The 52,122-nt window shown below is 60.7% G+C and carries 58 protein-coding genes; 22 read left to right on the top strand and 36 right to left on the bottom strand.

Features of this window, described 5'->3' with window-relative positions:
• The 6 genes from P8X48_02605 to P8X48_02580 all read right to left on the bottom strand — a co-directional run.
• The coding region (locus P8X48_02605; protein ID MEJ2106206.1) for a hypothetical protein at positions 1-394 on the bottom strand (394 nt) is incomplete at its 3' end.
• 94 nt (positions 395-488) lie between these two features.
• Positions 489-836 carry a 50S ribosomal protein L19 gene (rplS, locus tag P8X48_02600; GenBank protein MEJ2106205.1) on the bottom strand — a complete coding sequence of 116 codons (348 nt, stop codon included), beginning with the start codon at positions 834-836 and terminating at the stop codon, positions 489-491.
• Between the two features lie 52 nt (positions 837-888).
• On the bottom strand, positions 889-1,404 hold the full coding sequence (rimM, locus tag P8X48_02595) for a ribosome maturation factor RimM (GenBank protein MEJ2106204.1): 516 nt from the start codon (positions 1,402-1,404) through the stop codon (positions 889-891).
• A 5-nt stretch (positions 1,405-1,409) separates the two neighbouring features.
• A complete protein-coding gene (gene rpsP / locus P8X48_02590; protein ID MEJ2106203.1) occupies positions 1,410-1,646 on the bottom strand; it encodes a 30S ribosomal protein S16 in 237 nt (78 codons plus the stop codon).
• 102 nt (positions 1,647-1,748) lie between these two features.
• On the bottom strand, positions 1,749-2,321 hold the full coding sequence (locus tag P8X48_02585) for a hypothetical protein (GenBank protein ID MEJ2106202.1): 573 nt from the start codon (positions 2,319-2,321) through the stop codon (positions 1,749-1,751).
• Entirely contained in the window at positions 2,318-2,998 is a 681-nt protein-coding gene (locus tag P8X48_02580; GenBank protein ID MEJ2106201.1) for a VacJ family lipoprotein, read from the bottom strand. The genes P8X48_02585 and P8X48_02580 overlap by 4 nt, the downstream gene beginning before the upstream one ends.
• Positions 2,999-3,255: 257 nt before the next feature.
• On the opposite strand from P8X48_02580, the gene P8X48_02575 reads away from it, so the two are divergent.
• A complete protein-coding gene (locus P8X48_02575) occupies positions 3,256-4,068 on the top strand; it encodes a hypothetical protein (protein ID MEJ2106200.1) in 813 nt (270 codons plus the stop codon).
• Positions 3,980-4,873, top strand: coding sequence for a protein kinase (locus P8X48_02570; GenBank protein ID MEJ2106199.1), 894 nt, complete (start codon positions 3,980-3,982; stop codon positions 4,871-4,873). Before P8X48_02575 ends, P8X48_02570 begins: the two co-directional genes overlap by 89 nt.
• Here the strand turns inward: P8X48_02570 and P8X48_02565 are convergent.
• The 4 genes from P8X48_02565 to P8X48_02550 form a co-directional block, all read right to left on the bottom strand.
• Positions 4,870-5,214: a hypothetical protein gene (locus P8X48_02565; GenBank protein MEJ2106198.1), complete on the bottom strand. Its 345-nt coding sequence runs from the start codon at positions 5,212-5,214 to the stop codon at positions 4,870-4,872. The genes P8X48_02570 and P8X48_02565 overlap by 4 nt on opposite strands.
• A 64-nt stretch (positions 5,215-5,278) precedes the next feature.
• Positions 5,279-5,839, bottom strand: coding sequence for a hypothetical protein (locus P8X48_02560; GenBank protein ID MEJ2106197.1), 561 nt, complete (start codon positions 5,837-5,839; stop codon positions 5,279-5,281).
• A gap of 25 nt (positions 5,840-5,864) precedes the next feature.
• On the bottom strand, positions 5,865-6,932 hold the full coding sequence (locus tag P8X48_02555; protein ID MEJ2106196.1) for a M14 family metallopeptidase: 1,068 nt from the start codon (positions 6,930-6,932) through the stop codon (positions 5,865-5,867).
• Positions 6,933-6,936: 4 nt separating this feature from the next.
• Positions 6,937-8,361 (bottom strand): glutamate-cysteine ligase family protein, encoded by a 1,425-nt coding sequence (locus P8X48_02550; GenBank protein ID MEJ2106195.1) that lies wholly within the window; start codon positions 8,359-8,361, stop codon positions 6,937-6,939.
• Positions 8,362-8,483: 122 nt separating this feature from the next.
• Here P8X48_02550 and P8X48_02545 point away from each other — a divergent pair, with 122 nt between their 5' ends.
• From P8X48_02545 to htpG, 5 genes are all read left to right on the top strand, one after another.
• Positions 8,484-9,533, top strand: a complete 1,050-nt coding sequence (locus tag P8X48_02545) for a MoxR family ATPase (GenBank protein MEJ2106194.1) — start codon at positions 8,484-8,486, stop codon at positions 9,531-9,533.
• A gap of 4 nt (positions 9,534-9,537) precedes the next feature.
• Positions 9,538-10,800: a VWA-like domain-containing protein gene (locus P8X48_02540; GenBank protein ID MEJ2106193.1), complete on the top strand. Its 1,263-nt coding sequence runs from the start codon at positions 9,538-9,540 to the stop codon at positions 10,798-10,800.
• A 54-nt stretch (positions 10,801-10,854) separates the two neighbouring features.
• Positions 10,855-11,979, top strand: coding sequence for a hypothetical protein (locus P8X48_02535; GenBank protein MEJ2106192.1), 1,125 nt, complete (start codon positions 10,855-10,857; stop codon positions 11,977-11,979).
• Positions 11,980-11,984: 5 nt separating this feature from the next.
• Entirely contained in the window at positions 11,985-12,524 is a 540-nt protein-coding gene (locus P8X48_02530) for a hypothetical protein (GenBank protein MEJ2106191.1), read from the top strand.
• A 91-nt stretch (positions 12,525-12,615) separates the two neighbouring features.
• Entirely contained in the window at positions 12,616-14,487 is a 1,872-nt protein-coding gene (gene htpG / locus P8X48_02525; GenBank protein ID MEJ2106190.1) for a molecular chaperone HtpG, read from the top strand.
• A 9-nt stretch (positions 14,488-14,496) separates the two neighbouring features.
• On the opposite strand, the gene P8X48_02520 is transcribed toward htpG, so the two are convergent.
• The 7 genes from P8X48_02520 to P8X48_02490 form a co-directional block, all read right to left on the bottom strand.
• Positions 14,497-14,802 carry a hypothetical protein gene (locus P8X48_02520; GenBank protein MEJ2106189.1) on the bottom strand — a complete coding sequence of 102 codons (306 nt, stop codon included), beginning with the start codon at positions 14,800-14,802 and terminating at the stop codon, positions 14,497-14,499.
• Between the two features lie 34 nt (positions 14,803-14,836).
• Positions 14,837-16,225: a chloride channel protein gene (locus P8X48_02515; GenBank protein ID MEJ2106188.1), complete on the bottom strand. Its 1,389-nt coding sequence runs from the start codon at positions 16,223-16,225 to the stop codon at positions 14,837-14,839.
• A gap of 154 nt (positions 16,226-16,379) precedes the next feature.
• Positions 16,380-17,045 (bottom strand): lytic transglycosylase domain-containing protein, encoded by a 666-nt coding sequence (locus P8X48_02510; GenBank protein ID MEJ2106187.1) that lies wholly within the window; start codon positions 17,043-17,045, stop codon positions 16,380-16,382.
• A gap of 148 nt (positions 17,046-17,193) precedes the next feature.
• Complete coding sequence (locus P8X48_02505) at positions 17,194-17,556, bottom strand: cupin domain-containing protein (GenBank protein MEJ2106186.1); 363 nt, start codon at positions 17,554-17,556, stop codon at positions 17,194-17,196.
• 6 nt (positions 17,557-17,562) lie between these two features.
• Positions 17,563-18,249 (bottom strand): NnrU family protein, encoded by a 687-nt coding sequence (locus P8X48_02500; protein ID MEJ2106185.1) that lies wholly within the window; start codon positions 18,247-18,249, stop codon positions 17,563-17,565.
• 60 nt (positions 18,250-18,309) lie between these two features.
• On the bottom strand, positions 18,310-19,005 hold the full coding sequence (locus tag P8X48_02495) for a methyltransferase (protein MEJ2106184.1): 696 nt from the start codon (positions 19,003-19,005) through the stop codon (positions 18,310-18,312).
• The gene (locus tag P8X48_02490; GenBank protein MEJ2106183.1) at positions 18,978-19,322 is read right to left on the bottom strand and encodes a DUF962 domain-containing protein; all 345 of its coding nucleotides are present in this window, start codon (positions 19,320-19,322) and stop codon (positions 18,978-18,980) included. The genes P8X48_02495 and P8X48_02490 overlap by 28 nt, the downstream gene beginning before the upstream one ends.
• Positions 19,323-19,499: 177 nt before the next feature.
• Between P8X48_02490 and P8X48_02485 the strand changes: the two genes are divergently transcribed.
• Both P8X48_02485 and P8X48_02480 read left to right on the top strand, forming a co-directional pair.
• Positions 19,500-20,084 (top strand): LemA family protein, encoded by a 585-nt coding sequence (locus P8X48_02485; GenBank protein ID MEJ2106182.1) that lies wholly within the window; start codon positions 19,500-19,502, stop codon positions 20,082-20,084.
• 27 nt (positions 20,085-20,111) lie between these two features.
• On the top strand, positions 20,112-22,052 hold the full coding sequence (locus P8X48_02480; GenBank protein MEJ2106181.1) for a M48 family metallopeptidase: 1,941 nt from the start codon (positions 20,112-20,114) through the stop codon (positions 22,050-22,052).
• Here P8X48_02480 and P8X48_02475 read toward each other — a convergent pair.
• From P8X48_02475 to dapA, 5 genes are read right to left on the bottom strand one after another with little or no spacing between them, the layout of a single operon-like run.
• A complete protein-coding gene (locus tag P8X48_02475; GenBank protein ID MEJ2106180.1) occupies positions 22,049-22,825 on the bottom strand; it encodes a thioredoxin domain-containing protein in 777 nt (258 codons plus the stop codon). The two genes, P8X48_02480 and P8X48_02475, sit on opposite strands and share 4 nt — an antisense overlap.
• Positions 22,826-22,882: 57 nt before the next feature.
• Positions 22,883-26,863 carry a phosphoribosylformylglycinamidine synthase gene (purL, locus tag P8X48_02470; GenBank protein MEJ2106179.1) on the bottom strand — a complete coding sequence of 1,327 codons (3,981 nt, stop codon included), beginning with the start codon at positions 26,861-26,863 and terminating at the stop codon, positions 22,883-22,885.
• A 16-nt stretch (positions 26,864-26,879) separates the two neighbouring features.
• Positions 26,880-27,647: an MBL fold metallo-hydrolase gene (locus tag P8X48_02465; protein MEJ2106178.1), complete on the bottom strand. Its 768-nt coding sequence runs from the start codon at positions 27,645-27,647 to the stop codon at positions 26,880-26,882.
• Between the two features lie 47 nt (positions 27,648-27,694).
• Complete coding sequence (bamC, locus tag P8X48_02460; protein MEJ2106177.1) at positions 27,695-28,780, bottom strand: outer membrane protein assembly factor BamC; 1,086 nt, start codon at positions 28,778-28,780, stop codon at positions 27,695-27,697.
• A 30-nt stretch (positions 28,781-28,810) separates the two neighbouring features.
• The gene (gene dapA / locus P8X48_02455; GenBank protein ID MEJ2106176.1) at positions 28,811-29,689 is read right to left on the bottom strand and encodes a 4-hydroxy-tetrahydrodipicolinate synthase; all 879 of its coding nucleotides are present in this window, start codon (positions 29,687-29,689) and stop codon (positions 28,811-28,813) included.
• A 161-nt stretch (positions 29,690-29,850) separates the two neighbouring features.
• Between dapA and P8X48_02450 the strand changes: the two genes are divergently transcribed.
• Genes P8X48_02450 through P8X48_02440 form a run of 3 tightly spaced genes read left to right on the top strand, consistent with a single transcriptional unit; the run spans position 29,851 to position 32,970 of the window.
• Positions 29,851-30,948 carry a hypothetical protein gene (locus tag P8X48_02450; GenBank protein ID MEJ2106175.1) on the top strand — a complete coding sequence of 366 codons (1,098 nt, stop codon included), beginning with the start codon at positions 29,851-29,853 and terminating at the stop codon, positions 30,946-30,948.
• Positions 30,945-32,126: a PQQ-dependent sugar dehydrogenase gene (locus tag P8X48_02445; protein MEJ2106174.1), complete on the top strand. Its 1,182-nt coding sequence runs from the start codon at positions 30,945-30,947 to the stop codon at positions 32,124-32,126. Before P8X48_02450 ends, P8X48_02445 begins: the two co-directional genes overlap by 4 nt.
• 43 nt (positions 32,127-32,169) lie before the next feature.
• A complete protein-coding gene (locus P8X48_02440) occupies positions 32,170-32,970 on the top strand; it encodes an FkbM family methyltransferase (protein ID MEJ2106173.1) in 801 nt (266 codons plus the stop codon).
• Here the strand turns inward: P8X48_02440 and P8X48_02435 are convergent.
• The gene (locus P8X48_02435; GenBank protein MEJ2106172.1) at positions 32,967-33,590 is read right to left on the bottom strand and encodes a DedA family protein; all 624 of its coding nucleotides are present in this window, start codon (positions 33,588-33,590) and stop codon (positions 32,967-32,969) included. The two genes, P8X48_02440 and P8X48_02435, sit on opposite strands and share 4 nt — an antisense overlap.
• Positions 33,591-33,843: 253 nt before the next feature.
• Between P8X48_02435 and P8X48_02430 the strand changes: the two genes are divergently transcribed.
• Genes P8X48_02430 through P8X48_02415 form a run of 4 tightly spaced genes read left to right on the top strand, consistent with a single transcriptional unit; the run spans position 33,844 to position 37,327 of the window.
• Positions 33,844-34,809, top strand: coding sequence for a dialkylresorcinol condensing enzyme (locus tag P8X48_02430; GenBank protein MEJ2106171.1), 966 nt, complete (start codon positions 33,844-33,846; stop codon positions 34,807-34,809).
• Positions 34,806-35,879: a StlD/DarB family beta-ketosynthase gene (locus P8X48_02425; protein MEJ2106170.1), complete on the top strand. Its 1,074-nt coding sequence runs from the start codon at positions 34,806-34,808 to the stop codon at positions 35,877-35,879. The genes P8X48_02430 and P8X48_02425 overlap by 4 nt, the downstream gene beginning before the upstream one ends.
• 42 nt (positions 35,880-35,921) lie before the next feature.
• Entirely contained in the window at positions 35,922-36,320 is a 399-nt protein-coding gene (locus tag P8X48_02420; GenBank protein MEJ2106169.1) for a hypothetical protein, read from the top strand.
• Positions 36,317-37,327 (top strand): BtrH N-terminal domain-containing protein, encoded by a 1,011-nt coding sequence (locus P8X48_02415; protein ID MEJ2106168.1) that lies wholly within the window; start codon positions 36,317-36,319, stop codon positions 37,325-37,327. The genes P8X48_02420 and P8X48_02415 overlap by 4 nt, the downstream gene beginning before the upstream one ends.
• Before the next feature lie 11 nt (positions 37,328-37,338).
• Here the strand turns inward: P8X48_02415 and P8X48_02410 are convergent, their stop codons facing one another.
• Positions 37,339-38,523 (bottom strand): ABC transporter permease, encoded by a 1,185-nt coding sequence (locus P8X48_02410; GenBank protein ID MEJ2106167.1) that lies wholly within the window; start codon positions 38,521-38,523, stop codon positions 37,339-37,341.
• A gap of 5 nt (positions 38,524-38,528) precedes the next feature.
• Positions 38,529-39,452, bottom strand: a complete 924-nt coding sequence (locus P8X48_02405) for an ABC transporter ATP-binding protein (protein ID MEJ2106166.1) — start codon at positions 39,450-39,452, stop codon at positions 38,529-38,531.
• A gap of 192 nt (positions 39,453-39,644) precedes the next feature.
• Between P8X48_02405 and P8X48_02400 the strand changes: the two genes are divergently transcribed.
• Positions 39,645-40,151: a hypothetical protein gene (locus P8X48_02400; GenBank protein ID MEJ2106165.1), complete on the top strand. Its 507-nt coding sequence runs from the start codon at positions 39,645-39,647 to the stop codon at positions 40,149-40,151.
• Positions 40,152-40,394: 243 nt separating this feature from the next.
• Here P8X48_02400 and P8X48_02395 read toward each other — a convergent pair whose 3' ends face one another.
• Positions 40,395-41,654, bottom strand: a complete 1,260-nt coding sequence (locus P8X48_02395) for a GGDEF domain-containing protein (protein ID MEJ2106164.1) — start codon at positions 41,652-41,654, stop codon at positions 40,395-40,397.
• A gap of 253 nt (positions 41,655-41,907) precedes the next feature.
• Positions 41,908-42,903, bottom strand: a complete 996-nt coding sequence (locus P8X48_02390) for a zinc-binding dehydrogenase (protein ID MEJ2106163.1) — start codon at positions 42,901-42,903, stop codon at positions 41,908-41,910.
• 266 nt (positions 42,904-43,169) lie between these two features.
• Here P8X48_02390 and P8X48_02385 point away from each other — a divergent pair, with 266 nt between their 5' ends.
• Both P8X48_02385 and P8X48_02380 read left to right on the top strand, forming a co-directional pair.
• Complete coding sequence (locus tag P8X48_02385; protein MEJ2106162.1) at positions 43,170-44,171, top strand: NAD(P)-dependent alcohol dehydrogenase; 1,002 nt, start codon at positions 43,170-43,172, stop codon at positions 44,169-44,171.
• A 179-nt stretch (positions 44,172-44,350) separates the two neighbouring features.
• Positions 44,351-44,971 carry a glutathione S-transferase family protein gene (locus P8X48_02380; protein MEJ2106161.1) on the top strand — a complete coding sequence of 207 codons (621 nt, stop codon included), beginning with the start codon at positions 44,351-44,353 and terminating at the stop codon, positions 44,969-44,971.
• 35 nt (positions 44,972-45,006) lie between these two features.
• Here the strand turns inward: P8X48_02380 and P8X48_02375 are convergent, their stop codons facing one another.
• From P8X48_02375 to P8X48_02345, 7 genes are read right to left on the bottom strand one after another with little or no spacing between them, the layout of a single operon-like run.
• Positions 45,007-45,585, bottom strand: coding sequence for a GNAT family N-acetyltransferase (locus P8X48_02375; GenBank protein MEJ2106160.1), 579 nt, complete (start codon positions 45,583-45,585; stop codon positions 45,007-45,009).
• Positions 45,586-45,605: 20 nt separating this feature from the next.
• The gene (locus P8X48_02370) at positions 45,606-46,577 is read right to left on the bottom strand and encodes an NAD(P)-dependent alcohol dehydrogenase (GenBank protein ID MEJ2106159.1); all 972 of its coding nucleotides are present in this window, start codon (positions 46,575-46,577) and stop codon (positions 45,606-45,608) included.
• A 36-nt stretch (positions 46,578-46,613) separates the two neighbouring features.
• A complete protein-coding gene (locus P8X48_02365) occupies positions 46,614-47,030 on the bottom strand; it encodes a GFA family protein (protein MEJ2106158.1) in 417 nt (138 codons plus the stop codon).
• Positions 47,031-47,046: 16 nt separating this feature from the next.
• Positions 47,047-47,412 carry an STAS/SEC14 domain-containing protein gene (locus P8X48_02360; GenBank protein MEJ2106157.1) on the bottom strand — a complete coding sequence of 122 codons (366 nt, stop codon included), beginning with the start codon at positions 47,410-47,412 and terminating at the stop codon, positions 47,047-47,049.
• A gap of 19 nt (positions 47,413-47,431) precedes the next feature.
• The gene (gene merB, locus P8X48_02355) at positions 47,432-48,118 is read right to left on the bottom strand and encodes an organomercurial lyase (protein ID MEJ2106156.1); all 687 of its coding nucleotides are present in this window, start codon (positions 48,116-48,118) and stop codon (positions 47,432-47,434) included.
• Positions 48,119-48,172: 54 nt separating this feature from the next.
• Positions 48,173-48,541 carry a cupin domain-containing protein gene (locus tag P8X48_02350; protein MEJ2106155.1) on the bottom strand — a complete coding sequence of 123 codons (369 nt, stop codon included), beginning with the start codon at positions 48,539-48,541 and terminating at the stop codon, positions 48,173-48,175.
• A gap of 55 nt (positions 48,542-48,596) precedes the next feature.
• The gene (locus P8X48_02345) at positions 48,597-48,839 is read right to left on the bottom strand and encodes a DUF6356 family protein (GenBank protein ID MEJ2106154.1); all 243 of its coding nucleotides are present in this window, start codon (positions 48,837-48,839) and stop codon (positions 48,597-48,599) included.
• Between the two features lie 150 nt (positions 48,840-48,989).
• On the opposite strand from P8X48_02345, the gene P8X48_02340 reads away from it, so the two are divergent.
• Positions 48,990-49,958 carry a LysR family transcriptional regulator gene (locus P8X48_02340; protein ID MEJ2106153.1) on the top strand — a complete coding sequence of 323 codons (969 nt, stop codon included), beginning with the start codon at positions 48,990-48,992 and terminating at the stop codon, positions 49,956-49,958.
• Between the two features lie 10 nt (positions 49,959-49,968).
• Here P8X48_02340 and P8X48_02335 read toward each other — a convergent pair whose 3' ends face one another.
• Entirely contained in the window at positions 49,969-50,586 is a 618-nt protein-coding gene (locus P8X48_02335; GenBank protein ID MEJ2106152.1) for a TetR/AcrR family transcriptional regulator, read from the bottom strand.
• An 83-nt stretch (positions 50,587-50,669) separates the two neighbouring features.
• Here P8X48_02335 and P8X48_02330 point away from each other — a divergent pair, with 83 nt between their 5' ends.
• Positions 50,670-51,362: a DUF2306 domain-containing protein gene (locus tag P8X48_02330; protein MEJ2106151.1), complete on the top strand. Its 693-nt coding sequence runs from the start codon at positions 50,670-50,672 to the stop codon at positions 51,360-51,362.
• 13 nt (positions 51,363-51,375) lie between these two features.
• Positions 51,376-51,807, top strand: a complete 432-nt coding sequence (locus tag P8X48_02325) for an ABA4-like family protein (protein MEJ2106150.1) — start codon at positions 51,376-51,378, stop codon at positions 51,805-51,807.
• A 29-nt stretch (positions 51,808-51,836) separates the two neighbouring features.
• Here the strand turns inward: P8X48_02325 and P8X48_02320 are convergent.
• A partial coding sequence (locus tag P8X48_02320; protein MEJ2106149.1) for a hypothetical protein occupies positions 51,837-52,122 on the bottom strand: 286 nt, incomplete at its 5' end.

Here is a 52,122-nt window from a genome sequence, read left to right as displayed (position 1 = left end):
TGGAAAGCTCCGCCCGGGCGGCCTCGGTGGTAATCCAGTTCACGAACTCCGGCGGCAGATCCGGGATCAGGCGATCGGCCCGTTGCACCAGCGCCTTCCAGTCGCCCGATGCCTGGTAGGCCTTGACCCGCAGGCGTTCCCACTGCATCCACTTCTCGACCGGAGTGTTCGGGGACTGGTGTTCATCGATGATGTGCACCGCCAGCCCACGCGCTCCGGCCGTGATCAACCCGTGAACGCGGGCAAGCAGTTCGTCATTGGCGGGGGCGGGGGCCGGGGCGGTCCCGGCGTCCGGTGCCTTCGCCGGTGCTGGCTCCACCGCCCGCGCGGGCGCTCCGGCGAAGACCGATAACAGCAGTAACAGGACGGAAGCAGCAGACAAGGGAGTCGACATGGAACGAAAAGATAACCGAAGGTCGCGGACTTGACTACGGGCCACAAAAAACGGGCGCCTGCGCGCCCGTTTCTTGTGGCATCGACTGCCGCTGCTAGATCTTCTCGCGAATACGTGCCGCCTTGCCGGAACGCTCGCGCAGATAGTACAGCTTGGAACGGCGTACCCGTCCGCGACGCTTGAGCTCAATGCTGTCGATGTTCGGGCTGTACAACGGAAAGACACGTTCCACACCCTCGCCGTAAGAGACCTTGCGAACCGTAAAGGAAGAGTTCGCGCCCCGGTTCTTGCGTGCGATCACCAGGCCCTCGAAAGCCTGCAAACGTTCGCGATCACCTTCGCGCACCTTTACCTGCACAACCACGGTGTCGCCCGGTGCGAAATCCGGTACCTGGCGATCACCCATCTGTTCCGCTTCGATGCCACGAATGATTTCGTTCATCATGACTTGCTCCTCGATATTCACTTGTTCCGCGCCGGCTGTCGCCGCGCCGCTAGAAATCCTCGTCCCAATCCACGTGGATCACAGGTCTTGCCAAATCCACTTCGAGCACGACCGATTCGATGTACGGAATCAGGCGTTCGTGACCATTTTTCACCACCAGCACATCATTCGCCCCGGTTTCGATGAGGTGACTCACGGTCCCAAGATCGATGTCCTGGCGGTTTACCACCTTGCAGCCCTGGAGATCGGCCCAGTAGTAGCTGCCCGGTTCCGGCGGCGGCAGTCGATCCCGTGGAATCGCGATGCTTGCGCCGATCAATTCCCGCGCACGGTCGCGGTCTTCAATTCCTTCCAATTGTGCCGTCAGTCCCGACCCGCTGGGTCTGCCGCCCAGGACCTTCAAGCTGTGCCACCCCCGGGCGGTTCCCAGTTCCCAGGGGCTGTATTCAAAGATGGCCTCGCGGGGACGGGTTTCGGACTCCAGCTTGACCCAGCCCTTGACGCCATGGACGCCGACAATGCGCCCCAGTATTACCCGGTCCGCCGGCAGCGCCGGATCGGACACGGAAATCAGCCCTGTTTCAGCAGGCTGGCGACGCGCGGCGAGGGCTGGGCACCCTTGGATAGCCAGAAATCTACCCGCTCGCGGTCCACACGCAAGCGCTCCTCCCCTTCCGCAGCGCGGGGGTTGTAGAAACCTACGTGTTCCAGCGCACGGCCCAGCGGCTGGCGACGGGAATCCGCGACGATAATCCGGTAGAACGGCCGCTTTTTCGCGCCGCCGCGGGCAAGACGTATCACCACCATGAAATTCAGCTCCTGAAAATTCGGTCTCTCCGGCCGGTTTGGCCGAAACGGCGCCGGATTTTAACCCCGATTCACCGTAGAAGGAAGGGAAAAACGCAAAATCTAGCGCCCGCTGGTCCCGGAGCGGCCCGGACAGTCCAGTCCGTCAATTTCGATGGAGATTTCACCCTGATCGCGCCGGGCCCCGAGCTTGAACCGGGCCCGAAGGCGGAAAGGTCCCGCCGTCGGCGCGATCGTGATATTCCCGCCTACCCCTTCCCCCGGCCTCAGATCGCGGGATTCGGGCAGCTGGGTCCAGCCGAAGGTGGACTGACTCGCCTTGGGCAGACCTATCTTCGCCCAGACCCGATCCCAGTACGGTCGGTCCAGGCGCCGGATCCTCTTGCCGTCGCGTTCCAGGCGCCAGCGAGACGGCTCCAGCCACACGATCTCCTTGCGTCCATTGCGAATACCGACCCCCAGGAAACAGGCGTCCCGGGCCAGCCGTTGCACGGCCCCGGACGGGAAACCCCGGGCCGCGTAGAAGGCGCTGATCTGTTCGGGGGTTCGTTGTATGACCCGTAGCGAGATGCCGTCCTGCTCTACCCGACGGGTGCCGGGCCGATCGGCTGCCCATGCCACAGAGGCGGCAAACCCCGCGACCAGGATCAACCATGCCAGGGGCCGGACGGTCACTGCTTCGGTTTTCCGCCGGTATCCGGCGTGTCGTTGTCCAGCTTGTAAGGCAGATCCAGGGGTGCATTGCCGTCATAGATCTCATTCTCACGCTGCTGGGTATAGGCCTCGCGTACGAAATCGTAGCGTTCGTCCTCGCTCGCGGCCTGGTTCAATACGGCTTCGGCGTCGAGCAAATTGGCTCGATGGTCGACCAGCTGCAGGACATACAACGCGTTGCGCGTACCGATATCATGGTAATACAGGAGAGGATAGGTGAAGAAATCCACGGCAATACCGACAACGTCGCGCGTGCTGCTCGACCCCAGACCGGGCAGCATGACGTAGGCGCTGTCCTTCCAGCCCCATATAGCGAGCGTCTGACCAAAGTCTTCATCGTGTTTGGGCAGGCCGAAGGGTGTCGCGATATCAAACAGGCCTCCCACTCCGGCCAGGGAGTTGACCCCAAACCGCGTCGCATCACCAATCGCCTGCCGCAATTTACCCTGGAACAAATCGTTCATGATGACCCGAGGCTCACCCAGATTGGAGAAGAAATTGGTCACGCCGCGACTCACAAGCCTCGGTGTGACAAACTGATAGCCTTGAGCCATGGGCTTGAGGATCAGATGATCAACCGTGTCGTTGAACTTGTACACCCGGACGTTGGCGGGTCGATACGGATCGTCGTTTTCCACGGCTGGTTCCGCCGATGGGGCCGCATCTCCCGATGACGGGGATTCCGCCACCAGGGAACCGGATTTTCCGGAACACCCGCCCGCGGAGAGCAGAGCAAGCATCAGAAGCGGAGCAAAATACGGCTGCCAGGCCCTTCGGCGGGCTAGCCGACGGGGCATTGGGAATGACGCCGGGGCAGCACCTATAATAAACAGCAGCTTGCTCAAAGCAGGAAACGGAAGTAGCCGAGCCAATATCAGGGGTCCTGTTCTAGTCAATGTCCAGTCTGGTTATAGATATCGCCGTCGCCTCCGGCGCTGCCGCCGGCGACGAAAACTCGACCGCCGGAACGAACCAGTGGCTCGCGGCACCCGCCGCGACGCACCACGGTGCGCTCGTAGCGGTGGCCGGGCTGCTCGGCGCATACGAGGAGGGAGAACCCGCCAAGGAACTCGTCAATGTCTTCGCCGAAGACTTCTTGTCCGTCCCGGAATATCTCTCCATCAAGGATACTTTCACCATTGCCTTCGACAACGCCAATCGCCTGGCTCGAAGTGACGTCCATAACCGACACTCCGTAACCCTGAGCGCACTCGTCGTTCAGGGAGGATACTGGCACACGGCGCACGCTGGCAACAATCGGGTATGGCTGTACCGGGATTCACGCCTGCGTCAGCTAACCAACGATCACGCCATTCCCAGGGTCGCATCTGCACCGGTTGTGACACGGGCGTGCGGGCTGGAGGCACAGGTACAGCCCGAATACCATTCGGGCACGCTGGAGGCCGGCGATATTCTGATCGTCACCACCGAAAGCGCCCACGCAAAACTGGAGGGCACCGCATTCATCAGTCTTCTGCTGGATGATCCCAGCGCCGCAGCTATCGCCGTGGGAATCGTACGCAAGGCAATCACCCTCGGTGGATCCCAGCGCCGCAGCTATCGCCGAGGGAATCGTACGCAAGGCAATCACCCACGGTGCGCGAAGCGGAACAGCTGCGGTGGTTTACGTAAACTCCGTACCGGACAAACCCGAACCATCGGAATACGCCCAGGTACCGCCCGTGTGCAACCTGCCCGAGGCCGGTGAGATCATCGACAATTTCCACATCGTGAAGCGTCGGCGCAAGGGCCGTCTGGCGCATTACTACAGCGCCGTCGATATCGTCGGCGACTTGCCCGTCGTCCTCAAGTTTCCGGAACCCGGGTTCATGCGCGACCCGCGCCTGCGCCTGCTGTTCCTGCGTGACGAACGGCTTGCCCGACGACTTGGTGACACCTTTATTGCCCAGTCACTGCCGGTAGAGCGCAATCGCCGATCCTGCCTGTACGCGGTGCACGATGCGGTCGATGGTGAAAACCTGGCGGCCCGTTTGCGGAGAAAGGGCAAGCTGGCACCGAAGGAGTGTGTGGCGATCGCCCGGCAGCTGGCGACATTTCTTGTGGACATTCACACCAAGCGCATCTACCACGGCGACATACGTCCGGAGAACATAATCCTGAACAAATATACCCGTTCGATCCAGTTTCTCGGGTTCGATGCCCATCGCGTAAGCTACTGGCTGAAACGCGGAGAAGAGGTCGGACTGCGCGTACTGAATCCGATATACCTCGCGCCGGAGGTATGGACAACGCAGAAGCTGGATGAGCGCTCCGATATATTCGCCACCGGCGTTACCGTCTACAACCTGCTGACAGGGAAACTTCCCTACGGTCACGCGAAGGATTCTGCTGACCTCGGCGGAAGAAAATACCGGCCAGTTTCAAAATACCTGGACAAGCCGCCCGCAGCACTGGCCGAAGCATTGGCCCGCGCCTGCTCCCTGGATCCGGAACAACGGTTCGCCACCGCCAGCGAGTTTCTCGACGCAATCGGCGCCGAAGAAACCGTCTAGCCCTCGTTCACCTCCACCGGCGTAATCTTGCCCACTCCCCAGTTGATCACGTCCGTATAGCGGAAATCCCCCTGCTGCGTGAGCGACTGGCCCGGTTTGACACAGGAAATCAGTACCGTGCAGGTGCTGCTGACGCAGCGATCGATAGGATCGTCATGGCGAGGCCGCAAGACCACTTCATGCACCTCGCCCTCGTCAATCCGGATCGCGTCATCCAGCTCACACAGGTAGGCCTGCTTGTGTTCCGGAGATTCAATGACGGATATTCCGTGCACGTTCAGGGGCTGCGACGTGAATTCCGCAGGTTCATAGATTTCAATCCGATGCCGGCCGTTTGTCATTTTCTCCTCTCTGTGCCCGGAACCGATCTTTCAGTGTAGCAGCCGGCCCGCATTTCGTCCCGAACTATGTTCGACTGTAGGCGTAGTCCCAGACCACTCCGCTCAGCCTTTTCAACGCGGCGAGAAGCGAGTCTGTGGGTACGGCCTCTCCTTCGTGGACACCTCTTACATTGATCCAGTAGCGCCCGAAGCCCGCCTGCCGGCGCCAGTTCCAGGCCATGGCCGCGAATCCCTTTCCGCAATGCGGACAAGGCAACTCGTCTTGTACCTTGTCGGGCATATGGTCTCGCCAGTCTGCGAAACCGGCACCACAGCCGGGGCACCGCGGAGCGCCGGCGGGATCGCCCAGGAACTGCACCTCCGCAACCGGCACCGGTACCTCGATGGAATAGGTATTCGGCGAATCCTTGTCGGATTCGGATCCATCGAGGTTCAGTGTAGGGGAACAACCAAGGAAACTGACAAAGTCGAGGAAACGTTTTCCGGTACGAAAGCACTCATCGCCCGACGACGACAACGGTGCGCCTGTCAGTCCGGCATCCAGTAGGGAGGCCCGCCACTGATGGAGATCCGGCGGTATGGCATCGGCCACGGACGGGAAAAGAATCAGGCGCGGGGTCGTCACGATTGAGCTGCCGAAAGGCTTCGACCTAGCCGATCGAGGATGCGGAAGTCGGGCGGCCGGAATGAAATCCCGGATAGCGCTCCATGAGATAACACAGGCAGTCCTGCCGAATCGCCGTGGCGTTTACCGATAACATCGACGGCATGACCGGTAGCGTCGTCTGAAGCTCGCCCCCGTGGACGCGGAAGAAGCGGGCGGTCACATCCTCTCCGCCTTCGTCCCGCACATCCAGCGGCACCGCCTTCGATCCGTGGATGCGCCCGAGTGTCGTGCCTGCGGGCAGCTCACGAAAATTCAGATGGTCCAGGTTACGAAGGAACTCAATATCGGTGTCGGACTCCCCGAACCCGAAGCTGACGGGTTCCGGCACCTTGCATACCGCAACGGTATGGAACAGGTCGACATCGTGCTCCGCCACCGGATGGTCCGGCCATTGCGACAGATGCAGCACCGCGTCGACAAATTCGAGAATGTGCTCCACACCGTGGGCCTGACCCGACTTGCCCGCCTCGATGGTTACGGCCGGACAGAGTTCGGCGAAGGCGCCGGTCTGCACTCCGATGGGAGTACGAAAAAAGACCACGGTGCGCGAGAACAATGCCGCAAGATGCAAATGCTCGTGGTCGAGATGACGAACACAGCCGTAATGCGGATTCAGCCCACTGTTGTTGTGCACGTCGATGGCAGCGAACAGTCCGCGTGCTTCCATCTCCGAGACCACCTGCCGCATCAGCAGACGTTCCGGAAGATTCTCGTTGCCGGAATGATCTTCCCAAACCCGGTTGTAGTCGGCCTGCCCCTCGAGAAATCGTACACCATGGCGCGCCGCCTCTACATTGCCAATGAACAGGGACAGGGCGCGGGGCAATTCATTCCTTTCGTCGTATCGCCGCAGCAGGCGCCGCATGGCCTCCCAGCCACCGTCCTCGTCTCCGTGCAAAAGCACGGAAACAAACAGCGGCTCCGGTCGCCGGCCGGGCAGATGAATCAGGGTCGGTCCCGAAAGCAGGGTATGAAGCGACCGGGCCTGAAGTTCCAGCAGACCAGCCGGGAGTCCATCCAGTACGTTTAGGTTGAGGTTCAAATCATGCACGCCTTCAGATCTCCCATTCGTGCACCGGAGCGCGGCCGTGCTGCGCACGCAGAATCGCCTTCGCCAGGCCGGTCATGTCCCGGCCGTGGGATTCCACCCACGCACGCTGCCATGCGGTTCCATTGCACCAGCTGCTGACCCGATCGCGAAGGATGGCCATGTAGTAGTCCACATCCGCTTCGTCGAAACCCTGCGCTCGAAGGCCATCCCCCGCGAGTGGAATCAATTCTTCCATGAGCAGGGCCTGAACCGGAACGGTTTCCCCGTCCAGCCAGGTGATGTGCGCATTCAGTCCCTGTCTTGCGGCATTGTAAAAGTTCGCCCGCGCCAGCTCAAAGGTCAGCTGGTTCTCCGGCACCTCGCTCGCCTCGGCCAGACCGTGGACCAACCCGAAATAGAATGCGGCATTGGCAATCATGTCCACCAGGCTTGGGCCGGAAGGAACAACACGGTGTTCAATCCGGAAATGCGGCCGCCCATCTTCGTCCATGCCGATCAACGGGCGGTTCCAGCGCCAGATCGTTCCGTTGTGCAGACGTGCATGGGGGAACCGGTCGGCAGCCTCATCAAGCGCTTCGGGCAACACGATATCGTAGCGCGCAATGTTTTCGTCGAAAAACTCGACCAACGATTCCTGAGCGTAGCCCATTCCAAAGTTTACCCGGTCCGCACCCCTCGATCGCGTCGAGCGTACCGACACCGCCTGCTCGAAGAGCGGGATGCGGGTCTCGTCCCAAAGGTCACGACCGAACAGGAAAGGCGAATTGGCACAGGCAGCAACCATGGGTGCCGAAAGAACGATCGAGGCATTGAAATAGCGTACCGCTTCCTCGGGCCCGACCTTGAGGTGGATCTGAAACGAAGTCGCCGCGGCTTCCAGCATGACGTTATGATGGGATACATCGAGGACTTCGCGACCGGCGATATCGAGATGGATGGGTTCACCCTTTCGCAGGCGCAGAATCTGTTCATTGAGAGCGCGGTAACGTGGCCGGTGCGACATGTTGTCCAGCACCAGATCATCTTCCCGCACCGTCGGCAGGATCCCGGTCGCGAGCAGTTCGGCACCCAGTTGCGATGCCGCTTCGCGACAGCGGCTCCAGACGCGATCCAGATCCTCGTGCATACGCCGCAACGCATCCCCCTGCAGGACCCGTGGTTCGGTATTCAGTTCGACGTTGAAACTGGACAGCTCCGGCACCACCATTGGATCGTCCAGCTTCTCGAGAAACACCTCGTTGATGGGCGCCGGTCGAAGTTCGCCATCGACCAGCCAGGCCTCCACCTCATAGCCGCCAGTGCGAGCCCCGTCCGCGAACCGCCCCTCCTGCAGGAATGCGTGCAGCAGATCGGTTTCCTCTGTCAGGCGTGCGCGGAAGGCATCAAAGTCCTGCTTCTGGTACCGACCGCCGTTGATGTCCTGCCCCATGCGCTTCCCTCGCGGCCTATCGGCACAACGATTCTGTGCTTATATTGATAGGACTTACTCTAACAGAAAATGTAAAATCCCTTTCCCTACGCAATCTTCTCAACGGTTTCAACGGAGTTCACATGCGCCCTGCCCACGTACGAGCCATACTCGACGGAGAGTTCCTGAGTACCGAGCATGGCCACCACACGCCGGTCATGCTCTGGGGTCCACCCGGCGTGGGCAAATCACAGCTGGTACAGGAAATCGGCGAGCGCCACCGGGTACCCGTGATCGACATTCGCCTGTCGCAGATGGAGCCTTCGGATCTGCGCGGCATCCCCTTCCGCGTCGATGATCTGGTGGAATGGGCCATCCCGGCACTGCTGCCGGATGCCGAGCGCCATGGCCCGCGAGGCATTCTGTTCCTGGACGAGATCACCTCGGCCGCACCCACCGTATCGGCCGCCGCCTATCAGCTGATTCTCGATCGCCGGCTGGGCGAGTACCACATCCCTGACGGCTGGGCGATTTTCGCCGCCGGCAATCGCCAGGGCGACCGTGGAGTTACCTACAGCATGCCGGCGCCCCTCGCCAATCGTTTTTCGCATCTGGAGTTCGAGACCAATCTTGATGACTGGGTGCAGTGGGCCTACGCGCACGAGATCGATGAACGCATCATCGCGTTTCTGCGTTTCCGTCCCGAACTCCTGTTCGATTTCGATCCCGCGCACAACCCCGTGGCCTTCCCTTCCCCGCGCTCGTGGGAGTTCGCCCATCGTGCGCTACACAAATTTCTCGACAAGCCCGATCTCATTCTCGGTGCGCTGCAGGCGTGCGTAGGACCGGCCGCCGGGGTGGAACTCAAGGCCTTCATCGACAATCTCGACCAGTTGCCCGATATCGATGCCATCACCGCCGGCGATCCCTCGGTCCCGGTACCGAAGGAAACCGATTTGCAGTATGCGGTGGCCGCGGCCCTGGTCGGCCGTTCCATCCGCTCACAGAACGGACAGAACGGCACCGAGGCCCTGGGCCATATTCTCGATTACGCCGGGCGCTTCCCCAGCCGCGAGATGGGGGTCATGCTGGTGTCGGACATGCACCGCGCCATTGGCGAGAAGATCTTCGCCGTTCCCCAATTCCAGCAGTGGGCCAAGAACGTCGCGGACGTCATGCTGTACGATTCCTGATCCCGTGGCCGACGACGCGATAGAAACCAAACTCAGCGCGGCGCGCACGCGCCTGATCCTCGACAAGCCCTTTCTCGGCGCCCTGGTCCTGCGTCTTCCGCTCGTAGCCGGCGATCCCAGGTGGTGCAAGACCCTGGCCACGGACGCGCGCAAGCTCTACTACAACCGCGCCTACATCGACGCACTCAGTCTGGAACAAACCCAATTCGTGCTTGCCCACGAGGCCATGCATTGCGCCCTTTCCCATTTTGCGCGTCGCGGACATCGGGACAAACATCGGTGGGATGTGGCCTGCGACTTCGCCATCAATCCGTTGCTGGCAAACGACGGCCTGATCCCGACGCCCGATGCGCTGCTGCTGCGCGAATACGAAGGTATGACCGCGGAGGAAATCTACCCCCTGATCGACGAAAACGCGGATCAGGAACCCATGGACCAGCACCTGTACGACGAGAACCAGAGCGAATCCGGCCAGGGAAACGCGCCGCAAAACTCCCCGCCACCACCGCCCGGTTCCGACTCGGGTTCGGGCCGGGGTGAGAACCCGCCCCAGGACGGCCAGGGATCCGGTGAGCACGGGGAGACCGATGAATCGAAGGGCGGCGCCTCACCGCCCCCGCCCCTGAGCGATCAGGAACGGGATTCCCTGGCCGTGCAGTGGCAACAGCGCCTGGCCGGTGCCGCACAACAGGCCATGCAGGCAGGCAAGCTCGGTGGCGCCATGGCGCGGCTGGTCGATCATCTGCTGCAGCCACAACTCCCCTGGCGCATGCTGCTGGCGCGCTACATGACCCGCGTTGCCCACGACGACTACAGCTATATGCGCCCGTCCAGCCGGCGCGAGGGCGATGCCATCTTCCCCAGCCTGCGCAGTGCCCAAACTGACCTGGTCGTTGCCATCGACACCAGCGGTTCGGTGGCGGACCGGGAGATCGGCGAGTTCCTTTCAGAGATCGATGCCATCAAGGGCCAGATGCGTGCCCGCATCACCCTGCTCGCCTGCGATGCCGAGCTGAGCGGCGGATGCCCCTGGGTATTTGAGCCCTGGGAAACCCTGGAACCTCCGGAGAAACTGCAGGGTGGCGGCGGCACCGATTTTCGGCCGGTGTTCGAATGGACGGGCCGACAGGACCGCGAACCCGATCTGCTTATCTATTTCACCGATGCCCAGGGTGAATTTCCGCAAAACGAACCCCACTATCCCGTTATCTGGCTGGTGAAGGGCAAACAACCCGTTCCCTGGGGCCAGCGACTGCAACTGAACTAGGCGGCACACTACGGTATCCTGTGCGCCGCTCTCGCACCCGGCGCAAGACTTGACGTGGCACTTTCGAACGAAGACACCCTGAAGCTCAACGTGATGCTGCATAGCGGCATCGATGCCGTGCGCATTGACGAGTCGCGGATGACGCTGCATGCATTGAGCGGCGATACCGAATCGCGTATTGAGTTGCACGCCAACTGCCGTGCGGACCAGTACCTCAAGCAGGTGCGCGAACTCATTTCCGGGCACGTCCTCGGCTCTCCCGGTGGCTACCCGGTGTTCCTGCGGCGCTGGACGCGCATGGGCCAGGCGCGGGATGAAGGTCTCGCCGAATTGCTGATGCTGGGAGAACCGGAAGCCGTGGTCGCGGTTTCCAATGCCCCGGGGCTTACCTGCGAACTCGCGCGACGGGCCTGGTGGATCGACCCGAGTTCGGACAACGCGCGGCGCATGCTGGCGAACCCGCAGGTTGCCGGGAGCGAAATGGGCCGCGTACTGGCCGTACACCTGGTGGAACACCTGGCCTTCGAAACCGAACCGCAACAGATGGTCGATACCGTGCGCCTGGTTCTGCAGCCGGGCCTGATTGACGATGGCGCGCGCGAGAAGGTCTGGGCCAGCGGCGCGCGCCGCAACGCCTATCGCGTCGGCTTCCTGCAGGCCACTCCCGAAGACCTTCCGGAACCGTCGCCCGAGCGCGGAGACTTCGCCACCACGGCCGTGGCCCTGATGCCGCTGGTGGAGGCCGGCAACGAGATCGCCGAAACCCTGCATCGGGCCCTGGGCGGCGCAGGTCAAACCTACCTTCGCCATGCCGAAGGCGTCCTGCGCAAGCCGGCAAACCAGGATGTGGTTGTAGCCCTGCTCAATACCATTGGCGACTACTTCGCACCCGCGCGCCGCGTGGATCCGCTCCTGCGCGACATTGCAGAGCTCCTGGGATGTGTCGACGGTCTGTGCGAACGGGCCCCGGACGATGTCGCCGCGATACTGGAGCACGCCCCGCAGTTGCGCGCCGAGCTGGGCGCGGTGCTGCTGCTGGCCGGTGTCAGCGATGCATTGGTCACGCCGATCTTTGCCCATACCACGGCCGAGGGCACCCTGATGCGACGCAAGCTGGAGCCCGTGACCGGCCCGCTGTTCGAGCAGTTCGCCATCCTGACCAACTCGGCAAAGATCTGATCCCCATGTCCACCGCCCTGTTTCCACGCTACGACGTCGAGGTCCTGCTCACGCTTTCGCCCCAGGAGCTGGATATCCAGTTCGGGGACATGGCGCTGTTGATCGGGCCCAATCTGGCGGATCAGGTGGATACGGCGGTACAGGAACACGGCCTGGGCTACTACCCGGCTCTTGATTATTTCAATCACATGGATGGAATCGATCCGCAGCTGCTCGCCGCGGCCAAACACATCTATTCCATGGTCGCCCAGGTGGTGCATCGTACGGTACGGGCCGACCTGCGCGAGCTCGTCCGCGGAGTGGAGATTGCGGCCATCCAGACCGTGGCCGAAACCCTGCCCCACGTCCGGCCCGGCCGGGCGGAATCGCTACATCACCTGGCGCGCCACTATGCCCCGATGTCGGTGCGCGTGCGCTTCAGCGGCAGCCTGCGCCAGGATCCGGACAACGGCCTGTCACCGGAACAACATCTGGCACGTGAAACCACCCAGACCCTGCAAGAACACTTTGCCGCGGTGGAGGTCTTGCGCGTCGCCAATCACTGAAACCGGACTTGAAAGCCGCCACCCAAATCCCCAGTTTTCTCCCTACTTCACAAGATCAAACCGCCGACCAACGGGAGCACGCTACACAACCATGAGCGCAAACGCACACAAGGAAACCCTGGGCTTTCAGGCCGAGGTCAAACAGCTGCTGGATCTGATGATCCACTCGCTTTACAGCAGCAAGGAGATCTTCCTGCGCGAGCTGATCTCCAATGCCGCCGACGCGGCTGACAAACTGCGCTTCGAGGCCCTGAGCGACGACGCGCTGTACGAAAACGACAACGAACTGAAGATCCATGTCTCCTTCGACAAGGATGCCCGCACGGTGACAGTACGCGACAACGGGATCGGCCTCAGCCGCCAGGAAGTCATCGACCACATCGGCACGATTGCCAAATCCGGAACGCGCCAGTTCTTCGAGTCACTGACCGGCGACCAGGCACGGGATGCCAGGCTGATCGGCCAGTTCGGCGTCGGCTTCTACTCCGCCTTCATCGTCGCCGATCGTGTCACCCTGACCACGCGCCGCGCCGGTCTGGGCGCCGAACACGGCGTGCGCTGGGAATCGGAAGGGACCGGCGACTACACCCTGGAAACGGTGGACAAGGCGGGCCGTGGAACCGAGGTTGTACTGCACCTGCGCGAGGGCGAAGACGAATTCCTCGACGCCCAGCGATTGCGTTCCATCATTCGCAAGTATTCGGATCACATCACCATCCCGGTGATCATGCCCGCCGCCGATGGCAGCGATGAAACAGTGAACAGTGCCTCGGCCCTGTGGGCCCGGCCCAAGTCGGAGGTTGGCGCGGACGAATACGACGAGTTTTACAAGCACATCGCCCACGATTTCGAGAACCCGCTGGCCCATGTGCACAGCCGCGTGGAAGGCAAGCAGGAATACACCTCGCTATTGTACATCCCCGCCCATGCGCCGTTCGATCTGTGGGATCGCGATCGCCGTTACGGGATCAAACTGTACGTACGGCGTGTGTTCATCATGGATGACGCCGAGCAACTGATGCCCAACTACCTGCGTTTCGTGCGCGGGATCATCGATTCGGCGGACCTGCCGCTCAATGTCTCACGCGAAATTCTCCAGCACAGCAAGGACATCGACGCGATTCGCGCCGGTTCCACCAAGAAGGTGCTGGGGCTGCTTGAGAACCTGGCGAAGAATGACAAGGACAAGTACGCCAGTTTCTGGACCGAATTCGGACGCGTGCTGAAGGAAGGCGTGGTCGAGGATCAAACGAACCGCGAGCAAATCGCCGGACTGCTCCGTTTCTGCACCACAGCCAGCAAGGGCGATGCGGAGGATACATCCCTGGCCGACTATGTCGCTCGCATGGGCGAGGGTCAGGACAAGATCTACTACGTCACCGCGGAAACCCGGGCGGCGGCGCGCCACAGCCCGCACCTGGAGATCTTCCGCAAACGCGGTATCGAGGTACTGCTGCTCAGCGACCGGATCGATGAATGGGTCACGGCACACCTCAGCGAGTTCGATGGCAAACCTCTGGCGTCCGTGACCAAAGGGGATCTGGATCCCTCGGAGTTGGGTGAAGAGGAGGGCGAGCCAGACAATGCGGCCGAACTCAAGCCACTGCTGGATCGCATCGGTGAGTCACTGAACGAACGGGTCAAGTCCGTACGGGTATCCCATCGACTGACCGAGTCGCCGGCCTGTCTGGTGGCGGATGCCGCGGACCTGGGCAGCAATATGGAACGCATCCTGCGGGAAGCAGGACAGGACATCGGGCCGAGCAAGAAGATCCTTGAGATCAATCCGAACCATCCCCTGGTCGATCGCCTGGCGACGCTGGACGATGACACACGCTTCCGGGACTGGGCCAATATTCTGTACGATCAGGCGCGCCTGGCCGAAGGCAGCCAGCTGGAGGATCCGGCGGATTTCGTTCAGCGCCTGAACGGGCTGCTGCTGGAATTGACTACGGGCGCCTGAGCGACCGGCTCAGGACTTCGGCTTCTTGTTGCGGGTAATACTGCTGATTGGCACTACCGTGCTGGCGTCGGCGTCGGGCTCGTCGATAAACTTCGGCCGCATATTGTTTTCCACGCCCGCTTCCTGAAGCAACTCCTGTTCGCGCGCCGCGATCAGGCCCAGACACTGGCGAATGTCCTCGATTGTATCGCCGGACAAGGGATGCTTCATGCCGGGCTCGGTGGCGGTATCCTTGATGATTCCCGTCAGCGTCTTGCGCATTGCACGCAGGATGCGTGCCTCCTTGGACATTAGCTGGTCCGCCTGCTCGCTCATTTCACGCCCCCATTCGCTGTTCGGCGAAGCCCAATCATACCCGATCGGAAGGTTTGTCGTCCGCAGCGGTGTTCGCCTCGCCTTCCGCCGGCGCCGCTTCCCCCTCTTCTTCTTCGGGTTTTTCGTCCTCCTTCGTTTCCGGCTCCACCCAGACAAAGGCCTCGGACAGTGCGCGGTAGATGGGCTGTTTGCAGATCATGGTCGAAACGCCGTAGGCAATGAAGGAAGCCGCCATCAAGGGCAACAACATAGTCTGGTTGGCCGTCATTTCCATCACGATGACAAAGGCGGTGATGGGGGTCTGCACCACACCCGAGAAATAGGCCACCATGCCCAGGATCACCACCACGGTAACCGGAACACCGGGCATGAAGTTGCTGAGAAGATCTCCGAGACCGGCGCCGACGGAAAGTGACGGAGCGAAGATACCGCCGGGAATGCCGCTGAAGTAGGAAGCCACGGTCGCGACCATCTTCATAACGGGATAGAGAAACGAACTGTGACCCGAGCCCGTCACCAGTTCCCGTGCCGCGCTGTACCCGGTTCCGAAGGCGTCGCCGTGGGTCAGGATTCCGGCTCCGGCAACGACCAGACCGCAGGCCGCGGCAAGGTATAGGGGATGGCGACGTGCGAAGGGTCTCAGTTTGCGGTTGCCAGTCACGATAGCCCAGGAAAAAATTCCACCAAAGGCCCCGCCGACGACTCCACATACCGCCACCGCAATCCAGTTGGTATAGGACACCATGGAGGCCTCGGTACGGCCGAAATAGGTGTAATCGCCCAGGACGGCCACAGCCACCACGCCCGCCAGCACGACGGCGAGAAACAGCGTTCCACTGGTCTCTTCCTCGAACGACTGGCTCATCTCCTCGATGGCAAACACGATACCCGCGATGGGCGTATTGAAGGCGGCGGCGATACCGGCGGCGCCACCGGCCAGAATCAGGCCGCGTTCGATATCGTGGCGCGGGAACTTGGCAAACCGGCCGATGGAGTACATGACCGCCGCGCCAACGTGCACGGTCGGACCCTCGCGCCCGATGGAAGCCCCGGACAAGAGGCCGATTAGGGTCAGCAGGATCTTGCCCACGGCGATGCGCATGGACAGCAACATACTGCGATGGGGCTCGTTGCGCGAACGAAGGGCGGCGATGGCCTGGGGAATCCCGCTACCCTCGGCTCCCGGGAGAACCTTGCGCGTAAGAAAGGCCACCAGCACCAGGCCGGCGGGCGTGAGGATCAGTGGAACCCACCACCCGTACTTCAGGGCCAGATGGAAATAGTGGTCAGCGTAGTCCGCGCCCTTGGCGAATACGGCAGCGGCGCCGCCAATGGCCACAGCACCGCTCCAGAAAACCAGACGGGTCTTCCATCGACTGACTGAAAGGAGTCGACGCTGGGAACTCAGAAGTTGGCGACGCATGGAACTCCGGACCTGTAGAAGGGTTCCGTGACAACGGACCCGTACACCTGTTCATTCTTGGTCGATCTCCCGCAACGGGCTCGCACCAGCGGACGGCCGGCCCCGGCAGGGAGGCGCGTGAGTCTACCATAGAGTGAATCAACGCGTTACCGCATCAGGCGCCGCTGCCCCGCGCCCGGCTGCTATAGCGTCTTTTGTATCGAAGCACCCGCGTCACATAGTTGCGGGTTTCCGTGTAGGGCGGAACTCCCCGGTACTTGCGCACGGCGTTCTCGCCGGCATTATAGGCGGCGACTGCGAGACGGGTATTATTGCGAAACAGTCGCAGCAGATACTTGAGGTGGCGGACGCCGGCGCGGATGTTCTGCTCCGGGTCGTACAGATTACTCACACCATACATCTCGGCCGTTCCGGGCATCAGCTGCATCAATCCGCAGGCACCCTTGTCCGAGGTTGCGTAGGGATTGAACCCCGATTCCGCATGAATGATGGCCTTCACCAGGGCCCTGTTTACCTTTTGCCGCGCCGCTGAATGGGCGATCAGACGATCGTAGGCCTTTGGATTCGCGCGAAAGAACTGCGGTGTGCGGGCCGCCAACAGGATTCCGACGCCGGCCGGGTTGCTGCCCGTTCGGATGAGCTTGTAGTTCTTGTTGCTCAGCGGGTGGTCGGTGGCGATGCGCGAACCATCCCGCATCTGGTAGACATACAGGGCCGCATGGGCGGCCGTGCCCGTCGCCCCCAGGGTCGCCACCAATAGCATGGCGGCCGTCAGTCGCCCGATCCCGATCCCTCGACCTTTTTCCGGTTTCGTATCCATCGACCCACAAAGAAAGCACATCCTGTGCCAAATCGGCAGAGTCAGAAAGCAATCCTAAACTACTGTATTAACGTATTTTTTTCTGGGTTCAACCGGCGCCCTGTGACCTGCCCGACCGCAAGTGCCGCTGAGCGCAAGCCCCGTTACGTCACGGGACCAGCTCGGTATCGTCGTGGCTGTAGGCCGGACTGCAGCTGCACAGGAAGCGCAGCGGGCCGGCGCCGGTGTTTTCGATCCAGTGCACGGTCCCTGGCGGGATGCAGGCAGTATCCCCTGGGCACAGCTGTACGGTTTCACCATCCCGATGCAGTAGTCCCTCTCCCTCGAGCACGTGATACAGCTCTTCGCTGAGCCGGTGGCGATGGGCTCGCGTACGCGCGCCGATGGTCACCCGTGCCTCGGCCAGGCTCTGGGCGCGGTTTCCATGGACCGCTGGATGCATGAGTTCGCGGATCTCCGATCCATCCTTGGTCGGGAACGGCTTGCACTCTTCATGTCGGCTGGTGGTCATCGGAAACTACCAGGGCCGGACGCCGAATAACCACTGGTGTCCGACAAGAACTGCGCCGTAGATCACCAGACCGAGGACCGGGATCAGCCAGCCGATCTCGCCCCAGATGATGCGGTTACGGCCGCCGAGTACGGCGGCAAACGGTATGTTTGACGTCTGCCGCGCGAACGGCATCCAGGCCTCTCCATAACGATCGGCGTATTTCCGGTCCAGGGCCACGGAACCCACAGCAGCAAGCGCGAGATAGCCCCCGAAAAACAACAGCGAAGCAAGATCACCGTTGGCGGCGATGTGTGCAGCCGCCCACAGCATGACCGCCCACAGGAAAGGATGACGGGTTATGCGAATCATTCCTTTCGCACCCGCGTCCTCTCTCAACTCATCCCCTTTTCCGTACACGGTCGGATTGCGCGACAATCCCGAGGCCACCAGCAAAATCATGGCGAAGGGCATCACGATCAGCGGAAGCACATGAAGCAAACCGGGGTTCCACAGATACACGGTTGATGCATCGCGATACTCGATTACAGTCCACACAATCATCAGCAGGGCCAGCAGCGAATAGATCGCGGCAAAGACCGTTTCACCGAGCATGGCCACCAGGCGCCGCCGAATCCCGACGCTGGACGGGACCACGTGGGTCAGGACCAGCAGCAGCGAGGCCAGGCCCAGAAAGAAAAGTGAATCGTCCATATCTCCTCGTACGCCCTGCAATACCGCCGTTGCGACCGGGAATCCGCCGGTCGATTGCCCCTATACCGGTGTCTTGTACAGGCGGCGCAGATCCGGAAGCTCGATTGTATAGTAGTGAACCCAGATATAAAGATGGTTGAACAGGGCCAGCCACAGCGCCGCCTCCGAGCGCAGGGCCAACCCCGGAATCCACAACACAAGGAATCCGAAGACATACATCGCGTTCGGGCTGAGGCGGAAAATACCCTGGCGCACCAATGGCAGATCGAGGTAGCTGGCATCGAAATGGTCGATACCCATGGCACGCCGGAACGTGAAATACCGCGCTACCGAGTAGAACAGGTACACAAGCGGGATCGCCAGTAGCAGGGACAAAAACCATCCGACCGTCGGGCTGAACCCGATGGTTCCATGGTTGGCAATTGCCAGGGCCAGGACCGACAGGAGCCGGGACACCAACAACATCACGAACACGGCCCCATAGACCGGGAAGGCCCAGGATCCGAAGCGGCGGCTGAACCATTGGTGGTACTCCTCGGTGCGCCACGCAAACCAGACATATACCTGATGCAGGATTGGCACCAGGGCCGCACAGATGATCCAGCGTTTCGTGTCCAGGCCGAGCCACTGGCCACGCAGGGCATTGTCGCCGATGACCGTGTACAAGCCCGCAAGGAGCAGGGCAAGGAGGACAAGGTGCGTCAACTGTCGGTCAAACAAGGGTCCCCCTACGAACTCGAACGCAAATGCTGACACCTCTGTACTTCTTTACTCATTCGTCCCGCGCACATCAGCGCAAACATCCTGAAGTCGCCCATGAGCGACCACACCGGGTAGGTGAAGGTCGCTGGACGATTGCGCTCAACGAGGAAATGGGCGATCCAGGCGAAGCCATATGCGCTGAACGGTATGGCCAGGAAAAACCAGGGGCTGTACAGGATCGCGGCGGCGGCCAGCGGAGCGATGGTTGCGGTCCCGACAAAATGAAGGATGCGCGTTGCCGGCACACTGTGTTCGCACACGTAGAATGGCCAGAATTCAACAAAGGAAGAAAATCGTTCCGTGGTTGCCATCACCCTCTCCCGCCATCCTGACAGGCTGTAACCATTCCTTACATATTGGCCAACTCCGCCCGGTGCGTCCAGCCCGCACCATCAAGCGGAAAACGGGAAGACCGCAGTTCCCGATTGCAGCTATACTGGACAAGGACATAACTAGCTACCAAATAATGAATACACAGGAGTGAAATCATGGGAGGCTTGATTTTCATCGGCATCATTGTCGCCCTGCTCGTCTTCGTCATCGTTCTGTACAACCGGCTGGTCGTTCTGCGCAACCGGTTCCGAAACGCCTTCGCACAAATCGATGTCCAGCTGACACGTCGCCATGATCTCATCCCCAACCTGGTGGAAACCGCGAAGGGCTACATGAAGCACGAGCGGGAAACCCTGGAGGCCGTGGTGGCCGCACGCAATGCCGCGGTGGCGGGCCTGAAGCACGCCTCCGCCGACCCGGCGTCGGCCGAAGCCATTCAGAAGCTGGGTGGCGCCGAATCCGCGTTGACCGGAGCCCTTTCCCGGCTGCTGGCGGTGGTGGAAGCCTATCCGGACCTGAAGGCCAATCAGAACATGATGCAGATGTCGGAGGAACTGACCAGTACCGAAAACAAGGTGGCGTTCGCGCGCCAGGCGTACAACGATTCGGTGATGGACTACAACAACGCGTGTGAGATGTTTCCCAGTTCGTTTATCGCGGGATCATTCCATTTCAAGCCGGGAACTCTGCTTGAAATCGAAGACGAATCAAAGCGCGCCGTACCCAAGGTCTCGTTCTAGCGCCTGCCGCGTCGCGCGGCTGCCTGCGTGAACTTCTTCGAGCAACAACAACGCTCACGGCGATACACGGTGATCGCCGTGCTGCTGTTCATTCTGGCGACGCTGGTCGTCGTTGCCATCACCGACCTTGCCATTCTGGCGATGCTCACCATTATCAACACGGATCCCTATCTCCCGCCGCGGGCCTACTATGCCTGGGCGGGCCAGCACCCCGAGGCCGTACTGTGGTCCAGCGTCACCGTCGCCGTGCTCGTCGGCGGGGCCAGCCTCTTTCGCATCTTCAGCCTGGCCGGTGGTGGCGGCACTCTGGCGCGCTCCCTCGGTGGCACCCTGGTCGACACCGGTACCGGTGATCCCCAGAAACGCCAGCTGTTGAACATCGTCGAGGAGATGGCCATCGCCTCCGGCGTCCCCGTACCGGATGTGTATGTGCTGGAAAACGAAGGCGGCATCAATGCCTTCGCGGCCGGATTCGGTATCAGCGATGCCGCGATTGTTGTAACCCGGGGCTCCCTGGAAGTGTTGACGCGGGACGAATTGCAGGGCGTTGTCGCACACGAGTTCAGCCACGTCCTGAACGGCGATATGCGTCTCAATACCCGCCTGGTGGGTGTCACGTTCGGGATTCTGGTGATCGCCCTGGTCGGCCGAACCATCCTGCGGGGCGTGACGACACGCCGGGGTCGTGTCGGGCGGGATGCCGGCAAGGCGGTCCTCCTGATCTTGCTGCTGGGCGTTGCCCTTGCCGCGATCGGTTACATTGGTGTGTTGTTGACGCGCTGGATCAAGGCCATCGTATCCCGCCAGCGGGAATCCCTCGCCGATGCCTCGGCGGTACAGTTCACGCGCAACCCCCACGGAATCGCCGGCGCGCTGAAAAAGATTGCCGTCTCCCCTCTTCGCGCCGTGATTTCGGGCGCAGACACGGAAGAGGTCTCGCACATGCTGCTGGCGGAAAAGAGTTCCCTGTTGACGCAGATGTTTGCCACCCATCCACCGATACTCGAACGGATTCGCGCCCTGGAACCGTCGTTCGATCCCTCGGAACTGGATGAGATCCGGCTGGCGCCGCGGGTGCAGACACCGCCGCCACCTGTGGAAAAGCCCCCTACCCCCGCACAGGAAGCAGCGTGGTTGCCGCTATCGGTCATTGCCGCCATTGGCAATCCTGGCAGCGCCGCACTGGGCGCGGCCCATCAGCATCACGACAATCTTCCATCCGCGCTCCGGGACGCCGCTCACTCACCGACCGACGCCCTGGCCCTGGTCCTGACCCTGATTCTCAGTCCCGATCCGCCAGTGCGAGAACGACAACACGCACGAATCCGCGAGCGCGTCCGCATGACGCCGGAAAATGAGCAACGCATGAAGTCGATCGAGGAGATGATCCTGCGTTTGGACCCCGCACTTCGCGTCCCCCTGCTGGAAATCTGTTTCCCCGCCCTTCGACACCGGCCCGAAACCCAGCTCCGCACGCTGGTTTCCCTGGTTGGCGAACTAGTTGCCATGGATGCATCCCTGACCGTACTCGACTACGTGCTTGCGCGCCTGATTCGCATCCACCTGGCGGAAGCGCTCGCACCGCAGGGTCCGGCGAGCATCACACGTCGACCCAAGCTCATCGCGCGAACGGAGGAACTACAGACTCTGTTTTCCGTGGTCGCAAGAGCCGGTACTGACGATGGGCAGGACGCTGCACACGCTTTCGATGCAGGCATACACCAACTCTTGCCCAATGTTGCGCTTCGATACGTTCCGATAGAACACTGGGTCGAACCACTGGACCGTGCATTGACGAGGCTGGATGTGCTGCTTCCGATGGTGAAGCAGGAACTGATCAAGGCGTTGGTTACGACGGTTTCCCGGGACGGGAAACTGACCCTGGGCGAGTCGGAACTGCTTCGCCTGGTCTGCGCCAGCCTGCATTGTCCGGTTCCGCCGCTCTTGTCCGCGGCGGAACCGGATTAGCCGGCGGCACCCTTCAGTGTGGCGTCCAGCACCTGCTCAAAAGCGGCGAACGGGAGCGCGCCGATGACCATGGTGACGTTGGTGATGTGGTCGCCGTCCACCTTGCCGATGAAAAACGCGGGTGTCCCGTCGACACCCAGACTGCGTCCATAGTCCCAGTTCTTCTTCACCAATGCGAGTGGGGCGCTGTCGGCAAGACAGCGGTCAAACTTGTCCCCGTCCAGGTGCATGAACTTCGCATATTTGCGATAGGCACCTACGCCGAGGCGATCATGGGAGAACAACTCATGCAACATACCCCAGTATTCGCCCTGGGCCCCGGCACAATGGGCCGCGACCGCGGCGGTGCGGGCGTGGGGATGGAAGCTCAGGGGGAAATCGCGGTAGCGGTACTGGACGCGCCCCTTATCAATATATTGGTGCTTGATCTGCCGGAAGGTGGACCGGTGATAGCGCCGGCAGAATGGGCACTCGTAGTCGGAAAACTCGATGATCGCCACTTTTGCCTTTGGGTCACCCATGACCGGTGCACCGCCATACTTCACTTGTGCCGGGCCCGGTCGAATGGGTCCATTGTTCTGCGGAAGCATGCGTTTGAGAGCGGCATTTTCCTTGCGCAATGCCTCAACCTCCTTGCGCAGTTGCTGCAGTTCCGTAGTATTTGCCTGATTGGTGGCTTTGCCCGTGTCCCCGGTAGCCGTGGCGCAACCGCCAAGAGCCAGCAATATAAAGGGCAATACCGCATATTTTCTGCACTTGTGTTTATTCATCATCACTCTGATTCCCGTTGATCGCGATGGTTCCGGAAGCCGGCCCCACAGCTGCTGTTTCTATCCAACCCAGACGCGTGCATTGCGGAACATGCGCATCCAGGGTCCGTCCTCGCCCCATTCGTCCGGATGCCAGGAGTTACTGACGGTACGGAAAACCCGCTCCGGGTGCGGCATCATGATCGTGAAACGACCGTCCGGGGTCGTCAATCCGGTGATGCCATGGGGCGAACCGTTGGGGTTCCAGGGGTAGGTTTCCGCCAGTCGTCCGGCATAGTCTTCGAACGCCAGGGTGATCTGCCTGCCTACAATCAACTGCTCCATGTCCCCCGGCTCACGAAACTCGGCCCGTCCTTCGCCATGGGCTACCACTACCGGAAGGTGTGAGCCGTTCATTCCGGAAAGAAACAAGGACGTGTTTTCCGGAATCTGCACCATGCATACCCGCGCTTCGAACTGTTCGGAGTCGTTGCGTACGAAATGGGGCCACAGTTCGGCGCCAGGGATCAGTTCGTGCAGATTGGACATCATCTGGCAACCGTTGCACACCCCGAGGGCGAAACTGTCGCCGCGTTGGAAGAATGCGGAGAATTCATCCCGGGCGCGCGCATTGAAGAGGATGGACTTGGCCCAGCCCTCTCCGGCGCCAAGTACATCACCGTAGGAAAACCCGCCGCAGGCCACGGCACCATGATAGTCCCTGAGTGACACACGCCCGTCGATGATATCGCTCATGGTCACGTCGACCGCGGCGAACCCCGCGCGGTCAAATGCGGCCGCCATCTCGACATGACCGTTCACGCCCTGCTCACGCAGTATTGCGACCCGCGGTCGTTCGCCCCGGGCCACGAACGGTGCGGCGATGTCTTCCTGCACATCGAAACTGGCCTGTGCGTACAGACCGGTATCGCCGCGATCCAGAATCCGGTCGAACTCCTGCTGCGCGGACAGCGGATTGTCGCGCAGACTCTGGATCTGATAGCTCGTTTCCGACCAGGCCCTTTGCAGGTCGACCCGGGGCTCGTCCAGGATCGTTCGGTTCCTGTGCCGGATGCAGACACGATCGTCCGCGGTCACGGTGCCGATCAGGTGGGTATAGCGTCCTTGGCCGGCCTTGCGGAAGGCGCCCAGAATGCCTTCGCGTCGTTCCCGTGGAACCTGAATCACCGCACCGAGCTCCTCGTTGAACAGGGCCGCCACCGGATCGCGCCCAAGCCTTGACAGGTCCACGTCCACACCCGCGTGGCCGGCAAAGGCCATCTCGCACAGGGCCACGAACAGGCCGCCATCGGAACGGTCATGGTAGGCCAGTACATAGCCCAACTGGTTCACGGCCTGGATCAGGTGAAAGAACAGGCGCAGGACCCGCGGGTCGTCCACGTCCGGTGTCTTGTTGCCGCTCTGGCCGTACACCTGGGCGAGGGCGGAACCGCCGAGGCGGTTTTTTCCCTTACCCAGATCCAGAAGAATCAGATCACTGGGCCCCTTGTCGGTGCGCAGCTGCGGTGTCAGGGTCTTGCGTACGTCCCACACCGGCGCGAAGGCGGTCACGATCAGTGAAAGGGGCGCGGTTACGGAACGGGATTCGCCTTCCTGGTCCTGCCAGACCGTCTTCATGGACATGGAGTCCTTGCCCACGGGTATCGAAACCCCGAGGACCGGGCACAATTCCATCGCCACCGCGCGTACCGTATCGTACAGCGCGGCATCCTCGCCCGGATGTCCTGCTGCGGCCATCCAGTTGGCGGACAGTTTTACGTCCAGAAGTTTTTCGATACGGGCGGCGGCAAGATTCGTTACGGCCTCGCCCACAGCCATCCGTCCTGCCGCCGCGGGATCGATCAGCGCCAGGGGAGTACGCTCGCCCATCGCCATGGCCTCACCCGTGTTCGCGCGATAACCGGTCGCCGTGACCGCGACATCGGCCACCGGCACCTGCCAGGGACCCACCATCTGATCGCGGCATACCAGACCGGTGACGCTGCGATCACCAATGGTGATCAGGAAATTCTTGTTTGCGACGGTCGGCAGCCGCAGGACTCGATAGGCAGCGTCACTGACATCGATCCCGCGGGTAGAGAACTTCGGCAGCTTGCGTTTTCGGTGTTCGACGTCGCGCAACATCTTCGGCGGCTTTCCCAGCAGAACCGAAAGGTCCATGTCGATCGGACGTTCCTTGCGCGCGGCCGTGGCAGCGTCCTCAATTGCCTGTGTTGCGAAGTAGGAATCGTCGACGGACAGATGACGTTCCTCCGTTGCCTCGCCGATCACGGCATAGGGACAGCGCTCCCGGTCGCACAGACGTCGGAACACGTCGAGCTTGGCCGGCTCCACGGCAAGTACGTAGCGCTCCTGGGATTCATTGCACCAGATCTCCATGGGAGACATGCCTGGCTGGTCGTTGGGTATCTCGCGCAGATGGAATCGCCCACCGCGGGCCGAGTCATCAACCAGTTCGGGAAGCGCATTGGACAGACCACCGGCACCCACATCGTGAATGGAAATGATTGGATTGCCGGGGCCCAGCGTGGTACAGCGGTCGATCACCTCCTGGCAACGTCGTTGCATCTCGGCGTTGCTGCGCTGCACGGAGGCAAAGTCCAGATCTTCGGCGCTGGTACCGGTGGCCATGCTGGAGGCGGCCCCGCCACCCAGACCGATCAACATTGCCGGTCCACCGAGGACCACGAGTTGGGCACCGGGCGAGATCTCGGCCTTGATGGAGTTTTGTGCGCGCACATTGCCGACGCCGCCAGCCAGCATGATGGGCTTGTGGTACCCGCGCACCTCGCCATCCACTTCCAGTTCGAAGGTCCGGAAGTAGCCGCCGATGTTGGGCCGGCCGAACTCGTTGTTGAAGGAGGCGCCACCGATGGGCCCGTCGATCATGATGTCGAGTGCGCCGACGATGCGTGCCGGCTTGCCATGGTCCACTTCCCAGGGCTGTTCGGCGCCCGGGATGCGAAGATTCGAGACCGAGAATCCGGTTACGCCGGCCTTGGGCTTGGCCCCGCGCCCGGTCGCCCCCTCATCGCGAATCTCACCGCCGGATCCGGTGGCGGCGCCGGGATCGGGCGAAATCGCGGTAGGATGGTTGTGGGTCTCCACCTTCATGATGATATGCAGCTCGTCCTGCACAAATCGGTACTCGCCGGTATCCGGATCAGGACCCAGCCAGGCGGCGCTACCGCCCTGCATGATAGCGGCATTGTCCTTGTAGGCCAGCACCGTACCCTTCGGGTTTTGCTCCTCGGTATAGCGAATCATCCCGAACAGGGAACGGTCGGCCTTGCGTCCGTCGACAATCCAGTCGGCATTGAAGATCTTGTGTCGACAGTGCTCGGAGTTCGCCTGGGCAAACATCATCAACTCCATGTCCGTGGGGTTTACGCCGGCACGGGTGAAGTTCTCGACCAGGTAATCGATCTCGTCGGGTGACAGCGCCAGACCCAGTTCCCGATTGGCGGCCTGCAGGGCCTCCGCTCCGCCGCCAAGCACATCCACCACGCGAACCGGGGCCGGGGTCGCCGATGCAAACAAGGCATCCGCCGCCGTTTCGTCCGCCAGCACGGATTCGGTCATGCGGTCGTGGATCAACGGCAGTACGGCGTCGCGCTCGTCATCACTCAGGGATTCCCCGCCGGTTTCAAATCGCCAAACGACTCCGCGCTCGATACGGACGATGGCTTCCAGTCCACAGTGATGGGCAATGTCCGTGGCCTTGCTGGCCCACGGCGAGATCGTGCCCAGGCGCGGCACCACCATCAGATCAATGTTCTCCAGGGACGAGCCGGAACCCTGCGGGCCGTAGGTCAAAAGACGCGAAAGCAGCTGTGAATCCTTCTCGTCCAGGGGAGCGCTGAGTGCCACCACGTGGCGGTACTCCGCCGTCACGGACTGTACCCGCGGAACCTTGCGCTGGAGTTCAGTCAGCAGGCGTTCTCGCCGGAACGGGGACAGTGCCGGGGCACCGGCCAAGTGCAACACGTCGGTCACCCGGTCAATTGCGCCGGCGGATCTGGATGAGGGCGATGCGGTCATGAAATTGTGGTTTCGATCAACTGATGCCTTGCCACGAAAGTCCAGCTTCCTGGTCGGCGACCTGGACGAAATCGGCACCGCAGCCAAGGGCGCCGGCCAGCGCTGCCTGAGCCAGGGTCGGCAGATTGTTCGTTTCGCTCAAGTGTACCGCGATCAGGTGTTGCAGGCGCGTGGAATCGATCCGCTCCAGAAGTTCCGCCGCACTGTTGTTATCAAGATGCCCCTCGCCGCCGCCGATGCGGGTTTTCAGGGACTGCGGGTACGGGCCCCGCGCAAGCATGGCCCGGTCGTGATTGCATTCCAGGGCAAGCGCGTCGCACCCGCTCAACATGGACTCGACATGGGCCGTCGGGCGGCCGATGTCGGTCAATATGCCCAGGCGAACGTCGCCGTCGCTAAACACAAATTGCGCAGGCTCCAGCGCATCATGGGGCACGGGAAAGGGATGCAGCTGCAGATCGCCGATCTCGAAACTCTCGTGCGGGTCGAAGTGGCGCACGTCGGGCAGAGTTCCCGCCCGATTCTCAATCGCGCGGCGGGTGCCCCGGGTCATCCATACCGGAACGCCGTACCGTCTTGCCAGGGGGCCGATTCCGCTCATGTGATCGCTATGTTCGTGGGTCAGCAAGACGCCTGATAGTGCATCGGCATCCAGCCCCAGGCGCGCCAGGCGAGCCTCGGTTTCTCGAAGAGTGAATCCGCAATCGAGCAGGATACGGGTATCGCCGCTCTCCACGACGGCCGCGTTTCCACGGCTACCGCTACCGAGATAGGCAAACCGCATGCCGCCCTCCCCTCACTGGCCAGCGGCGAACGCGGGCAGGCCCGCGCCTATCGCAACTGCTCCAGAAGCTGCTTGAGAAACGCCTTGCCCGCGTCTGTAGTGACCCGTTTTCCCTTCGAGTCGTTGAGGGCAAGAGTGGTCTTGTCTCCGTCACCCTGGGATGTGAGTGCAATCTGGTACTGATACACCTTGGAGCCCGCCTTTTCACCAAAGAGACGACCAATGAAACCGGGCTTTTTGTTCTTGTCATCAGGGCTGGAAACACGGATGGAGTATACCCCTTTCGCCTGATCCTGGTCTGCGATGCTCACCCCCGCGGTACGCTCCAGCGTAAGCCCAACCCGGGTCCAGGCGTGGTCCAGCGGTTCCCGCAAGACCAAACCCTGCTGCCCCGCGATGGCCCGGGGCATGGCAATTCCGGAGGAAGCAACCATTGATCTTGATGCAGCCTGGCCGACTCCCATGCGCACCATCAGCAGGCGCAACACCTCGGCCTCGACCTGGTAGTCCGGAGGCGCTGGCTCATACACCGTGCGATAGGTTCCTTCGACATCGGCGGCGGCCGTAACCTGACGCATCTCCTGGTGCACCAGATGGACCTCGGTCGTGCCGGGCGTGTTGCCGCGCTGCAGGGTGAAGCGATAGCGGTCACGCTGACCCGTGCTTGCAAACGGGTTCCACACCCCGGAAAAGAAACCCTTGCCCAGTTTCGCCCGGTTCTCGGCCCAGTTGGTCTCGATCATACCGGTTGTCTTGTTTTCCCGAGCAATGGTCAAGCCCAGGCTAAAAACAAACTCACGCACCCGGGGCCAGACATCATCCGGCTTTGCGTCGACCAGCAGCCAGTATTCCCCGTAACCGTGTTGCAGCTTCACCTTGGAGTACTGGGGTAGAACGCCTCCGGTTTGGGCGCCCTTGGTCGTCTGTTCCGCACTAAACCCGCTGTAGGTCGTTGCGCCCGCCGTGTCGTCGCCACTTGCGGGTAACTCGTCCAGACCGGGCGGTACTTCGAGCTTCGATTGCACCGCGGTCGATTTGTAATCGACGATATCTCTCGGACCAGTACTGCAAGCCGCGATTACCGATGCGACCGCGATCACGCCGATCGCCCTAATCAGATTTCTTTGTGTCATGAAAATACCGTATTCGTATTGAGCCGGCGTTCACTGAATCACTTCCACAGCGCGCAAGGCGTCGCGGACGGGTTCGTGATACTGCTCCGCCAGCGGTGTAAGCGGCAGTCGAATACCACCGCCAATCAAACCCATTTCGTGCAGCGCCCATTTGACGGGAATGGGGTTGGATTCGAGAAACAGTGAACGATGCAGGGGCATCAAGCGCTCATTGAGTGCACGCGCCCTGGGCGCGTCACCGGCCAGGGCTGCTTCGCACATCTCATGCATCAGTCCGGGAGCCACATTGGCCGTAACGGAAATATCGCCCTTGGCGCCGATCAGAATCAGGTCCAGGGCAGTAACATCATCCCCGGAATAGACGTCCAGCCCCTCTCCGCAGAGTTCCAGGATTTGCCGGGCCCGCTCCAGATCGCCCGTGGCCTCCTTGATTCCGACGATATTGGAAACCTCCGCCAGCCGGGCCACCGTCGCGGGCAACATGTCCACGGCAGTTCGCCCCGGGACGTTATACAGAATCTGCGGCACCGGCACCGCGTCGGCCACCGCCTTGTGGTGCAGGTACAGTCCTTCCTGGGTGGGCTTATTATAGTAAGGTGTAACCAGTAGACAGGCGTCGGCCCCGGCTTCCTGGGCACATCGCGTGAGTTCGATCGCCTCGGACGTCGAATTCGCCCCGGTTCCCGCAATTACCGGCACCCGGCCGCCGGCCCTCTGCACGACCGTGGCGATGGCCTGACAGTGCTCATCCATGGCCAGGGTGGCCGATTCTCCGGTCGTGCCCACGGCGACGATCGCATCGGTACCATTCTCGACGTGGAAATCCACCAGGCGCTGCAGGGCGGGCACGTCGACGGCACCGTCATCGTGCATCGGCGTTACCAGGGCGACCATGCTGCCGTGAAACATGACTCGTAGAGATTCCGCTGAGGGACTAACGACGTTGGCGATACTACTTGCCCCATCGGCCGAAAACAAGGGAGCCTCCGGAACCGGAGCCGCCAGGTCGGATCGGGTGCAAACGCCCCGCCCCGCTGCTACCCTAGCGCCATTCCAGTCGGTGATATGACGTGAGCAAAGCTGACCAGGCACTTCGTGAAATCCGCATCAACCCGGTAGTACCCAGCGAATCGGTGCTGGTGGCCACCGCCCGCGGCATGCGGCCCAAGAAAGACGAAGAACGGGCGCCGCGAGACACGCGCTCCCATGTGGACACCTGCCCCTTCTGTACCGGCAATGAACACATGACCCCGCCCGAGATTGCCCGCTATCCGCATCACGGGGACTGGCAGGTACGGATCGTCGAGAACCTGTACCCGGTGCTGGGCGACGACCGGGCCAACCAGAATTTTGCATTCGGACTCCAGCAGGCCATCGATGGCTACGGTCGGCACGAGGTCATCATCGATCACCCGTTCCACGGCATTGCCGTGCATGAAATGTCCGATTCCCATATCGCTGCCATGTTCGGCGCCTTCCGCGATCGAATGGCACAACTGTATCGATCCGATTCGCGCCTGCGGTACGTGCTGGTGTTCAAGAACTTCGGCCCCGCGGCCGGCGGAAGCATTCCCCATACCCACAGCCAGCTGATCGCGACACCGGTCGTCCCCGACAATGTCGCCATAGAGGTGGAAAACAGTCGCGACTACTACGCACGTCAGAACCACTGCATCTTCTGCACCCTGATCGATGAAGCACTCACCTTCGAGGCAACCCTGTACGACCGGGAATCGGGTGAGATCCGGCGTCAGATCAACGTCGGCCAATACATTGTCGAAAAAGGAGAACGCTTCATTGCGATCAAGCCGTTCGCCAGCCGCTATGAATGGGAGGTACACATCCTTCCGCTCGTGCATCAGGCGGACGTCCTCGACGTCACCGAAAGTGACCTGGAAGACTTTGCCCGTGTGCTGCGGCGCACCATGGCGAGACTTGACGCGGTCCTGGGAGGTGCCCAGTACAACTACTTTCTGCACTCGCTGCCACACGACGAGCGCCACGAAGGCTGCGGTGAAAGCTATCACTGGCACGTGGAGATCTGCCCACGTACCAGCATCCCCACGGGCTTCGAACTCGGCTCGGGACTGTTCGTGAATACGGTGGCACCCGAAGCTGCAGCCGAACGTCTGCGCGCCGTTGTGTTGGACGAGGATTCGGGCCGGTGAACGGGTTCCGTGCGGTGCTTGTGACTCCGCTGGCAGGCCTTTTTTTCGTCGCAGCACCCGGACCCGCCACAGGCGCCTGCAAGTCCCTTGCTCCCGGCGCGCCTATCCCCGGGATCCAGCTGGTCAAGGTAACCAGGGGATTGCACCGGCCCGTGCACCTCACTCACACGGATGATGATCGCCTGTTCGTCACCGAACAGGCCGGCCGGGTGCGGATCATTGAAAACGGAAAACTGCTCCCGAAACCCTTCCTCGATATCCGCAATCGCGTATCCAGTGGCGGTGAACGCGGACTGCTCAGCATCGCCTTTCCGCCGGACTACCGGCGCAGCGGCGTGTTCTATGTCGACTACACCGCGCGTCGGGGCGGTCTGCACACGGTAATCTCCCGATTCCATCGCGCGAGCAGCGATGACGCCGACCCGGGCAGCGAAGAGATTCTGCTCACCGTCCGCCAGCCCTACAGCAATCACAATGGCGGCCAACTTGCCTTCGGGCCGGATGGCTACCTTTATATTGGGCTGGGCGATGGAGGCAGCGCCAACGATCCACGCGGGAACGGCCAGAACCCCGATTCCCTTTTGGGCGCCATCTTGCGCATCGACGTTTCCCGGGCACAGCCGCCCCTTGCCTACGCAATCCCGAAGGGCAATCCCTTCGTCAGTCGCCCGGGCCACCGGGCTGAGATCTGGGCCTGGGGCCTGCGCAATCCGTGGCGCTTCTCCTTCGACCGTGCAACGGGCCGGTTGATCGCCGCGGATGTCGGGCAGGACGAGGTGGAGGAAGTCGACATCATCCGCAAGGGCGGAAACTACGGCTGGAACGTCATGGAGGGAAACCAGTGCACCCCCGCCATCAACGAACACTGTGATCCATCCCCATACATCCCCCCGCTCTTCACCTATCGACACCCGCTTGGTTATTCGATCACCGGCGGTTTCGTCTATCGCGGGTCTGCCATCCCGGGACTGTGCGGTGTATATCTCTATGCCGACTACGTCACCGGGAATATCTGGGGATTGCGCAGCGATCGCGACAAGGTGACCCGGCAGATGCGCCTGATCCGGAACCAGGACCTGCACATCAGCAGCTTTGGTGAGGACACTCGGGGAGAGCTCTACGCCGTGGATCATTCGACGGGGATCGTGTACCGGGTGTCTGCATCGGACAGTCGCTGATCGCTCCCGGCTCGCCCACCACAACGCCGAATCCGGTAAACCGATGGACAAGACCGAATTCAATTCGATCCCCGAGCGCCTGCTGGTGCTGGGGTATCGCTGGCTCGCATCGCGGCTTGATCTCCATTCCGGTGTTGCGGGATGGTTCTATTGCAGAGCCTATTTTCTGTACAAGAACGCCACAGAAGGCAAGACGATGGATGCCATCGTGCCCTTCATTCGCCGCAACACGATGGTGATTGATGTCGGTGCGAATATCGGCTCGTTCGCACGCATGATCTGTCGCCGCTCGCCCGCCACCGTTCTGGCATTCGAACCGGATCCGGGCAACTTCCGCCAACTTCAACGGCTCGTAGACTCGCGAACCTGCCGGGGCCGAATCAATGCATCGGCCAAGGCCCTGTCGGACACAACCGGGCCCGCGTTCCTGTATCTTTCCAATCTCGCACCGACCGACCACAAACTGGTCAATACCCGGTCCACGAAGCGAATCGAGATCGAGGCCACTACCCTGGACGATTTCCTGGCCGGGCATACGGAACTTGCAGGAACGCCGGTGTCGCTGGTGAAGATCGATGTGCAGGGGGTGGAATTGCGGGTACTTGCAGGCATGCAGGAGACCCTGCGCCGCAACGATTTTCCGCCTGTACTGACCGAGTTCTCACCATCGGACCTGGAGGCAGCCGGAGTCTCCGTCGACGAATTCTTTCGGGCATTTGCCGACCTGGGCTATGCGGCGCATCGCGTTCCCGAAGGTGACGCGCGCGAACCCGACTGGTTTGTCCGCAATACCGGTGGCTATCGCAACATCCTGATGGTGCGCACCGCTTCCGCGGACACCTAGGCGCCGCGTTTCAGATTCTTCAGGTGTCTCCAGACGTACCAGACGACACCCGCAACGATTACCGCGCCGATCAGGACATCGAAGCGATGGAAGTAGACACCGAGGGTATTCCAGTTCTCTCCCAGCTTCATTCCGATCCAGGCCAGGCCCAGGCACCACAGAAAGGATCCGATGAACGTATATACGACAAACCGCCACAGGGGCATCCGCGCCACGCCGGCAGGGAACGCGATGAAGGTGCGCACCACCGGCAACAAGCGACCGACGAAGATGGTGATGTCGCCATGACGCTGGAACCAGCGATCGGCGAGGTCCAGATCATGGTGGGAGATCAATACATACTTGCCATACTTCACGACCAGCGGTCGCCCGCCCCAGGCACCAACGGCGTAGGCCACCAGCGAACCGAGCACACATCCGACCGCGCCGGCCGTAGCCACCGCCCACAGATTCATGGCTCCGGTGAACACCAGGTAACCGGAAAACGGCATGATGATCTCGGACGGCAAGGGGATGCACGCGCTCTCGATGCCCATGAGCAACACGATGCCACCATAGCCCATGGCGTTTATTGTGGAGATTACGAAGGCGGCGAGAACGCCGATAATTTTCTCGATCATGCTTTTCCGTTCCGGGCTGGTGGCTCCATTGGGAACCGTACCACGCCCGACGCGGGCGCACCGCCCGGACTATACCCCACGCCAAGCGAGCTTGATAAGTTGTTGCGGTGCCCGTGCGGTGGGCGTCCGCGCGCTGTGCCTTGTGAGATTATCCAATCCCTGCTATAAAAATTGCATAAATTACTACACCGGTTTTCGATTCAAGGAATCAGGGGTCCTTGCCCGGGGCGCCCCACTCCGGGTTTCACAGGTTATGCCCACATCCGCGTCCGCTCCCAAGAGGGTCCTGATCGTTCAGTATTCCCAGTCGGGCCAGCTGACGCGTGTAACCGAGAACGTGTGTCGACCCCTCCTCGGCACTGACGCCATAGAAACCACATTCGTGACGCTCGAACCGGCGGAGCCATTCCCGTTTCCCTGGCCGTTCCTGGGCTTTTTCAATATCTTCCCCGAATGCGTTTACGGTGACGCGCCGCCGCTGAAACCAACCGGGCTTTGCGAGGACGACCGTTTTGACCTGATAATCTTTGCCTATCAGGTGTGGTTTCTCTCCCCATCGCTTCCGGCAACGGCTTTCCTGAAGAGCGACGTCGCGCGCGCGGTTTTCCGGGATACCCCCGTGGTTACCCTGGTGGCCTGTCGCAACATGTGGACCCAGGCGCATCTTGCGATGACCCGCATGCTGGATTCCCTGGGCGCGAAACGGGTGGACAACGTGGTGCTGACCGATCCCAGTCCCGCTATGGCCAGCTTCATCACGACCCCGCGCTGGGTGCTAACGGGTCGCAAGAACGCGTTCTGGGGTTTCCCCGCCGCGGGTCTGTCGGAACAGCAGATCGCCGATTCCGAAAGATTCGGCAAGGCGATCGTCGATGGCCTGAAAAGCGATCGGGAGCGCAGCGGCGCACCGCTGTTGAACGGCCTCGGGGCGGTGACGGCCAATGTCTCACTGATCCAGTCTGAGAAGATCGGCTATCGCAGTTTCCGAATCTGGGGAAAACTGCTTCGCAAGATTGGTGATCAGTCCTCCATCCCGCGCCGGATCGTACTGCTGCTCTACATTGTCTTCCTCGTGTGCATGATCATCACGGTGGTTCCTCTGACCATGGTGATTCGAAGGCTTCTCCAATCCCTGCTGCGGACGCGTTTTCAGGAACTCAAGACAAGCTTTGAACTGCCGTCGGGCTCCGGCACCGAGCGAATGGAAGAATTCTCGTGAGTGCGACAGACGTCTACATCACCCGTACATCGGCGGTACTGCCCAACGAGCCTGTTGGCAACGACCGGATCGAGGACGTATTGGGCCTGATCGGAAACCGGCCATCGCGTACGAAGCGGGTCATCCTGCGCCAGAACGGCATCGTCGAACGCTACTATGTGCTCGATCCCGAGACCCGGGAACCGCGGTACACGAATGCCCAGCTCACGGCTGAGGCCGTACGCCAGCTGTTCGACGACAAACAACAGCTCCAGGAACTCGACTGTCTCGCCTGCGGTACGACGCTTGCCGACCAGATCGCGCCAAATCACGGAATCATGGTCCACGGCGAGCTGGAGAGCCCTCCATGCGAAGTGGTTGCCACCTCTGGAATCTGCCTAAGCGGAATCAGCGCGCTCAAGTACGCGTACATGTCGGTGAAGTGTGGCGATCACCACAAGGCGGTTTCTACCGGATCGGAAATATCGTCGGTCATGCTTCGCTCCGAGAAATACTTTCTGGAGCCGCAGTATTCCGAAGACGATATCAATGCACGTCCCGAACTGGTATTCGAAAAAGACTTCCTGCGATGGTTGCTTTCCGACGGTGCCGGCGCCTTCTTGCTGGAACCAAACGCGGACCGGAATCCCCCGGGAACCGCGGCGAGGGTCGAATGGCTGAAGATGTATTCCTTTGCCAACGAGCTGGAAAGCTGCATGTATTTCGGGGCCACCAAGGATACGGATGGACGACTGAACGGCTGGACCAACTACAGCCACGATGAACTGGGCAATAACGCGATCCTGACCCTTCAACAGGACGTCCGCCTGTTGAACAAACACATCGTGGATGTCAGCATAAAGGCGCTGGACCTTGTCCGCGCGGAGACCGGGATCGAGCCAGAGGCCATTGATTACTTCCTGCCGCACCTGTCGTCCAGGTATTTCTTCAAACCGTACGCTGACGCCCTCGCGCGCTCCGGTTTCCCGATTGCGGAAGACAAGTGGTTCAGCAATCTATCCACCAAGGGAAATACCGGGTCTGCTTCCATGTACATCATGCTGGACGAGTTGCTCATGCTTCATCCCTGAAAGCGGCCGCTTTTCCAGTGCCTACATGCTGCTGACGGTCGTATGAAGAAAGACAATCTTCCCCAGCAACCGGCGCCCATCTACAACGGCGAAACCAAGGGTATCTACGTCCTGGACAAGGACGGCAACTACGTACTGGCCCAGACGTCCGGCTGGGAGGTGGAAACCACGGCACTCGAGGAGGCCCTGGGCGAGATCGAACGCCTTACCGCGGATGCGCTGTTACGGGCACGCGCGGGCCAGACCTCTCCCCTGGAATATCACATGTATGTACAACGAATGGACCTTCCCATGCTGGCCAAGGCCACCGGCCGGTTCCAATGGCAGGTTCGCCGTCACTTCCGGCCTGCCGCATTCACACGGCTTTCGGCCCGGCAGCTCGAATCCTATGCCCGCGCACTCGATATCGACGTCGACACGCTGCGGAGACTCCCGGAATGACCGGCCTGGATGTCCATTTCGATCACCGGCCGTCCGCCCATTGCGAAACCGGCGTCATCTCGAATCTGCTCCGTCACAACGGGCTTGAGATCAGCGAACCAATGATTTTTGGTCTTGCCGGCGCGATGAACTTCGCGTTCCTGCGGGCCATCAAGATCAACGGCATGCCACTGATCGCCTATCGCCTGCCGCCGAAAATGATCTTCCGCCTGCTGTCCTGGCGAGTGCCGGGATTGCGCTTCCGGTTTGAAACCTTCCGCAGCGAACAGGCGGGAATGAGGGAACTGGACCGACAGCTGGCAGATGGAAAGGTAGTAGGACTGCAGACGTCCGTCTTCTTTCTACCCTATTTCCCGGAGGCCATGCGCTTCCACTTCAATGCGCACAACCTCATCGTGTACAACAAGGAGGGCAGTGACTACCAGATCAGCGATCCGCTGTTTTCCCACCTTGTAACCTCGCCGGCCGACAGCATCCGCAAGGCGCGCTTCGCCAAGGGTGTCCTCGCACCGAAAGGCTCGATGTACTACCCGGTGAACGTACCGGAATCGATTGACTATGGAGTCGTAATCCCCAAGGCGGTCCGTTTCATGGCCCGCCTGAACGGCCCAAGGAATCCGGTGCCGGTGGCGGGCGTGGCGGGCATCCGGCGGATGGCGCGATACATACGCAAGCTTGGCGCGCGGGACGACCGCTACGCACGACTGTTCATGGCGCATATCGTACGAATGCAGGAAGAGATCGGGACCGGCGGCGCGGGCTTTCGCTATATCTACGCCGCTTTTTTGCAGGAATCCGGAAACCTGTTGAACTCCGATTCCCTGAAGGAGTATTCGAACGAACTAACGCTGATTGGTGATCAGTGGCGCGAATTTGCAGCCATCTGTGCGCGCCTGAGCAAGCACCGCGGCGATCAGTCCTTCGAAGATGCGGCCGTGAAGCTATTGGGTATCGCCGACGCCGAACACGGTTTTCACAAGCGCCTGGGCCGTTTCCGCCTCCGATAGTACCTTGCCATTCAGGCCCCGACTCTTCGGTAGTTGGCCACCGCCAGTGAGAACAGGACCAGAGCAAGGACGAGCAGCCTGGCGATGTTTGGCATCACATCCACCACCCCACCCTCGCCCAACAGGATCGTCAGGTAGGCATCCAGGCCCCAGTTCATGGGCGAATAGACCGCAACCTTTTGCATGAACTCCGGCATCACGTAGGTGGGCACCATAATCCCTCCCACGGCCGCCAACAGCAGGTTGAGCACACCCCCGACCGTGGTTGCCTGCTCCGTCGTCCTGACGATGGTAGCGATCAGCAGCGCCAGCGCAATCGCGACCAGACCAACCGACACAGAGATCGGGATCAGGGGCCAGGCCAGCGCCGGCATCGTCAGCCCCGTCCCGCCGAACAGGGGGACCAGATAGATACCCACCAGGAACATGAGCACGGTCTGAACCAGGTTGATGGTCAGATAGGGGATCAACTTCCCGAGCAACAGCTTGACCCCGGAAACGGGGATCGACATCAAGCGCTGATGCGTGCCGTTCTGCTTCTCGACGATCAGGGTGGTGGCGATCGGGATGACAACAAAGAACATGGAAAAGATCAGCCACGCCGGCACGCTCTGCTGCACTGAACTCGGCCTGACTGCCGAAGTCCGGCTTTTGCCGGTCGTCTCCAACACCAGATTCCTTCCGAAGAATCGGTCCGCCAGCTTTTCCCGCTGACGGCGATCTCCGGTCTGGAACCGGAGCTGCCGATCCAGCGCGATCGCCGCAATATTCTGATGCAGCGACGATACGAGGAGTTGCCGCAGTGCCAGCGGCGTTGTCGCCTTGAAGCGCACCTCGATCGGTCGTTCCCCAACCCCTCCGGAATTTCGGAACTGGTCAAAGAACCCGGCCGGTACGGTCAACCAGGCTATATAGTTTCGCTGACCGTCCTCCCGGGCTTGACCGGTACGATCAGCAAGATCCACGATTTCGAACCCCTTCGCAGACAGCAGTTTTTCCGCGCCCACTGCCTTTCGATCGGCGGAATGCACAAACCGGATTGCCACATCGAATTTTCGATCTTGACCTTCGTCCGTATCCTGCAAGGCCAGGGACATCACCAGAATGAATGCCACAGGCATGGCGAACAGCACAGCAAGCGCATGAATGTCTCTCAGAGTGAGCAGGATCTCCTTTTTGAGAATGGCCCGAAGCATCGCCCTTACTCGCGAAGATCCTTGTGGGTCAGATCGAAGAACAGGGCCTCCAGGCTCTGCCGTCCGATGGTGAGGCCCTCCAGCGCAATGCCGGCACTACGAAGCTCATTGAGAATATCGATGCACTGGGATGTTTCGTCCAGCGTCCCGACCAGGGTGTGATCCGACAGGCACAACGGATACCGTTCAAGAACCTTACTGATCTTCCCATTGAGCGAGGTTCCCGCGGACGCCAGTTCCGCGCGAAAGCGAATGCGATCGCTGAGCATTTCATCGAGCGCGCCCTGAACCAGGATCTTGCCATGGTCGAGTATGGCAACCCGGTTGCACATCTGCTCCACCTCCTCCATGAGGTGGCTGGTATACAGCACCGTGGTTCCGTCCCGGTTGATCTTCCGGATGGACTGCAGCAGGAAGTTTCTCGATTGGGGATCAATACCCACGGTCGGTTCGTCCAGGATCAGCAGCGCGGGGCGGTTCAACAGTCCGATCGCGAGATTGAGTCTGCGCTTCATGCCCCCGGAATAGGTGCTGGCCCGACGATGGGCAAAACCGGAAATGCCGGCCAGCTCCAGCACCTCCTCGACCCGCTTCAGCGGCCGCTTCAGTCCCGGGTAAAGCTGCGCAAAGAACTCAAGATTCTCCCGGCCGGAAAGCTTCGGATAGAACGCATAGTCTTGCGGGACCAGGGCAATGTTTTCGAGCACCTGCGTGCGATCGCTGGACAGATCCCGGTCCCCGATGCGAATCCCGCCGGCATGGGGTTTTCTGAGTCCGCACATGAGGGAAATCAGGGTCGACTTGCCGGCACCGTTGGGCCCCACCAGACCGAAGAGATCCCCCGTGGCCACCTCAAGCCGAAAATCGTCGAACAGAGGTTCTCCACCCGGATATTGAAAACTGAGCCCACCAATGGAAATCATATGCATCTGGCAGCGGTCCACCGTCGGACCCGGTACACGGCTTGCACGCCTCTTTCTGGTTTTCTGCAGTATAGCACCGGCATCCGATCCACATCGCCACTGCCTTGCCCGGATCGGGTACGCCAAATCTTTTGCGCCCTCCTGGCTTGTTCTCTATAGTTTAACGGCCCGAACACAATAACCTACAAGGAGATACCCATGCGGAGGATTTTCGTCGTTTCGCTGCTCGCAGCATCCATTACCCCCCTTGGTTGCTGGGCTGGCGACTCGGTTACCATGCAACGGATGATCCCGTTTGCGGAGGATGCGATCGTCCCGATCGCCGTGAAGAACGAGTGTCACCTGCCCGAGAAGACAGCGACATTTGTTCAGCAGTGGGCCCAAAAAGGCATGGACGTCAAGATGGAAAACAAGGTTTCGTCCAAGATGCAGGGCAAGGTCCTCGTCATGAAGATCACCGCGGTATCGGGTGCGGGCGGCGGCGCCTGGAGCGGCGCCAAGTCGATTACCACCAAGGGCACCCTGTACAATAACGGCAAGGCCATCGGATCGTTTACGGCCGCGCGCTATTCCGGCGGTGGATTCTTTGGCGCCTACAAGGGTACGTGCTCCATCCTCGGCCGTTGCGCGAAGGCCTTGGGCAAGGACATCGGGATCTGGATGCAGACTCCACGAATGAATGCCCGTCTCGGCGACGTGCACTAGCGAAGATACTAACCATCGAAAAAAGGCGAGACCCCGGTCTCGCCTTTTTTTGCGCCTTGCTTTGGCAGACATCTGGTACGCCGGAAACGGCGTGGTGGTGCCAGGCGGAAAGGGAATAAATGCAGTCTCGATCTCCAGGAACAGTACGATACCTCACGTTGCAACAATGTTTCCGCCGCGGGCGAGTTCCTGCGACACGGCGCCCCGCCTTGTCCGCGCAAAAGCAGCGGTTGTACCGGGGAACTAGTCCGATTCGCCGAGGGCGGGAGAAGCTGGTGCGGCAGGCAGCTCCAACAGCCCGCGGGGGACGCTTGCACCACGGAGCGTTCCGATCACGATGCGATTCCGGCCTTGCCACTTCGCCTCATAGCAAAGTTCGTCCGCACGGCGAACCAGATCGTCGAAACCAACGTCTTCGTCGCCGAACAGGCACACACCGATACTGGCCGATGTTCGCAGCTCCTGTCCATCGCTCCGCAGTGTGAATCGCCTGATACGATCGATCAGTTGTTCAGCTATCTCGGTCGGCGCATTGCGGCCACAGTTCTCCAGCAATATGGCGAACTCGTCTCCTCCCATGCGACAAAAGGTATCCGTCTGTCGAATCCCGTGCTCGATCTCGCGACACAAACCGACCAGATACCGATCCCCCGCGACATGGCCGAAGCTGTCGTTGATCTGCTTGAACCCGTCAAGATCCATGTAGAGCAGTGCATGTTCGGCACTGTCTGTCCCCGTCATGTTCAACTGGATCTCGACCTTGTGTTTCAACCAACGGCGGTTGTAGATGTTCGTCAAGGGATCATGAGTCGCATCCCAACCGAGGTTGTCCGTCTTCTTGATAAGCCCGCTCTCGATTCGCCGGATCTTCGTCAAGGATCGCCAGATGAGCAATATGATGATTAGAACCAGGACAAACGACACCAGGCTCATCAGAATGGTTATGCGCTGGTAGTCCGACTTCGCCTGCATCCGCTGTTTGTTCGTATTGTCGACAACCACTTCGGACAGGGTTTCCATCGTGCCAAGAAGACGGAATTCCAGAGGAAAATCCTTCTGCACGATGTCACGCTCTACTCCCTGCATACGTCCGTCACGGATTCTGTCAACGATGTCTGCTTGCAGCTGTTCCGTCGTCTTGATGATGGACAGCGATATCTGCAATATCTTTTGTTCCGATTCCTGCAAACTCATGCTCTGCAACTCGTCTCGCGCCCTGATAAAGTCGGCCGCCAGGGAATGAAACGTGCGGCTTTTTGCCTCGATTGCCCACAGATCCGTTTCCACTGACATGTCGAGCATGACGATGGAGCGCTCCCGAACCACGTGTTTCATTTGCTCGATCAGGTCCAGCTTCTTGAGACGCACTGCATCGATTCCGGTTAAGTCCCGGTTGACCCGGTCCAGCAGGTACAGGTTCGAAACGACCAGGACGATCGCGATCAGCACGATGAGAGAGGCGTCGATCATCAACACCCGGGTGGCCTTCAGATTCGTTCGCATATACCGGGCCGACCTATAGCGGGAGCGTTGTGTACGGGGAGAGCGGGGAAACAGGTAATGAGGCATGGAGCATGGTCACCCCATATCGCGGCATCTTCAGCTCGCGGTTTGCCAGGCGCACCGATCCAATTCGATGTTTCTCTGTGTCTCCCCCCACACAGGAAAGTATAGATGATATTGGCCTGCCCATGATCTGCGTTTTTTCAGCACCTTGCGCCCGATCCTCCGGTCTGCCGGCGCAAAAAGACGCAATTCAGGCAATCTCCAGTACGATCTTGCCCATCCCGGCTCCCCGTTCCAGAGCGTCCTGCGCCGCGCCCGCCTCGGCCAGCGGAAAGGTGGAAGCGATATGGGTTTTCAGTTCACCGTCCGCGGCAAGAGCGGCGGCTCGATCCAGGATGTTCCGTTGCCGGAGTTGTTCTGACTCCAGGCCGAACAGCTGGGGCGACAGTACCAGTTCAAAACCAATCGACTGGTTGCGCATGCGCGCTGGCGACAGATCCACCTCCGGCGCAATCTTCAACAAGGTAACGAGGTGACCGTAAAAGCGCGTCGCCGGAACGGACCGGGCGAAGATATCGCCACCCACAGTGTCCAGGGTTGCATCCACGCCCGCGCCGTGGGTGAAATCGCCAACCGCTTCGGCGAAATCGGTCTCCTTGTACAGGATTGCCTCGCTCGCGCCGAGACCCGTGACAAAATCCGCCTTCTCCTTCGATCCCACGGTGGTGTAGACCGTAATCCCTCGCGCTACCGCCAGCTGGATGGCGAACTGGCCGACGCCGCCGGCGCCGGCATGGATCAGCACCGACTGGCCTGATTCCAGATGGGCGCGGTCGAACAGCGCTTCCCATGCCGTCACAAACGACAGTGGAACGGAAGCCGCTTCGATGAAACTGAAGCCTTCCGGTTTCGGCGACACATTGCGCTCGGTCGTCAACACATACTCGGCGTAGTTTCCATGGAACTTGCCGAAGCTTCCGTGGAACACCATGACTTCTTCGCCGGGATTGACGTGGGAGACGCCATCGCCCACCGCCTCCACCACACCCGAGCCGTCCCAACCCAGGGTGAACGGCAACGGATCGATGTTGTAGGCACCCTCCCGCATCTTGATGTCCAGGGGATTGAGCCCGGCCGCGCGCAGACGAACCAGCACCTGTTCGGGTGCGCTGACCTCCGGTGTGGGCAGGTCGACCATTTGCAGGACCTTGCTGTCCCCAGTGGCCACCATGACTGCAGCTTTCATAGACTTTCCCCCGAAATTGATGCGCGCGGTTTCAATGATTCTTCGTATGGCGGAATTATATCAGGCAATCCGCCGGGTTTTTTTGCGGACGCGCCAGCCATTCCGGGTTCGTGATTCTCCGGTCTCCCGGAATGAATTACACTGGACCACCGCCCGGGAGCGGGAATACCAATACGACCAGCTCGCCTTTTGACAACACAGAGGGCTGACGGATCGCCAAAGACCCGCCGCCCTTTCCGACGTCCGGAAGAAAACAGGAGTGGATCGTGAGAGCAGTCCTGTTCCAAAACTACGGTTCCGCGGATGTGCTTGAACTCCGGGAAGTCGACAACCCCGTTCCCGCCGACGATGATGTCCTGATTCGCATCCACGCGGCGTCAATCAATGAATGGGACTGGTCCATGCTCCGCGGTGTCCCCTTCGTCAACCGGGTCTCCGCCGGATTGTTCCGCCCGAAAAAACTGATCCTCGGTGCAGATGTCGCCGGGATGGTGGAGGCCGTGGGCACAAACGTCAAAAGGTTCCGGCCCGGCGATCAGGTATTTGGCGATTTGTGCGCGAAAAGCGGAAGCAGGATTCCGGAGTATCGCGGCGGGGCTTTCGCTGAATTCGTGTGCGCTCCCGAAGATACATTGATGCGCAAGCCGGCTGCCGTGACCTTCGAACAGGCAGCCGCCCTGCCCCAGGCCGGTGCATTGGCGGTTCAGGGACTGGGTGGCAGGGATGGTGTCCAGGCCGGAATGAAGGTTCTTGTCAATGGTGCGTCCGGCGGGACAGGCACGCTGGCGGTGCAGATCGCGAAGACCCTCGGCGCCGAGGTAACAGGCGTATGCCGCGGAGCGAAGATGGACCTGGTACGCTCCCTCGGGGCAGACCATGTCCTGGACTACCAGCGCGAGGACTTCACCCGCACGGGAGCACGCTACGACTGGATCGTGGATGTCATGGGATTTCATTCCCTGTTCGACTGCCGCCGTGCATTGGCCCGCAATGGCCGCTACCGGATGCTCGGCGGCGCTTCCGGAAGAGTGATGCAAACCATGCTGCTCGGACCACTGTTGTCCAGGTTCAGCAGCAAGCAAATGGGTGTAGTGATGTACAAACCCATGGTGGGGCTGGACTTCCTGCTGGAACTGATCGAGGCCGACAGACTAGGACCCGTCATCGACCGACAATATCCACTCACCGAGATCGCCGATGCGTTTCGTTACTATGGAGATGGAAACGCCCGCGGCAAGGTTGTCATCATTCCCGGAACGCCCGATTGATGCCCGCCGCCACCCTGATTCGAAGTCTGTGAAGCTTACGTTAACGCTTCGCTGACCGCCAACCCGAATTGCATTATTATCCGCCCCTGCAATGAAGGGCTCGCTTGCCAACCGACGGCCAGGCAGAATTGAGCGCGTCGTCGGCGCGGGCTTCCGCTCACGGTTGCAAAGGACAAGGAATGAACAAGATCAAATTGACCTATTTCGACATCGACGGCGGTCGCGCCGAACCCGCTCGCATCGCCCTCTCCATGGCCAAGGTTCCGTTTGAGGATCATCGCATCTCCTTTGCCGAGTTCCGCGAAATGCGGGAAACGACTCCGCTCAACGCAATCCCGGTAGCAGAGATCGACGGAACCGTGCATACCCAGAGTAACGCGATGAATCGCTACTTCGGAAAACTGTCCGGTCTGTACCCGGACGACCCGTGGCAGGCCTTTCTTTGCGACGAAGTGCTCGAGATTGTCGAGGACGCCGTGCTCGCGTTTTCGCCCACGATTCGCATGAAAGGAGAAAAACAGAAGGCGGCGCGGGAAGCCCTGGCCAGTGGGCTCTTTACCCGGGTCCTCAAGACCCTGGACCAACGACTGGCCGCGGCCGGTGGAAAATATTTCACCGACGGCCGCCTGACCATGGCCGATCTCAAGGTGTTCCTGTGGATCCGGCGACTGAAGTCCGGCGGGATGGAATACATCCCCACCGACCTGCCGGACCAGGTCGCGCCGGCACTGGTGCAACACATGGAACGCATCGCCGCGGAACCGGGCGTGGCCACCTACTACGCCAGTCGCGGGAAGTAGGCTGCCACGACCAAGCTCGTCCCGGCTCCGCCATCTCACGCGATGCCGGTTTCCCCGTTCCCCGGGTGCGCCAGCCGGTACAGGATGTGGCGACGCAGGGGAGAATTCGGGTGCAACAAGGGATGGTCGAACTCTCCCGCGGCTTCCATGCCGAGACGCTCCATCACCGCGCGCGATCGAGCGTTATCGATCGAGGTAAAGGACACAATTTCGTCCAGGCCGAGCTGGTCAAAACCGAAGGCAAGACAAGTACGCGCGGCCTCGGTCGCGTAGCCCTTGCCCCAGTGTACCCGTGCCAGGCGCCAGCCCACTTCAACGCAGGGCGAGAACGGCAACTCCGGATCAGGAGTGTGCAATCCGGTGAACCCCGCGAATTCACCGCTTGCCTTTACCTCCAGCGCCCAGAATCCCCATCCACGCTCTTCGATCAGCCCCTGTGCCAGATCCACAAGTGCATCGCTCTGATTCCGGTCGAGAACTGCCGGGAAGTAGTGCATGACTTCGGGATCGGTGCTCATGGCCGCGAATGGCTCCCGGTCCACATCTTGCCACGGGCGCAAACGCAGTCGCGGCGTTTGCAGCACCACAGGCGGGTCAAATCGGGGCAGTTCCATTGACAGATTCCAGTGCGTGTCTAGGCGACTGTGACTACAACGTTTCCCGTCTTGTGTCCCCGCTCCACGTAGCGATAGGCCTCGACGATCTGATCGAAGGGATATTCGCGATCGATGACAGGGCGAAACTTTCCTTGCTCCGTCAGTCGTTTGACCAGTGCAAGACTGGCCGGGATGTCCGTCGGAATGGGAAAGGCTGTCATTCTCGTGCCCAGCAACTTCCGGGTCCAGGGCGTGATCATCGGCAGGTACATGTTCTGGCCGAGGAAACCGAGATCGGACGAGATGTATACCCCGCCCGGCTTGAGCAGATGCCGGGTCTGGAAAAAGGAGACCTTGCCCACCGCGTCGAAAACGTAATCGTATCGCTGCGCATCCTGGCGGAAGTCCTCGTGGGTGTAGTCAAGCACACGGTCCGCACCCAGGGATTTCACCAGTTCGACATTGCGGGCACCGCACACCGCCGTGACGTTCAGGCCCTCCGCCTTCGAAAGCTGTACCAGCGCGGAACCGATGGCGCCAGTGGCACCATAAACCATTACATCCTGTCCCGGCGCAATCGGAACCTTGTTCATGAAGTTGCGGGCATAGTGCGCGCCTTCCGTCCCCGCGGCAGCCTGCTCATAGGAAAGCCCATCCGGAATGGTCAGCGCATGGTCTTCAGCGATAGTCAGATATTCCGCCTGGGCGCCGCAACCGATGTCCTTGAAACCAAATACCCTGTCGCCTGCCGCCAGCGATGTAACGCCCTCGCCGACGGTCTCGACGTCGCCCGAGAACTCGCTGCCGGGTATGGGTTGTTTAGGTCTCATGAGTCCGGTCGCAATGCGGGCGAAAAAGGGAATCCCCTTCACCGTCGCGTTGTCCGTGCGATTGACGGTGGTGGCACGCACCCGTACAAGAATTTCACCCGCACCGGGAACGGGCTTGTCCACGTCCTTTAGGTGAAGAACATCGGTCGAACCATAGTGGCTGTAGACGAGGGCTTTCAATGAGCCTTCCTCCGGGTCGGCCTGGAACCGGCCCCATTACGGCTGCTTGTCAAATACCTTCACCCCTGCCGGGATCTGGAACCAGGGCAGTTTCTCGCTCACCCAGACATGGGCAGTGGGCTCAATCATACTGGTATCCGACAGATTGGTCGGCTTCAGCTTTATAATATCCGGTTCGGCAGGATTGTAGTGATACATACGATTTCCGCAGGTGGGACAGAACTTGGCGGCATTGACGTTGCCGCTATCGGCCATGCGGCTCCAGTCCTTCATTTCTCCGTTGAATTCCACCGCGTCGGCCTTTACCACCGCCGTAATACTGAAGGCGCTCGTGGACAGCTTCTGGCACTCCTTGCAGTGACACGCCACCACCATTAAGGGTGGCTCGCGCAATTCGTAGGTTACGGACCCGCACTGGCAGGCGCCCTGGATCGGATATCTGGTCTCCGTCATGCTCCCTCCGTTCGAATCAGTTCTGTGACAACCAGGTCTCGGCGTCTTCCCGCTGCTCGCGGTCGAACGCCCGGATTTCAAGGCCGGGATAGAAGATTGCCTCAAGTTCGCTCACCTTTTTGAGCCACGCCTTGTCCGTCAGTACCGCCGCCCGTCTGAACTTCTTCAGGAAGCCAAGCATGGACGGCAGCCGGGAAAATTCGATCGCAATGGCGGAAAGGGAAGGAAGATGAAAGTCCACCACATCGTAAAGCATCGTCCCATCTTCGATATCGGTGGACTGGCTCACCAACTCGTCCAGGGCGAGCTTCATGGCGTCGGAGTCGAGCCTGCCGCTCATCTCGATGTCCAGGCGATTTCCTTCCTGAGTAACCTTGAACACTCGTCCTCCTGTAGACTCGCTATACGATCGTGCCTGGTACCGACTGACTGAATTCGCGGAACATAAGGGGAACGAAGAATCGGGCCGCGAAATCCACCGCCTCCGGTAGTGGAAAAATCTCCCGGCTTTCCTTGTCGTCCCGTAGCCACTTTTGGGCGACTGCGCCGTCACGCAGAAAGGTCATCTCCATACACAGGCTGTCGGCGCAATGAACGGCCACATCCGCGGCGCCCCAGGCAATGCCAATGTGGAGCCAGCCGGTTTCCCATGGATTCTCGACAATCTTCCCGGACTGAAGGATATGGACCGGATCCCCGGTGACCCTGCATCGGGAATCAATTTCCGTCCTCATGTCGAACATCGGACTCACGGCCAGCGCATCCAGTGCGCACATGGCATGCACCAGGTGTCCGTTCGCTCGAACGCGGTACTCGCGCTCCTCCATGGTAAATGGATAGGCCCCCACGGGAGTTCCGTCCGCCGCGCACACCACCATATCGTTCTCGCGCAATATCTGGATCGCTTCGTCCGGGTCATCGACGTATTGCGCCACCTCCTGGCGACTGAGAATCCGCCCCCGCGCAACAAACGAACGCAGAAACTCCCGGTGCAGTTCCTGGACCGGCTCGCTGCATTGCTGTTGTCGCGCATGCAGGGGAAGAATCCGTCGCAGGCGTTCCAGCGCATTGTCCAGTTTGGCGTTCATACCCAACTCGGGTTTGGGGTCGCACATTATACCCGGCTGTGCGGTGCCTTCCGACTAGTCCACCAGTATCCGGCCCGGCTGACCCGCCTCGTGCACGCGGAAGATCAGGACGGTCGCACCTTCATCCAGGGTGGACACGGTGTGGACCTGCTTCAGCGGCACAACGCCGACATCACCTTTCTTGTAGGCCTCATTGGGCTTTCCGTCCTGGTGCAATAGAAAGGAACCCTCCAGCACGTAGGCAAACTCTTCTCCGGGGTGCCAATGGGTGGGCAGCGTGGTGTACGGCGGAACCGTGGTGATGCTGACGACGACCTCGGTGCCGTCGACGCCCTGGAGCTGGCTGGTCAGAAGGTCCTCAAACTTCAGCGAGGCAGCAGCGACGGCGATATTCTCTTTTGTGCTTTCGGATGTAGTGGTCATGATCGTTTCTCCAATGTGTTGTGTTTGTGACAGGGTTTTCGAACCAGCCAAATCTTCAGGCAGTCAATGCCGACCGGATCTCCTTCTTCTTGCCCTCGATCCAGTCGTTCTGCTGGCGAATGAATTCGGCGGTGACCTCCAGGTCCAGCTCCTTGCGGATGCCGATGAACGGAAAGACTCCGTGGGCCGCGAAGGCGATTACGCTGGCAAACAGGCGGGCGGCGATGGCTAGGGCGAAGATCATGTGCTCGATATAGGTCACGCCCTGTTCCCGGGTATGTGCGGTAAATGGATTCATGCTCTCCTCCCAGTCTCGTTTCGGTGAAGCTCCCTGTGAGCCCCTCATGAGAAAGAAGTCTAGGGTGTTGGGTTTCACAAAGGAATTCCCTATAATCGAAAAGTGTACTTGCATAAATGCACAGCCCAGAACCACCACGGGAGACGAGAAATGAGTGCAATTCCAGCCGGATCCGCTGCTTCCGCAGGAAACATGGAGCTGGAATGGAGCGATCTGGAGGTGATCCTGGCGGTTTGCCGGGCCGGCAGCCTGTCCGGGGCCGCCCGCGCCCTGGGACAGAATCACAGCACGATTTTCCGCAAGGTCAACGCCATCGAGGGCAAGACCGGAGTGCGCTTCTTCGAGCGCCTGCCCGACGGCTACAAGATGACCGAGGCCGGCGAAACCGCCCTGCGCTATGCCGAGCGCGTGGAAAGCGAGGTCCATGCCCTGAGCCGGGAAGTGCTTGGCCAGGACATGCGCCTGCAGGGCAAGATCCGGGTCACCGCGCCGGAAGGGATGGCCGCGCACATTACTCCGCCCCTATTGGCGAAATTCTGCAAGCTTCATCCGGAGGTATCGATCGAGATGCTGGGCGGCACTTCGGCGCTGGACCTGGGACGACGGGAAGCCGATGTCGCCATCCGCGCAACCCGGAAGCCGCCGGATGCAAGCCTCGGCCGCAAGGTATGTGATTTTCGGTTTGGCATGTTTGCCTCGCCAAGGTACCTGCAGCAACACGGCAAACAGCCAATACAGGAACAGAAATGGGCCATGATTACCGGAACTCCCGAGTGGCTGGTGCCCCATATCTGGAAGAAGAAGGCCCAGGCCGACAGACAGGTCGTATTTTCCAGTAGTATCACCCAGGCCGTGCTCAACACGGCAGCCGAGGGCATGGGCCTTACCTTCCTGCCCTGTTATCTGGGTGATGCGGATCCGCGCCTGGTACGGGTCGGCAAGCCGCTGGAGCCGCTCACGATTGAGTTGTGGGTCTTGACCCATCCCGATCTGCGTCATACCGCACGGGTGAAGGCGCTGATGGCGTTTCTGTTTGATGCCCTGAAAAAAGATACGGATCTGTTCGAGGGAAGACAACCCAACCAGGGACGGAAGCCTGTAGCACAGAGGAAAGCGTAGCGGATCCGAATCAACTGAGTCCGCGCAGCAGCTTCTCCCCTACCCCTCGCGCGAGGGAGCGCACCGATTTCGGGTCGCTGGCGTATTGGGCAAGCTGCCCGGCGGTAATCAACATGGACAGGCCGTGGACCATGGACCATGCGGCCAGGGCGATTTCCATGCGGTCCTTCTCCTTGTAGATGCCCTGCTCCAGACCCAGATCCACAATTTCCAGCAAGGCATTGAACGCACTGTCTGAGCACTCCATGAGCTCCGCTTCGCTGACCTCGCGCGGCAACACACCGCCAAACATGAGTTGCGTCATCTCCGGATTGTCCACGGCCAACATCACATAGGCCTCACCCGCGGCCAGCAGGGCCTCATCGGGCTGCGCGGCATGGTTCGCGCGAACGTCTTGCAAGGCGTCGCGGAGCCGTCCGTAGCCAATGGCTGCCAGGGCCTGCAACAGGCTGCTCTTGTCCTGGAAATGCCGATACGGCGCGGTGTGACTGACGCCGGCCGCCTTGGCCACCTCGCGCAGGCTGATATCCGCGGCCCCCTGCTCACGCAGCAACTTCTCGGCTGCAGCCAGTAGTGAGTTCCGCAGATCCCCGTGGTGATAAAGCCTGGTTTCGCGTTTTCCAGCCATAAACCCAGTCTACAAGAATATGTTGACACCGTAAACATTGATGTTTACAGTGTCAACATCAGCCGCCCCAAGGAGGGATTGCCATGAAACCAGCCCGTCGTCAGAAGCTCTTGTGGACCGCCATCATCCTGCTCAGCCTGATCGGCGCGTGGTCCGCCCTTGCCCATTATTTACCCCAGCCGGACACCGCTTTCGTTGAACGGACCAACCCGCCTCCCGGCCGGGAATGGTATCTGCAACAAATGCCCCGCTACCAGGCGCGGCCCGTAATGACCGCCCTGCACGTGGCGCCGGCATTCCTGTTCATGCTGCTGGCACCGCTCCAACTGTCGCGGCGCGTGCGCGACCGCCGTCCCGCACTGCACCGCTGGAATGGCCGCTTGCTCGTCGCCATCGGATCGATCCTCGGACCCGTGGGTATTGCGATTGGAATCGTCATGCCCTTCGGCGGACCGATTGAACTCGTGGTCTCGAGCATCATCGGGATTGCATTCCTTGTCTCGCTGTTCATGGGGGTAGTGCGGATCCGACAAAAGCGCATCGCCGAACATCGCCAGTGGATGCTACGCATGCTCGCCGTGGGATTTGTGCCCGTGACCATGCGCGGCCTGATGATCGCAGGCGTGATGCTGTTCGGCCTGCAGGCGCCCGTGATCTTCGGCCCAACCATGTTAATGGGACTGGTGATCAATGTTTTCGTGATCGAATTGCATCTGCGACGCAAACGCCGTATCCAACAACCAGGCATCGCTGCCGCGGGCATCAGCCCGGCCTGATGCGGGAGGAACCATGAACGCCGATATCCTGTTTTCGATCCTGAACACCGCAATCCTGCCCGCGTGGCTGCTGTTGATTCTCGCACCACGCTGGCGCTGGACCCGACGTGTCGTTGGCTCCGGGGGCTACAGCTTCGTCTACGCGATCGTGTATACGGCGCTGATCAGCGTTTTCATCGGCCACAGCAATGGCGGCTTCTCCTCTCTTGCCGAGGTGCAACGACTGTTTGCCAATCCCTTTCTCCTGATCGCCGGATGGGTACACTATTTGGCCTTCGATCTCCTGGTCGGAAGCTGGATCGTGAAGGATGCCCAATACCATGGAATCCATCATGGGTGGGTCGTGCCGTGCCTGGTGCTGACGTTCCTGTTCGGACCCATTGGCTGGGCGAGCTATCAGGTCCTGCGGGCAATACGACTGAAGTCGGTATCCGCGGTTCCATAGAACGGGTGCGGCAAAACCAGAACAACCTGTCACCCGCCCCGGCTACTCCCGGGTTCGGTGGCGGAAGCAAAAGCCCGCCCGCGCAGTTGCCGATATACCGCCTCCAGGATCAGGCTCGCGGCGAACACACCCCACACGGTCCAGAATGCCAGTCGATCCGTTTGCCACAAATGCCGTTGCAGGATAATGAACACCGCGGCGACTACCAGCAGACCGATGACGATGATGCCGCGACGACCCCCACACTCGCTGACCAGGCGCCAGTGGGCGGCCAGGACTGCAAGATAAACCACCATGAATACCGCACTGGTGATA

Source organism: Acidiferrobacteraceae bacterium (assembly GCA_037388825.1).
Lineage (GTDB): Bacteria > Pseudomonadota > Gammaproteobacteria > Acidiferrobacterales > JAJDNE01 > JARRJV01.
Note: the sequence above shows the minus strand (reverse complement) of the source record. Positions and strands in the feature narration are given on the sequence as shown.

Excerpts from the sequence above, each read along its gene's own strand:
- rplS (MEJ2106205.1), bottom strand. The coding sequence starts at position 836 with ATGAACGAAATCATTCGTGGCATCGAAGCGGAACAGATGGGTGATCGC.
- rpsP (MEJ2106203.1), bottom strand. The coding sequence starts at position 1,646 with ATGGTGGTGATACGTCTTGCCCGCGGCGGCGCGAAAAAGCGGCCGTTC.
- P8X48_02575 (MEJ2106200.1), top strand. The coding sequence starts at position 3,256 with ATGTCCAGTCTGGTTATAGATATCGCCGTCGCCTCCGGCGCTGCCGCC.
- P8X48_02565 (MEJ2106198.1), bottom strand. The coding sequence starts at position 5,214 with ATGACAAACGGCCGGCATCGGATTGAAATCTATGAACCTGCGGAATTC.
- P8X48_02550 (MEJ2106195.1), bottom strand. The coding sequence starts at position 8,361 with ATGGGGCAGGACATCAACGGCGGTCGGTACCAGAAGCAGGACTTTGAT.
- P8X48_02545 (MEJ2106194.1), top strand. The coding sequence starts at position 8,484 with ATGCGCCCTGCCCACGTACGAGCCATACTCGACGGAGAGTTCCTGAGT.
- P8X48_02530 (MEJ2106191.1), top strand. The coding sequence starts at position 11,985 with ATGTCCACCGCCCTGTTTCCACGCTACGACGTCGAGGTCCTGCTCACG.
- htpG (MEJ2106190.1), top strand. The coding sequence starts at position 12,616 with ATGAGCGCAAACGCACACAAGGAAACCCTGGGCTTTCAGGCCGAGGTC.
- P8X48_02520 (MEJ2106189.1), bottom strand. The coding sequence starts at position 14,802 with ATGAGCGAGCAGGCGGACCAGCTAATGTCCAAGGAGGCACGCATCCTG.
- P8X48_02515 (MEJ2106188.1), bottom strand. The coding sequence starts at position 16,225 with ATGCGTCGCCAACTTCTGAGTTCCCAGCGTCGACTCCTTTCAGTCAGT.
- P8X48_02510 (MEJ2106187.1), bottom strand. The coding sequence starts at position 17,045 with ATGGATACGAAACCGGAAAAAGGTCGAGGGATCGGGATCGGGCGACTG.
- P8X48_02505 (MEJ2106186.1), bottom strand. The coding sequence starts at position 17,556 with ATGACCACCAGCCGACATGAAGAGTGCAAGCCGTTCCCGACCAAGGAT.
- P8X48_02500 (MEJ2106185.1), bottom strand. The coding sequence starts at position 18,249 with ATGGACGATTCACTTTTCTTTCTGGGCCTGGCCTCGCTGCTGCTGGTC.
- P8X48_02490 (MEJ2106183.1), bottom strand. The coding sequence starts at position 19,322 with ATGGCAACCACGGAACGATTTTCTTCCTTTGTTGAATTCTGGCCATTC.
- P8X48_02485 (MEJ2106182.1), top strand. The coding sequence starts at position 19,500 with ATGGGAGGCTTGATTTTCATCGGCATCATTGTCGCCCTGCTCGTCTTC.
- P8X48_02475 (MEJ2106180.1), bottom strand. The coding sequence starts at position 22,825 with ATGATGAATAAACACAAGTGCAGAAAATATGCGGTATTGCCCTTTATA.
- purL (MEJ2106179.1), bottom strand. The coding sequence starts at position 26,863 with ATGACCGCATCGCCCTCATCCAGATCCGCCGGCGCAATTGACCGGGTG.
- P8X48_02465 (MEJ2106178.1), bottom strand. The coding sequence starts at position 27,647 with ATGCGGTTTGCCTATCTCGGTAGCGGTAGCCGTGGAAACGCGGCCGTC.
- bamC (MEJ2106177.1), bottom strand. The coding sequence starts at position 28,780 with ATGACACAAAGAAATCTGATTAGGGCGATCGGCGTGATCGCGGTCGCA.
- dapA (MEJ2106176.1), bottom strand. The coding sequence starts at position 29,689 with ATGTTTCACGGCAGCATGGTCGCCCTGGTAACGCCGATGCACGATGAC.
- P8X48_02440 (MEJ2106173.1), top strand. The coding sequence starts at position 32,170 with ATGGACAAGACCGAATTCAATTCGATCCCCGAGCGCCTGCTGGTGCTG.
- P8X48_02435 (MEJ2106172.1), bottom strand. The coding sequence starts at position 33,590 with ATGATCGAGAAAATTATCGGCGTTCTCGCCGCCTTCGTAATCTCCACA.
- P8X48_02430 (MEJ2106171.1), top strand. The coding sequence starts at position 33,844 with ATGCCCACATCCGCGTCCGCTCCCAAGAGGGTCCTGATCGTTCAGTAT.
- P8X48_02420 (MEJ2106169.1), top strand. The coding sequence starts at position 35,922 with ATGAAGAAAGACAATCTTCCCCAGCAACCGGCGCCCATCTACAACGGC.
- P8X48_02415 (MEJ2106168.1), top strand. The coding sequence starts at position 36,317 with ATGACCGGCCTGGATGTCCATTTCGATCACCGGCCGTCCGCCCATTGC.
- P8X48_02410 (MEJ2106167.1), bottom strand. The coding sequence starts at position 38,523 with ATGCTTCGGGCCATTCTCAAAAAGGAGATCCTGCTCACTCTGAGAGAC.
- P8X48_02405 (MEJ2106166.1), bottom strand. The coding sequence starts at position 39,452 with ATGCATATGATTTCCATTGGTGGGCTCAGTTTTCAATATCCGGGTGGA.
- P8X48_02400 (MEJ2106165.1), top strand. The coding sequence starts at position 39,645 with ATGCGGAGGATTTTCGTCGTTTCGCTGCTCGCAGCATCCATTACCCCC.
- P8X48_02395 (MEJ2106164.1), bottom strand. The coding sequence starts at position 41,654 with ATGCGAACGAATCTGAAGGCCACCCGGGTGTTGATGATCGACGCCTCT.
- P8X48_02390 (MEJ2106163.1), bottom strand. The coding sequence starts at position 42,903 with ATGAAAGCTGCAGTCATGGTGGCCACTGGGGACAGCAAGGTCCTGCAA.
- P8X48_02380 (MEJ2106161.1), top strand. The coding sequence starts at position 44,351 with ATGAACAAGATCAAATTGACCTATTTCGACATCGACGGCGGTCGCGCC.
- P8X48_02375 (MEJ2106160.1), bottom strand. The coding sequence starts at position 45,585 with ATGGAACTGCCCCGATTTGACCCGCCTGTGGTGCTGCAAACGCCGCGA.
- P8X48_02365 (MEJ2106158.1), bottom strand. The coding sequence starts at position 47,030 with ATGACGGAGACCAGATATCCGATCCAGGGCGCCTGCCAGTGCGGGTCC.
- merB (MEJ2106156.1), bottom strand. The coding sequence starts at position 48,118 with ATGAACGCCAAACTGGACAATGCGCTGGAACGCCTGCGACGGATTCTT.
- P8X48_02350 (MEJ2106155.1), bottom strand. The coding sequence starts at position 48,541 with ATGACCACTACATCCGAAAGCACAAAAGAGAATATCGCCGTCGCTGCT.
- P8X48_02345 (MEJ2106154.1), bottom strand. The coding sequence starts at position 48,839 with ATGAATCCATTTACCGCACATACCCGGGAACAGGGCGTGACCTATATC.
- P8X48_02340 (MEJ2106153.1), top strand. The coding sequence starts at position 48,990 with ATGAGTGCAATTCCAGCCGGATCCGCTGCTTCCGCAGGAAACATGGAG.
- P8X48_02335 (MEJ2106152.1), bottom strand. The coding sequence starts at position 50,586 with ATGGCTGGAAAACGCGAAACCAGGCTTTATCACCACGGGGATCTGCGG.
- P8X48_02330 (MEJ2106151.1), top strand. The coding sequence starts at position 50,670 with ATGAAACCAGCCCGTCGTCAGAAGCTCTTGTGGACCGCCATCATCCTG.
- P8X48_02325 (MEJ2106150.1), top strand. The coding sequence starts at position 51,376 with ATGAACGCCGATATCCTGTTTTCGATCCTGAACACCGCAATCCTGCCC.